This window comes from Amycolatopsis sp. NPDC059235 (genome assembly GCF_042754125.1).
Lineage (GTDB): Bacteria > Actinomycetota > Actinomycetes > Mycobacteriales > Pseudonocardiaceae > Amycolatopsis > Amycolatopsis albidoflava.
Window position 1 is genome coordinate 1 of record NZ_JBHZAG010000033.1, and the last position, 54993, is coordinate 54993.

Annotated in this window: 54 protein-coding genes and 1 pseudogene (1 of these 55 only partly in view); 22 read left to right on the top strand and 33 right to left on the bottom strand. The window is 69.0% G+C overall.

Features of this window, described 5'->3' with window-relative positions; genetic code table 11:
* Nucleotides 1–238: 238 nt before the first annotated feature.
* Nucleotides 239–1045, bottom strand: a complete 807-nt coding sequence (locus ACFXI3_RS21965; RefSeq protein ID WP_344283383.1) for a hypothetical protein — start codon at nt 1043–1045, stop codon at nt 239–241.
* Between the two features lie 142 nt (nt 1046–1187).
* Between ACFXI3_RS21965 and ACFXI3_RS21970 the strand changes: the two genes are divergently transcribed.
* Both ACFXI3_RS21970 and ACFXI3_RS21975 read left to right on the top strand, forming a co-directional pair.
* Nucleotides 1188–2063 carry a TIGR03619 family F420-dependent LLM class oxidoreductase gene (locus tag ACFXI3_RS21970; RefSeq protein WP_344283385.1) on the top strand — a complete coding sequence of 292 codons (876 nt, stop codon included), beginning with the start codon at nt 1188–1190 and terminating at the stop codon, nt 2061–2063.
* 1 nt (nt 2064) lies between these two features.
* Entirely contained in the window at nt 2065–2505 is a 441-nt protein-coding gene (locus ACFXI3_RS21975) for a nuclear transport factor 2 family protein (protein ID WP_378401700.1), read from the top strand.
* Nucleotides 2506–2507: 2 nt separating this feature from the next.
* Here the strand turns inward: ACFXI3_RS21975 and ACFXI3_RS21980 are convergent, their stop codons facing one another.
* Nucleotides 2508–3368: an alpha/beta fold hydrolase gene (locus ACFXI3_RS21980; protein WP_378401702.1), complete on the bottom strand. Its 861-nt coding sequence runs from the start codon at nt 3366–3368 to the stop codon at nt 2508–2510.
* Between the two features lie 58 nt (nt 3369–3426).
* Nucleotides 3427–3894 carry a MarR family transcriptional regulator gene (locus ACFXI3_RS21985; RefSeq protein WP_344283395.1) on the bottom strand — a complete coding sequence of 156 codons (468 nt, stop codon included), beginning with the start codon at nt 3892–3894 and terminating at the stop codon, nt 3427–3429.
* A 73-nt stretch (nt 3895–3967) separates the two neighbouring features.
* On the opposite strand from ACFXI3_RS21985, the gene ACFXI3_RS21990 reads away from it, so the two are divergent.
* Nucleotides 3968–4975, top strand: a complete 1008-nt coding sequence (locus tag ACFXI3_RS21990; RefSeq protein WP_378401704.1) for a 4,5-dihydroxyphthalate decarboxylase — start codon at nt 3968–3970, stop codon at nt 4973–4975.
* Nucleotides 4976–4979: 4 nt separating this feature from the next.
* Nucleotides 4980–5450: a hypothetical protein gene (locus ACFXI3_RS21995; RefSeq protein ID WP_378401706.1), complete on the top strand. Its 471-nt coding sequence runs from the start codon at nt 4980–4982 to the stop codon at nt 5448–5450.
* A 1-nt stretch (nt 5451) separates the two neighbouring features.
* Here ACFXI3_RS21995 and ACFXI3_RS22000 read toward each other — a convergent pair whose 3' ends face one another.
* From ACFXI3_RS22000 to ACFXI3_RS22010, 3 genes are read right to left on the bottom strand one after another with little or no spacing between them, the layout of a single operon-like run.
* The gene (locus ACFXI3_RS22000; RefSeq protein WP_378401708.1) at nt 5452–6327 is read right to left on the bottom strand and encodes a hypothetical protein; all 876 of its coding nucleotides are present in this window, start codon (nt 6325–6327) and stop codon (nt 5452–5454) included.
* Between the two features lie 45 nt (nt 6328–6372).
* Nucleotides 6373–7035 carry an MSMEG_1061 family FMN-dependent PPOX-type flavoprotein gene (locus ACFXI3_RS22005; RefSeq protein WP_378401710.1) on the bottom strand — a complete coding sequence of 221 codons (663 nt, stop codon included), beginning with the start codon at nt 7033–7035 and terminating at the stop codon, nt 6373–6375.
* Nucleotides 7036–7046: 11 nt separating this feature from the next.
* Nucleotides 7047–8006: a PDR/VanB family oxidoreductase gene (locus ACFXI3_RS22010; RefSeq protein WP_378401712.1), complete on the bottom strand. Its 960-nt coding sequence runs from the start codon at nt 8004–8006 to the stop codon at nt 7047–7049.
* A gap of 67 nt (nt 8007–8073) precedes the next feature.
* Here ACFXI3_RS22010 and ACFXI3_RS22015 point away from each other — a divergent pair, with 67 nt between their 5' ends.
* Nucleotides 8074–8736: a TetR/AcrR family transcriptional regulator C-terminal domain-containing protein gene (locus ACFXI3_RS22015; RefSeq protein ID WP_378401714.1), complete on the top strand. Its 663-nt coding sequence runs from the start codon at nt 8074–8076 to the stop codon at nt 8734–8736.
* Here ACFXI3_RS22015 and ACFXI3_RS22020 read toward each other — a convergent pair.
* Nucleotides 8733–9293 carry a helix-turn-helix domain-containing protein gene (locus ACFXI3_RS22020; protein ID WP_344283414.1) on the bottom strand — a complete coding sequence of 187 codons (561 nt, stop codon included), beginning with the start codon at nt 9291–9293 and terminating at the stop codon, nt 8733–8735. The genes ACFXI3_RS22015 and ACFXI3_RS22020 overlap by 4 nt on opposite strands.
* A 96-nt stretch (nt 9294–9389) precedes the next feature.
* On the opposite strand from ACFXI3_RS22020, the gene ACFXI3_RS22025 reads away from it, so the two are divergent.
* Entirely contained in the window at nt 9390–10292 is a 903-nt protein-coding gene (locus ACFXI3_RS22025) for an NmrA/HSCARG family protein (RefSeq protein ID WP_378401716.1), read from the top strand.
* Here the strand turns inward: ACFXI3_RS22025 and ACFXI3_RS22030 are convergent.
* From ACFXI3_RS22030 to ACFXI3_RS22050, 5 genes are read right to left on the bottom strand one after another with little or no spacing between them, the layout of a single operon-like run.
* Nucleotides 10279–11298, bottom strand: coding sequence for a maleylacetate reductase (locus ACFXI3_RS22030; RefSeq protein WP_378401718.1), 1020 nt, complete (start codon nt 11296–11298; stop codon nt 10279–10281). The two genes, ACFXI3_RS22025 and ACFXI3_RS22030, sit on opposite strands and share 14 nt — an antisense overlap.
* Entirely contained in the window at nt 11295–12125 is an 831-nt protein-coding gene (locus ACFXI3_RS22035; protein WP_378401720.1) for a dioxygenase, read from the bottom strand. Before ACFXI3_RS22035 ends, ACFXI3_RS22030 begins: the two co-directional genes overlap by 4 nt.
* Before the next feature lie 5 nt (nt 12126–12130).
* The gene (locus ACFXI3_RS22040; protein WP_378401722.1) at nt 12131–13156 is read right to left on the bottom strand and encodes an alpha/beta hydrolase family protein; all 1026 of its coding nucleotides are present in this window, start codon (nt 13154–13156) and stop codon (nt 12131–12133) included.
* Nucleotides 13153–14709 (bottom strand): bifunctional 3-(3-hydroxy-phenyl)propionate/3-hydroxycinnamic acid hydroxylase, encoded by a 1557-nt coding sequence (locus ACFXI3_RS22045; RefSeq protein ID WP_378401724.1) that lies wholly within the window; start codon nt 14707–14709, stop codon nt 13153–13155. The genes ACFXI3_RS22040 and ACFXI3_RS22045 overlap by 4 nt, the downstream gene beginning before the upstream one ends.
* A gap of 38 nt (nt 14710–14747) precedes the next feature.
* A complete protein-coding gene (locus tag ACFXI3_RS22050) occupies nt 14748–15776 on the bottom strand; it encodes an AraC family transcriptional regulator (protein WP_378401726.1) in 1029 nt (342 codons plus the stop codon).
* Nucleotides 15777–15986: 210 nt separating this feature from the next.
* On the opposite strand from ACFXI3_RS22050, the gene ACFXI3_RS22055 reads away from it, so the two are divergent.
* Both ACFXI3_RS22055 and ACFXI3_RS22060 read left to right on the top strand, forming a co-directional pair.
* A complete protein-coding gene (locus ACFXI3_RS22055) occupies nt 15987–16643 on the top strand; it encodes a TetR/AcrR family transcriptional regulator (protein ID WP_344283431.1) in 657 nt (218 codons plus the stop codon).
* Between the two features lie 67 nt (nt 16644–16710).
* Nucleotides 16711–19401, top strand: coding sequence for a hypothetical protein (locus tag ACFXI3_RS22060; protein WP_378401728.1), 2691 nt, complete (start codon nt 16711–16713; stop codon nt 19399–19401).
* A 136-nt stretch (nt 19402–19537) separates the two neighbouring features.
* On the opposite strand, the gene ACFXI3_RS22065 is transcribed toward ACFXI3_RS22060, so the two are convergent.
* The 3 genes from ACFXI3_RS22065 to ACFXI3_RS22075 all read right to left on the bottom strand — a co-directional run bounded on the left by ACFXI3_RS22065 (nt 19538) and on the right by ACFXI3_RS22075 (nt 22272).
* A complete protein-coding gene (locus tag ACFXI3_RS22065; protein WP_344283436.1) occupies nt 19538–19699 on the bottom strand; it encodes a hypothetical protein in 162 nt (53 codons plus the stop codon).
* 25 nt (nt 19700–19724) lie between these two features.
* Nucleotides 19725–20822, bottom strand: a complete 1098-nt coding sequence (locus tag ACFXI3_RS22070; RefSeq protein WP_378401730.1) for a glycosyltransferase — start codon at nt 20820–20822, stop codon at nt 19725–19727.
* A 181-nt stretch (nt 20823–21003) separates the two neighbouring features.
* The gene (locus ACFXI3_RS22075) at nt 21004–22272 is read right to left on the bottom strand and encodes a cation:proton antiporter (protein WP_344283441.1); all 1269 of its coding nucleotides are present in this window, start codon (nt 22270–22272) and stop codon (nt 21004–21006) included.
* Between the two features lie 216 nt (nt 22273–22488).
* On the opposite strand from ACFXI3_RS22075, the gene ACFXI3_RS22080 reads away from it, so the two are divergent.
* Genes ACFXI3_RS22080 through ACFXI3_RS22090 form a run of 3 tightly spaced genes read left to right on the top strand, consistent with a single transcriptional unit; the run spans nt 22489 to nt 24770 of the window.
* Nucleotides 22489–23016: a DUF1453 domain-containing protein gene (locus ACFXI3_RS22080; protein WP_378401732.1), complete on the top strand. Its 528-nt coding sequence runs from the start codon at nt 22489–22491 to the stop codon at nt 23014–23016.
* A gap of 39 nt (nt 23017–23055) precedes the next feature.
* Nucleotides 23056–24138: a sensor histidine kinase gene (locus ACFXI3_RS22085; RefSeq protein ID WP_378401734.1), complete on the top strand. Its 1083-nt coding sequence runs from the start codon at nt 23056–23058 to the stop codon at nt 24136–24138.
* The gene (locus ACFXI3_RS22090; RefSeq protein ID WP_344283450.1) at nt 24135–24770 is read left to right on the top strand and encodes a response regulator transcription factor; all 636 of its coding nucleotides are present in this window, start codon (nt 24135–24137) and stop codon (nt 24768–24770) included. The genes ACFXI3_RS22085 and ACFXI3_RS22090 overlap by 4 nt, the downstream gene beginning before the upstream one ends.
* 49 nt (nt 24771–24819) lie before the next feature.
* On the opposite strand, the pseudogene ACFXI3_RS22095 reads toward ACFXI3_RS22090, so the two are convergent.
* From ACFXI3_RS22095 to ACFXI3_RS22115, 5 genes and pseudogenes are all read right to left on the bottom strand, one after another.
* Nucleotides 24820–25382: pseudogene (locus ACFXI3_RS22095) on the bottom strand (transposase).
* 86 nt (nt 25383–25468) lie between these two features.
* Nucleotides 25469–26104: a hypothetical protein gene (locus ACFXI3_RS22100; RefSeq protein ID WP_378401737.1), complete on the bottom strand. Its 636-nt coding sequence runs from the start codon at nt 26102–26104 to the stop codon at nt 25469–25471.
* Nucleotides 26105–26122: 18 nt separating this feature from the next.
* Nucleotides 26123–26698, bottom strand: a complete 576-nt coding sequence (locus ACFXI3_RS22105; protein WP_378401739.1) for a dihydrofolate reductase family protein — start codon at nt 26696–26698, stop codon at nt 26123–26125.
* Nucleotides 26699–26766: 68 nt separating this feature from the next.
* Entirely contained in the window at nt 26767–27669 is a 903-nt protein-coding gene (locus ACFXI3_RS22110; protein ID WP_378401741.1) for an RNA polymerase subunit sigma-70, read from the bottom strand.
* Nucleotides 27670–27676: 7 nt separating this feature from the next.
* Complete coding sequence (locus ACFXI3_RS22115; protein WP_378401743.1) at nt 27677–28555, bottom strand: LysR family transcriptional regulator; 879 nt, start codon at nt 28553–28555, stop codon at nt 27677–27679.
* 112 nt (nt 28556–28667) lie between these two features.
* Here ACFXI3_RS22115 and ACFXI3_RS22120 point away from each other — a divergent pair, with 112 nt between their 5' ends.
* The 6 genes from ACFXI3_RS22120 to ACFXI3_RS22145 are packed head-to-tail and all read left to right on the top strand — an operon-like array spanning nt 28668 to nt 35187.
* Nucleotides 28668–30128 carry an aldehyde dehydrogenase family protein gene (locus ACFXI3_RS22120; protein WP_378401745.1) on the top strand — a complete coding sequence of 487 codons (1461 nt, stop codon included), beginning with the start codon at nt 28668–28670 and terminating at the stop codon, nt 30126–30128.
* Nucleotides 30125–31777 carry a hypothetical protein gene (locus ACFXI3_RS22125; RefSeq protein WP_378401747.1) on the top strand — a complete coding sequence of 551 codons (1653 nt, stop codon included), beginning with the start codon at nt 30125–30127 and terminating at the stop codon, nt 31775–31777. Before ACFXI3_RS22120 ends, ACFXI3_RS22125 begins: the two co-directional genes overlap by 4 nt.
* Nucleotides 31778–32767, top strand: coding sequence for a membrane dipeptidase (locus ACFXI3_RS22130; RefSeq protein ID WP_378401749.1), 990 nt, complete (start codon nt 31778–31780; stop codon nt 32765–32767). It begins immediately after the preceding gene.
* On the top strand, nt 32764–33456 hold the full coding sequence (locus tag ACFXI3_RS22135; RefSeq protein WP_378401751.1) for a hypothetical protein: 693 nt from the start codon (nt 32764–32766) through the stop codon (nt 33454–33456). Before ACFXI3_RS22130 ends, ACFXI3_RS22135 begins: the two co-directional genes overlap by 4 nt.
* Complete coding sequence (locus tag ACFXI3_RS22140; RefSeq protein WP_378304963.1) at nt 33453–33857, top strand: RidA family protein; 405 nt, start codon at nt 33453–33455, stop codon at nt 33855–33857. The genes ACFXI3_RS22135 and ACFXI3_RS22140 overlap by 4 nt, the downstream gene beginning before the upstream one ends.
* Nucleotides 33847–35187, top strand: a complete 1341-nt coding sequence (locus ACFXI3_RS22145) for an MFS transporter (protein WP_378401753.1) — start codon at nt 33847–33849, stop codon at nt 35185–35187. Before ACFXI3_RS22140 ends, ACFXI3_RS22145 begins: the two co-directional genes overlap by 11 nt.
* A 64-nt stretch (nt 35188–35251) precedes the next feature.
* On the opposite strand, the gene ACFXI3_RS22150 is transcribed toward ACFXI3_RS22145, so the two are convergent.
* A complete protein-coding gene (locus tag ACFXI3_RS22150; protein WP_378401755.1) occupies nt 35252–35905 on the bottom strand; it encodes a fasciclin domain-containing protein in 654 nt (217 codons plus the stop codon).
* Between the two features lie 64 nt (nt 35906–35969).
* Nucleotides 35970–37487: a molybdopterin-dependent oxidoreductase gene (locus tag ACFXI3_RS22155; RefSeq protein ID WP_378401757.1), complete on the bottom strand. Its 1518-nt coding sequence runs from the start codon at nt 37485–37487 to the stop codon at nt 35970–35972.
* A gap of 194 nt (nt 37488–37681) precedes the next feature.
* On the opposite strand from ACFXI3_RS22155, the gene ACFXI3_RS22160 reads away from it, so the two are divergent.
* On the top strand, nt 37682–38998 hold the full coding sequence (locus tag ACFXI3_RS22160) for a PQQ-binding-like beta-propeller repeat protein (protein WP_378401759.1): 1317 nt from the start codon (nt 37682–37684) through the stop codon (nt 38996–38998).
* On the opposite strand, the gene ACFXI3_RS22165 is transcribed toward ACFXI3_RS22160, so the two are convergent.
* The 3 genes from ACFXI3_RS22165 to ACFXI3_RS22175 form a co-directional block, all read right to left on the bottom strand.
* Nucleotides 38988–39476: a DinB family protein gene (locus tag ACFXI3_RS22165; protein WP_344285275.1), complete on the bottom strand. Its 489-nt coding sequence runs from the start codon at nt 39474–39476 to the stop codon at nt 38988–38990. The two genes, ACFXI3_RS22160 and ACFXI3_RS22165, sit on opposite strands and share 11 nt — an antisense overlap.
* A gap of 101 nt (nt 39477–39577) precedes the next feature.
* Nucleotides 39578–40303: an ANTAR domain-containing protein gene (locus tag ACFXI3_RS22170; protein ID WP_378401761.1), complete on the bottom strand. Its 726-nt coding sequence runs from the start codon at nt 40301–40303 to the stop codon at nt 39578–39580.
* A 188-nt stretch (nt 40304–40491) separates the two neighbouring features.
* Nucleotides 40492–41457 (bottom strand): helix-turn-helix transcriptional regulator, encoded by a 966-nt coding sequence (locus tag ACFXI3_RS22175; protein ID WP_344283495.1) that lies wholly within the window; start codon nt 41455–41457, stop codon nt 40492–40494.
* Between the two features lie 467 nt (nt 41458–41924).
* Between ACFXI3_RS22175 and ACFXI3_RS22180 the strand changes: the two genes are divergently transcribed.
* Nucleotides 41925–43637: a DUF1003 domain-containing protein gene (locus tag ACFXI3_RS22180; protein ID WP_378401763.1), complete on the top strand. Its 1713-nt coding sequence runs from the start codon at nt 41925–41927 to the stop codon at nt 43635–43637.
* A 2-nt stretch (nt 43638–43639) separates the two neighbouring features.
* Here ACFXI3_RS22180 and ACFXI3_RS22185 read toward each other — a convergent pair whose 3' ends face one another.
* The 4 genes from ACFXI3_RS22185 to ACFXI3_RS22200 form a co-directional block, all read right to left on the bottom strand.
* On the bottom strand, nt 43640–44050 hold the full coding sequence (locus ACFXI3_RS22185) for a hypothetical protein (protein ID WP_378401765.1): 411 nt from the start codon (nt 44048–44050) through the stop codon (nt 43640–43642).
* 59 nt (nt 44051–44109) lie between these two features.
* Nucleotides 44110–44937 carry a MarR family transcriptional regulator gene (locus tag ACFXI3_RS22190; RefSeq protein ID WP_378401767.1) on the bottom strand — a complete coding sequence of 276 codons (828 nt, stop codon included), beginning with the start codon at nt 44935–44937 and terminating at the stop codon, nt 44110–44112.
* A gap of 8 nt (nt 44938–44945) precedes the next feature.
* On the bottom strand, nt 44946–45374 hold the full coding sequence (locus ACFXI3_RS22195) for a HutD family protein (RefSeq protein ID WP_378401769.1): 429 nt from the start codon (nt 45372–45374) through the stop codon (nt 44946–44948).
* A gap of 71 nt (nt 45375–45445) precedes the next feature.
* Nucleotides 45446–46027, bottom strand: coding sequence for a TetR/AcrR family transcriptional regulator (locus tag ACFXI3_RS22200; protein ID WP_378401829.1), 582 nt, complete (start codon nt 46025–46027; stop codon nt 45446–45448).
* 102 nt (nt 46028–46129) lie between these two features.
* On the opposite strand from ACFXI3_RS22200, the gene ACFXI3_RS22205 reads away from it, so the two are divergent.
* Nucleotides 46130–47086: a hypothetical protein gene (locus ACFXI3_RS22205; protein ID WP_378401771.1), complete on the top strand. Its 957-nt coding sequence runs from the start codon at nt 46130–46132 to the stop codon at nt 47084–47086.
* Between the two features lie 27 nt (nt 47087–47113).
* Here the strand turns inward: ACFXI3_RS22205 and ACFXI3_RS22210 are convergent, their stop codons facing one another.
* Nucleotides 47114–47971, bottom strand: a complete 858-nt coding sequence (locus ACFXI3_RS22210) for an SAM-dependent methyltransferase (RefSeq protein ID WP_377927205.1) — start codon at nt 47969–47971, stop codon at nt 47114–47116.
* A 417-nt stretch (nt 47972–48388) separates the two neighbouring features.
* Between ACFXI3_RS22210 and ACFXI3_RS22215 the strand changes: the two genes are divergently transcribed.
* On the top strand, nt 48389–49426 hold the full coding sequence (locus ACFXI3_RS22215) for a M48 family metallopeptidase (RefSeq protein ID WP_378401773.1): 1038 nt from the start codon (nt 48389–48391) through the stop codon (nt 49424–49426).
* 133 nt (nt 49427–49559) lie between these two features.
* On the opposite strand, the gene ACFXI3_RS22220 is transcribed toward ACFXI3_RS22215, so the two are convergent.
* The 3 genes from ACFXI3_RS22220 to ACFXI3_RS22230 all read right to left on the bottom strand — a co-directional run bounded on the left by ACFXI3_RS22220 (nt 49560) and on the right by ACFXI3_RS22230 (nt 54497).
* Complete coding sequence (locus ACFXI3_RS22220) at nt 49560–51221, bottom strand: GH25 family lysozyme (RefSeq protein WP_378401776.1); 1662 nt, start codon at nt 51219–51221, stop codon at nt 49560–49562.
* A gap of 100 nt (nt 51222–51321) precedes the next feature.
* Nucleotides 51322–52929, bottom strand: coding sequence for a DUF2079 domain-containing protein (locus tag ACFXI3_RS22225; protein WP_378401778.1), 1608 nt, complete (start codon nt 52927–52929; stop codon nt 51322–51324).
* A 617-nt stretch (nt 52930–53546) separates the two neighbouring features.
* Nucleotides 53547–54497 (bottom strand): LysR family transcriptional regulator, encoded by a 951-nt coding sequence (locus ACFXI3_RS22230; RefSeq protein ID WP_378401780.1) that lies wholly within the window; start codon nt 54495–54497, stop codon nt 53547–53549.
* A 305-nt stretch (nt 54498–54802) separates the two neighbouring features.
* Between ACFXI3_RS22230 and ACFXI3_RS22235 the strand changes: the two genes are divergently transcribed.
* On the top strand, nt 54803–54993 hold the beginning of the coding sequence (locus tag ACFXI3_RS22235) for an FAD-dependent monooxygenase (protein ID WP_378401782.1). It continues 1087 nt past the right edge of the window; 191 of the gene's 1278 nt are visible here — the first part of the coding sequence; it begins with the start codon at nt 54803–54805; its stop codon lies off the right edge, out of view.

A 54993-nucleotide genomic window follows, 5' to 3' on the forward strand; every position in this document is an offset into this window, starting at 1 on the left:
TCCGTGAAGGGCTCCTTGAGGGAATCAGATTCCCTCAAGGAGCCCTTCACGGACGACGACAACGCGGGAGCGCGCCGGTCGGCCGGAGGGAATCCCGCATATCGTCGCGGCGGCGGCTCGCAATTGAGAAGACCCCATCGAGATCACCTCTGTCCGGCCACACGGAAGCTCGTCCGCGAGCGGAAACGACAAAGGCCCCGCGGCAAACCTGCCACGGGGCCTTCCTTGGCGTCATCGGTCAGAAGTCGAAGCCTCCGCCGCCGTCGAAGCCGCCTCCATCGAAGCCGCCTCCGTCGAAACCGCCGCCGAAGTCCTGGCTTCCGTCGAAGCCTCCGCCGTCAAAACCGCCGCCGTCGAAGCCTCCGTCCATGCCGCCGGCGTCCAGGGCGTCCGCCTGGCCCGCGTCGTAGCCGGATTCCCAGGCCGAGGCGCTGGCGATGCCGCTCATGCCGGAGAACATGGCGCTGAACAGGAACATCGAGCCCAGGCCCCAGGCGCCGGCGACGAGCGCGGGCTTCCACCACGGCTCGCTGTACCAGCCCTGCGGCACCGGGCGGCCCGCGACGCGGCCGCCGGGGTAGTAGTACGGCGTTTCCTGGCCCGGGTCGGGCGAGGCCGCGTAGCGCTGGCCTTCGACGTCCACCTCGCGGTGTTCGGTGACCTTGCCCGCGCGTTCGCGTTCGGCCTCGTCCGGCAGCGCGGGGCCGGGGTCCATGCCCATCGCCGTGCGCGCGGCGCGCACGTAGTACAGGCCTTCGATGGCGGTTTCCTTCACCAGCCGGGCCTGTTCGACCGTCTTGGCCTGCTCCAGCTGCGAACCGGCGGCGTTGTAGCGCTCGCTCGCGTCGGCCATCGCCTGCTGGGACGCGGTGTCGGTGCCGGTGATGTTGAGGACCTGGCCGCCGAGGCGCTCGACGAGGCGGCGCGCGTCGGCCTTCGCGTCGTCGAGCTGGCTCTGTCTGGTCGCGGCCTGCTTCTTCGACAGGTACAGCACGCCTCCGACGATGACGACGACCAGCACGATCAGGAGGATCGCGGTGCCCATGGGTCACTCCGTGTCTCGATCTGACGCGACGGCCGGGCAGCCGTCTCTGAAACGGACAACGCGGACCGTGCGCGGAGAGTTCCCGGCGGCGCCTCCGATCGGGCGGTGGCCGACAAAACTAGAACACGTTATAGTCCGCGGCATGAAGTTCTCCTTGTCGATCGCGATGAGCCCGCTCGACCAGCTGAGCGGCCTGGCCCGCGCCGCCGAGGAGGCCGGGTTCTCCTCGATCGTGCTGCCCGATTCGCTCTTCTACTCCGAGAAAGTCTCCGCCGACTATCCCTACACCCCCGACGGCAGCCGGTTCTGGGACGAGAACACGCCCTGGGCGGATCCGCTGGTCGCGACCGCCTCGATGGGCGCGGTGACCGAGCGGATCCAGTTCTACACCTCCGTGCTGAAACTCGGCTCGCGCAATCCGGTGCTGCTCGCCCGGCAGGTCAACTCGGTCGCCGCGCTGACCGGCGGCCGGTTCGGCCTCGGGCTGGGGATCGGCTGGTCGCCGGAGGAATTCGAATGGTGCGGCGCGCCGTACGCGCGGCGCGGCAAACGGTTCGACGAGGCGATCGAGGTGCTGCGGCTGATCCTCAGCGGCGACATGGTCGAGTTCCACGGCGAGTTCTTCGACTTCGACAAGCTCAAGATGAGCCCGGCTCCGCCGTCGCGGGTGCCGTTCTACATCGGCGGGCACACCGACGTCGCGCTGCGCCGGGCCGCGCGCGTCGCGGACGGCTGGTCGTCCGCGATGATGACGCTCGACCAGCTGCGCGAGACCATCGGCAAGCTGAAGGGCCTGCTCGCCGAGCGCGGGCGCGCCGACGATCCGTTCGAATTCCAGGCCGTGTGCGTCGACCGGTTCGGGCTCGACGGGTTCCGCGAACAGGCCGAGGCGGGCGTCACCGACGCGATCACCATGCCGTGGGTGTTCGAGGGGCACGGATTCGACGCGGAACTCGGCCCGAAGGTCGACGCGATCCGCAAGTTCGGCGACGAGATCATCGCGAAAATCGAGGAGTGACATGGGAGTCGAGGTCTGCTGGGACCCCGCGGCGAAGCAGCCGCCCGCGCGGGAAGCGGCGTTCAAGTCGATGACGGCGGCGACCGCCGGGGACAAGGACGGCTGGCTCGCGCTGTTCGCCCCGGACGCGGTCGTCGAGGACCCGGTCGGCCCGTCGATGTTCGACGAGGAGGGCAAGGGCCACCACGGTCGCGAGGGGCTTTCCGCCTTCTGGGACAAGACGATCGGGAACGTCGAGAAGTTCGAGTTCGTGATCCGCGATTCGCACGCGGCGGGTTCGGAGGTCGCGAACGTCGGCACGATCACGACCTATCTGCCCGGCGGCTATCGCGTCGACACCGACGGGGTGTTCGTGTACCGGGTCAACGAGGAAGGGCTGGTCGTTTCGATGCGCGCGTTCTGGGAGACCGAGCGCGCGATGGCCACTGCCCGACAGGTCTGATGTCAGCCCGGGTCCGCTTCGGCGAAGTCAAGAACGTGGGCGGTGACGAGATCGGGTTGCTGCAGCGTCAGCGCGTGAGTGGTTCCCGGCACGATTTCCGTGCTGATAAGGGGATTCAGCGTCGCGATGCGCGCGGCGACCTCTCGCGCGCGGTGGATATGGCTGCGTTCGCCGAGGACCAGCCGGACGGGGACTTCGATCGCGCGAAGCTCGTCGTCGGTGAAGACGTGCTGCGGCGGTAGTTGCGCTTTGTATTTGAGGCTGGCGAACAGCAGCGGTCGCAAAGTGTGCCGCACGGCCGGATCGCCGACGACGATCCGGCGCTGGACCGCGGCGGGCAGCAGCCAGAGGAAGATCTCCTTGAAACTCCAAAGGATGAACTTCGGGACGCTGATCGCCGCGAATCCGGCCGGTTCCAGCCCGATGACGCCCGCGATCTGGTCGGCGGACCGGGTCGCGAGGTTCAGCGCCAGGAAACCGCCGCGCGAAACCCCGGCGAGGTAGACCTTCTCCTGGCTGATGCCGGCGAGGACTTCGGAGAGCCATTCGGCGAGGTCGTCGTCGGTGCTGGCGGAGGCGGTCTCGACCGAGTGGCCTGGTTCGCCGATCGAATCGATGGCGTAGACCGGGTGGCGGGCGGCCAGTTCGGCGAGGTGCGGGTACCACGACAAAGACGAGCCCATGACGCCGTGCAGCAGGACGATCGGCGTGCCGTGTTCGGCGCCGCTGCGCCGGACTCGGGTGGGGCCGAACTTCGTGGCGATGTCCAGTTCCTCCGAGGGAACCGGCCACTTTCGCAGGACCTTCGCGTAGGCGGCGAAGTAGCGCTCTTGGGCTTTGGGGTCGGTGAAAGTTCCCGGCATGTCGTCCCTCCCCGAGACGGGTTACCGTGCGCTTACACCGTAGCACCGGTCGCCGCGGTCAGGCGTTGTCCAGGCGCAGCAAGGTGTTCAGCAGATTTCCGCCGGGAAGCCCCTCGTCGCCGAAGATCCGGTGCTGCACCTCGATCACGAGCGGCAGCGCGGCGCGCAGGGCGGCTCCGCCGGCGTCGGTCACCTCGACGCGTTTGGCGCGGACGTCCTCGGCGCTGCGCGCGCGGGCGACGAATCCCTTGCGCTCCAGCGTTTTCAGGATCTGCGACACCTGCATCGGGTGGATGTCGCCGGAGGTCGCGAGACCGGATTGGGTGACCGGGCCGCCGGCGCGGTTCAGCCAGGCGGCGAGCGCGAGCGTCTGGAACTGCAGGTGCGTCAGATCGAGCGGGGCGAGCGCCTGGTCGATCTCGCGGACGTAGCGGTGCACGACGCGCCACATGACGAAGCCCACCGCGTTCTCGGGGGCGCCGAGCGAGGCGGTGGCGAAGAGTTCGGCGAGCGCGTCCTTGTCCATCGGGAGGCATCGTAGCGGTTGCTCTTCGATAGTAAACGCGTTTAGTATTGGAAGGGACGGAGAGGGGTTCCTGATGACTGACCTGCGACTGGACCTAGGCCTGTACCGCTACGACAACACCCGCCCGCTGTTCGACGGACGGGTCCGCTTCGAGGGCGTCGACGCGACCCTGCACACCGCCGACATCGTCTCGGACCTGTTCGAGCGGATGGTGCGAGGGCGCGAGTTCGCCGTCTCCGAACTGGGCCTGACCTTCTACCTGCGCACCTTGGACCTGCCGGATCCGCCGTTCGTCGCGCTGCCGGTGTTCCCCAACCGGCAGTTCCGGCATTCGGCGATCTACGTCAACGCCCGCAGCGGCATCCGGGCGCCGCGGGACTTGATCGGCAAGACGATCGGTGAGTTCGCGACCTACGGGCACGACGCGGGAGTGGTCGCGAAAGGCATCCTGTCCGACGAGTACGGCGTGCGGCCGGACCAAAGCCGGTGGGTGATCGGCGGGTTCGACTGGCCGATGGAATGGTTCGACTTCGTTCCGCGACTGCATCCTCCGGAAGTGGACGTGCGGCAGGCTCCGGCGGGGAAAGCGCTCGGTTCGATGCTGGAGGGCGGGGAGATCGACGCGTTTATTTCGGCGGATCCGCCGCGCGGGATCCGGGAGGATTCGCCGGAGGTGGCGCAGTTGTTCCCGGATTACGTGAGCGTGGAGCGGGAGTATTACCGGCGTACCGGGATTCGGCCGATCATGCATGCGGTGGTGGTCCGGCGGGATCTGCTGGCGGAGCATCCGGGGCTGGCGGAGCGGCTGTATCGGGGGTTTGTCGACGCCAAGGAAATGGCGATGGAGGATTACCGGCGGGGGCGGATCTTCAATCATATGGGGGATGCCGGGATGGTGTCGTGGTTCAGTGCGTTGTATGACGAGAATCGCCGGTTGTTCGGGGAGGATTGGTGGCCGTATGGGATTGAGAAGAACCGGCTGGCGGTGGAGGCGTTCTTGCGGTGGCACTTCGAGCAGGGGTTGTCTCGGCGGTTGATGACGGTGGAGGAGATTTTTGTGCCGGAATTGCTGGGTACTTAGCCGGTTGGCGGGCAAGCCCCCCGACAGCCGGTTGGACCCGCCCGACGGGGATCTCCCGCTCGTCGCTTCTCTGGACCTGGTCGATCCCGATGCGCGGCTTGTCCTAGTGACCGTCGGGGTGCATCTGGACGGCCGGACTCTGTGCGGCGACGAGCTGCACAACCAATTGTTCACGCTGCCGGACGAGCCGACCGGTCTCGCGTTCGCCGCGACCGGCGAGCCAGCCGAACTGGCAGCCGAAGCCGCGAACTGGTTCGAGGCCGTTCTGCGCCGCCCGGTCGTGCGCTGCGAATGGGCGCTCACGCGCCAAGTCCACCTGTTCGCGGACACCGGGGAGATAGTCGGGGCCAGGGACAACCGCCCGTTCTGTTCGCCTGACCAGCTTCACCGGCTGGTCGCCACCGGGCACCTTGAGGGCGGCTGGGCCGACGCCCGGGGGCTCAGACAGCCGGATGTCGTCACTCGCGTCCGATGACCTAGGCCGTCAGTTCCTCGCGCAGGCCTTCCAGCGCGATGACGTCGTCCTCGCTCCCGGTGTGCAACGCGGAAAACCAGTCCGCGTATTCGCGCAGTTCCGACAGTCGCCAGTCGAGGGCGAACAGTTCGACCATCGCCGGGTCCAGGCCCGCCGTGTTGGGCAGGTCGGCGTAGTCGCGTTCGCGCGGGGCGACGGCGAGGCTTTCCCAATCGACCAGGCGCAGGCCGTCCGGGGTCAGGACCTGGTTGTCGTTGTGCGGTTCGCCGTGGGTGGGGACCCAGGAGTCGCGGCGGGACGCGGCGAGGGCGGCCAGTTCCAGGTAGCGGGCGTTCCACCGGGCGATCGCGTCGGCGCGGGTGGCGAGGGCGGTGCGGGCTTCTTCGGCCAAGGGGCCGGACGTCCACGGTTCGGCGGTGCGGGACCGCAGTTCGGCGGCGAAATTCGGGCCGACTTGCGGGGACCAGTGGCGCAGTCCGGCGGGAGGCGGGGTGCGGTGCAGGGCGTCGAGGATGGCGAGAATTGCCGGTTTGTCGACCTCGTCTTCCGCGGGGCTGCGGCCATTCAGCATCGGGGTGACGCTGAGTGCGCCGACGCCGGTGTCCACTGTGAACTGGCCGGACCGCGCGGGTACTGGCGCGCAGACGAACTCGAGCCCCGAGGCGGCCAGTTCGGCGGCGCTCGCGTAGGTGCTTTCGAGAGACGCCGCGGTGTGCCGGGGTTCGAGCTGGTCCAGCGTGACGAACAGGGTATCGGCGCGCCAGTGGTGCGCGCCGAAACCCCAAGGCAGGTAAGCGATCTCGGAGACGGGTTGCCAATGCTCGGCGAGCGCGCGGGTGATGGCGGCATCAGTGACGAAGGACGGTCGAGATCGCACAAATCGGATACTAGGCAGGGCTTCGTGGTGGGAGCAACGGAGTTTTCAGAACAGCTCGTTCTGGTACTTGTCGTCGATCACGTCGTACAGGGTGCCGCTGACGAGGTCGCCAAGGCTGTTGTTCATCTTTTGCGCCTGCTCGGCGATGGAGAGCGTGTAGAAATCGCCGCCGAGGGTCGCGGCTTCGGCGAGGCCGCGAGTGTCGCCCTCCCACAGTTTCGCGCGGATAATGGCTTTTCCGCACTGTCCGAACACTTCGCGCACGCGCACGATCGTCGCGAGCACGGCGGGTTTGCCGTCCGCGCTGAGCATGCCCAGCAGTTCCGGGTCGTCGGTGACGAAAGCGTCGCCGTTGACCCGCATCACCTCGCGCAGGCCGGGCACGAAGAAGACGAGCCCGATCGACGGGTTGGCGGTGATGTTCTCGAAGGTGTCGGCGAGTTTGTTGCCCGGACGGTCGGGGATGGCGAGCGTCCACGGGTCGAGGATCCGCACCGAACCGGGCGGGTCGCCTTTCGGGCCGACGTCCATGAGGCCGTCCGCGCCGACGGTGGCGGCGCAGAAGAACGTGCTGTGCGCGATGAACCGCATCGCGAATTCGCCGAGGTGCGGTTCCTTTTTCTCGGCGATGAACTGGTCCGGGAAACCGATGATTTCCCGGACGCGCGCCATGGTGATCGGGGTGTAGGCGTCTGCCGCGGTGGTCATGATTTCTCCCGTCACAGGTCGAGGACCAGTCGTGGGGTGCGGGCGCGGGACACGCAGACGAACATCCGGTCGCCTGCCGCCTGTTCGCTCGCGGAGAGGATGCCGTCGCGGTGGTCGGGGACGCCGTCGAGTACCTTGGTCTGGCAGGAGCCGCAGATCCCGGACCGGCATGAGGTCAGGGGCCGGATTCCCACCTTTTCGAGGGCGCTGACAATGCTTTCGTCAGCGGCGACGGACACGGTTTTCTTCGAGGCCGCGCATTCCACTTCGATCGGCTTGTTCTCCGCCGGGGCGGCCTGCGGGGCTTTGAAGCGCTCCAGCCGCAATGCTTCGGCGGGCCAGTTCGCCGCTGCGGTGTCCAAATCGGACAGCAGCGACGCCGGGCCGCATGCGTACACCTTCGCGCCGGCCTCGACGGGCCTTTCCAGTTCGGTCAACGGAATCCGGCCGGTGGTGTCCGAGGAGTGGCAGCGCACGCGATCGCCGTAGCCGCGGAGTTCGTCGAGGAACGGCATCGACGCGCTGGTGCGGCCGCCGAAGTACAGCCGCCAGTCCGCGCCCCGGGCTGCCGCGGCGCGGACCATCGGCAGGATCGGGGTGATGCCGATGCCGCCCGCCACGAAGACGTACGACTTGGCGGGATGGAAGGCGAAATTGTTCCGCGGGCCTTTGATCGAGATGCGCTGGCCGGGCCGGAGAAACGCGTGCACGTATTCCGAACCGCCGCGGCTCGCGCGTTCCCGGCGGACGCCGATCCGGTAGTACGCGCGTTCGCCGGGCGGGCCGCAGAGCGAGTACTGCCGTTCGAGGCCGTTCGGCAGCACGAGGTCGATGTGCGCGCCCGGTTCCCAGCTCGGCAGCGGTTTCCCGGTCGGGTCCGCCAGGTCCAGCGAGACGACGCCGTCGGCTTCCCAGCGCAGCTGCCGCACGGCGACGTCCAGCTTCCCGGCGGTTCCGGCATTCGGAGTCATCGGCTTCCCTCCTTTTGTTAACGTTGTTACTTGCCGCCCGGCCGAGCGTATTGGTAACATCGTTAACATGTCAACCGAGGCGAAACGGGCGGGAATCGCGGCGACGCGGGCCGAGCGGGCGGTGGCCGAGGCGCTGGACCTGGTCGACGCCGGCGGGCTGGAGGCGCTCACGATGCGCCAGCTGGCCGACCGGATGGGCCTGCACCTGCCCGCGATCTACCGGCTGTTCGACGGCAAGGACGCGCTGATCGACGAAATGGCCGAGGCGATCCTCGCCGGCGCGGTCGCCCGCCTGCCCGCCGAGGACGGCGATTGGGAAAGCCGGGTGCGGAGCCTGGCCGCCGGATTGCGCACGGCGCTGCTCGCGCATCGTGACGGCGCGCGGATCGTCGGCGGGAACTACGCGGCCAAGCGCAGCAATCTGACCTTTGTGGACACTCTGCTCGGCTGCCTGCTGGCGTCCGGGCTGCCGCGGAAGCAGGCGATCTGGGCGGCCGGCGCGGTGTTTTGCTACGTGCTCGGGGAGACGCTCGAGGAGCAGGGTGCGACCGGCGGCGAGATCGACGTGCTGATGGGGGTTTTGGGGACGCGGCAGTACGCGCACCTGGAGTCGGGGCCGATGGAGTCGATGCTCGACTTCGAGGCGCGGTTCGCGTTCGGGCTGGAATTGCTGCTGGCCGGGGTGCGGAGCGTGGTGAGCAGCGGTGAGAACCGGCGACGAGTGCGCTAGTTTTCCGGGCTGATCCCCGCCACCGCGATCCGGAACAGGCGGCTGGCCTCGGCAGCCGGGTCGGGGTGGCGTTCGGTCGTCAAGGTGATGCCGACGATCAACGCGATCAGATCGCCCACAGTCACCCCTGGCGAGACTGCCCCGTCGCGGGCGGCGCGCGCGACTAGCGGGGCCGCGGACTCTTCCAGCGTCATCGAGCAGGAGTTCCCGTGCGCCGGATCCGGTGTGTCGTAAGCCAGGGCCGCCGCGAGTCCGCGAGCGGTTACGCAATAGCTGACCACGTCGTCAAGCCATTCGAGGAGTGCGCGGCGGCTGTCGGATTCCCCGGCCAGTTCCTGCGCGCGGGCGGCCAGCAGGGCGATCCGTTCCTGTGAGACCGCTTCCAGCAGCGCGTGCCGGGTGGGGAAGTGTCGCCGCACAGTCGCGGAGCCGACTCCGGCGGTGCGCGCGATCTGTTCCAGCGACGCGTTCGCCCCGTGTGCGGCGACCTCTTCCTCGGCCACCTCCAGAATTCGCGCGTAGTTGCGCCGCGCGTCCGCGCGTTGCTGGCCGGGCATGACGTGACCTCCGGGTTTGCTAAGTGGCGGACCCCGCCGTATCGTAGCGGACACGAAACGGCGGGGTCCGCCACTTAGTGTTTTCGAGGGAGAATCATGGTTGAGCAAGCACCGGTACTGGTCGTCGGCGCGACGGGACGGCAGGGCGGCGCGACTGCCCGCGAGTTGCTGGCGGCGGGGGTGCCGGTCCGGGCGCTGGTCCGGGATCCGGCGGCGGAGCGGGCGAAGGCGGTCGAGGCGTTGGGTGCCGAACTCGTCGCCGGGGATTTGCGCGATCGGGACGGGCTGGCGCCCGCGGTGAAGGGCGTGCGGGCGGTGTTCAGCGTGCAGATGCCGGACATGAGCGGGCCGGAGCCGGATTTCGCGGGCGAGGCGGCTCAGGGGATCAACCTGGTCGAGGCAGCGGCGGAAGCGGGAGTGCCGCAGTTTGTGCACACCTCGGTGAGCGGGGCCGGGTCGCCGGAATTGGCCGATGAGCGCTGGGCGTTCATGGCACCGACGATGGAGGCCAAGGCGGCGGTCCAGGATCGGCTCCGGGCAGCCGGGTTCCCGCGGTGGACGCTGCTCAAGCCGGGGTTCTTCATGGAGAACTTCCTGCCGTCCCTGCAGTACGTGTTCCCGCGCGGCATCGAGGGCGGCTTGGTGACGCTGCTGCGCCCGGAGACCCGGTTGTCGCTGGTGGCGGTGCGGGACATCGGCCGCGCGGCCGCTGCGGCCATCGCTGAGCCGGAGCGGTTTGACCGGGTCGAACTGGAATTGGCCAGCGACTACCGGACGATGACCGAGATCGCGCCGGTGCTGTCTCGCGTGCTGGGGATGCCGCTGGCGGTGCCCGACATGACTGTCGACGAGGCGCTTGCCGCTGGCATGCCGCCGATGGGGTTCTCGCACACGATGTTGAACGAGATCGGACAGCCTGCCCGGCCGGAGTTCGCGCGCGAGCTCGGGATTCCGCTGACCACCTTCGAGGAATGGGCTGAGACGGCTATGCGGGCCTGAAAGCTCGGTGCAGCAAGGCTTCCAGGTCTGGACGGTGCACTGGGCGAGGGTTGGCGTAGGGGTTGGCCAGTACCTCGTTGACGACCGAAGCCAGGTCTGCTTGCGTGACGCCTAGTGCGGCGAGATTAGTCGGAGCGCCGGTGTCGGCGGTGAGTTTGCCCAGGGCCGCGGCCGGGTCGTCGGTGTTCAGCGCGCGGGACAGGGCGGCAGTCGCGTCGGGAGCGGCGGGCAGGTTGAAGGCGGCGACGTGCGGGAGCAGGATCGCGTGGGTTTCGGCGTGCGGCAGGTCGAGCATTCCGCCTAGTACGTGGCAGAGTTTGTGGTGCAGGCCCATGGTTGTCGCGCCTAGGCAGGCACCGCAGAGCCAGGCTCCGCGCAGGGCGGCGGGGCCGGTGAAATTCGAGGCCAGGTCTCGTACGCCCTGTTCCGCCATGGCGGCGATCACCGGCGAGACGTCGGGCGCGTACAGGGCTTCGACGGCGTGCGCGATGGCGTTCAGACCGCTGGTCGCGGCTACGGTCGCGGGCAGGCTGGCGGTCAGGTTCGGGTCGTAGACCACCGAACGGGGCAAGACTTTCCGGTCCCGGCCGGTTTGTTTCCGGTGGTTCTCGGTGAGCCCCCAGATCGGCGTCATTTCGGAGCCAGCGTACGTCGTCGGGAGTGCGACGACCGGCAAGTCCTGGCGCAGGGCAAGGGCTTTGCCCAGTCCGATCGTCGATCCGCCGCCTGCCGCGACGCAGCCGTCCGCCCGCGATTCGGCGGCTGCGCGCGAGGCGGCGGCGACGGTCGGCACCGGGACGTGCGGGCGGGCCTGGTCGAAGACTCCGGCGGCGCGGTCGCCGAGGACGGCGGCGACCCGGTCGGCCAGGTCGCGTTGCTCCGGAGTGGACAGAACCAGGACCCGGCGCAGGCCTAGGCGATCGGTTTCCTCGGCGATTCGGGACAGCGCGCCGGAGCCGAACACGACGCGCATGGGAAGGGCTTCGTAGGTGAAAGAGTCCATCATGGACGGTCTCCGTCCGGGGTGAGGCGGATGTCGAAGTGGGCTTCGCGGTGGTCGCCGTGGTCACTGAAGGTGGTGACCAGACTTCGCTTCACGGCGAACACCGCGTCGCTGTCGAGATGGGGGCTGTCCGCGACGAACATGTGGGTGGTCAGCGACTCGTGCCCGGCGGCTTCGGCGATCACGTGGACGTGAGCCGGGCGGTACGGGTGCCGTCCGGTCGCGTTCAGCAGGCGGCCGACCGGGCCGTCGGTGGGGATCGGGTAATGGCTGGGGACGACGGTGCGGAACCAGAATTTCCCGTTCTCGTCCGCGCGGAACCGGCCGCGTCCATTGCCCGGCGGTTGCACATCGGGCTGCTGGACGTCGTAGAAGCCGTCCTCGGTGCACTGCCAGATGTCGACGTTCGCACAGGGAAGCGGGGTGCCGTCAACGGAGCGGACGGTTCCGGTGATCACGCACGGGGTTCCGGTGCCGAGCAGGTCGATCGAGTCGCCCAGTTCGCGTTGCGGCGATTCGGTCAGGTGGAACGGGCCGAGTACGGTCGCCTCGGTGCCGCCGTCGCTGTCGTTGAGGGTTTCGACCAGCATCGACACCCCGAGCACGTCGGACAGCAGCACGAATTCCTGCCGGGTGGCGTCGCAGGTCTGGCCGACGTCGGTGAGGAATCCGATCGCCTGCTCCCACTCGGCCATCGTCGGGCGCAGTTCCCGCACAAGTGCGTGCAGGTGTCGGGTCACGGCCGACAGAATTTCCTTGAGCCGCGGGTCCGCAGTGGCCGCGAAGCTGTCCAGGACGGCTTGTTCGGCGGTGGTTTCGGTGAAGTCCACAGTGGTCAGTCTTTCTGTTCGCGGAAGCGGTCGGCGAACCAATCGGCGACGTAGGCGGTGCGTTCGGCGGCGTGGTTGTAGATCGTGTGCTCGCCGTCGTCCCATTGCTTCAGGTCCGCGCGACCCTCCGCGGCGGCCAGGAACGGTTTCTGTTCCTCCAGGCGCACAATGGGATCCTCGCCGCCGTGCAGGACGAGCAGATCGCCGCGGATCCGGTCCTCCGGCTTGAACGCGAGCCGGTCGAAGTTGTTTTGGACGGCCTGGTGGTCCTGGGTGCCGAGCATGGCGCTGGCTTGTTCGTCGAACGTCCGGAAGCCCAGCAGACGGGGAGCCGCAGGTGCGCCGTTGACGCAGACCGCGGTCACCCGGTCGTCGGACGCCGCGGTGGTGGCGGCGTAGAGGCCGCCCATGCTGTTGCCCCACAAGCCGATACGGTCGCCCGGAGCGTGCTTGACGAAGGTCGAGTACGCGGCCCGGACATCGACGTCTAGCAGGATTCCACCGCGCATTCGCGTCTCGCCTTGGCCTGGGCCTTCGGCGAGCAAGGCGGCCATGCCGCGTTGCGAGAGCGCGTCGGCGATCGGAAGATACGTCGCGCCCCAGCCGCTTTGACCGCCGAACACCACGACGGTTCCGGTGATCGGGCCGGAGGGGTGGACCAGCCAGCCGTACAGCGTTCCGTTCTCGAACGGCAATTCCACCCGTTCCCAGCGCGGCGTCGCGAGTTCGGCGGCGCGCGCGACGAGGGACGTGAACCGTTGGTAGAGCGCGATTTTACGCGGCTCGTCGAAGTTGAACGCCATTTGCGCGAAGAGCAGATCAGCCGCGGCGTAACGCAATTCCGCCAACGCGGTGACCAGATTCGCGGGATCCCGGGCGAGCCGGGCGTCAGCGAGTTGTTCGGCCGCGACATCCCATGGTTGCCCGGCGGCGGTGCGGGTTCGCAGGGCGAGAACGTCGGCGTAGTCCATGCCGCCGTCCAGCAGCCGGGTCGGCGGCATGGCGCGCCAGAGCGCTTCGGTCAAGCTCATGCGGGCACCGCCGCGCTGAGCTGCTGCCGGAGCTGATCGACGACCGAAGGCAGCTCGGCGAGCGCTCCGGCCCAGAAGAGATGGAAATCCGGGCGGCTGAGGAACGCTTCCGTTCCGGTCGAGGAGAACCACCGCTGGTAAGTCCCGTCGACGTCCTCGACGGCGCCTGGTGCGACGGTCGCGATCGTCACGCCGAACCGGGAGAGGAAGCCCTGCTGTTCCGCGTCGAGCACACCGACGGGATCGGTCTGAGAGACCAGGGTGAACCCGCCGCCGATGACATCGTCGAACCGGCCCTCACCGGACAAGCCGCGCACCACCCCTTGCGGCGCAAGCGTTCCAGCCAACGGGCTGTGCGGGTGGACCACCCCGGCGGTGATGGTCGGAAACGGCGGCGGAGGCGGAACATTCCCGCTGCGAAACGCGTCGTCGCGGGCAGCTGCTTCGGCCAGATCGTGGGTGTTGGCGACCTTGCCCAGCGCGGTGGAGATATCAGTGATCGCGGTGGCGTGCGGTTTGCGTTCCGCCTCGTAGGTGTCGAGCAGCTGGTCCCCGGCGAGGCCGCGCAGGACGAGGTCGAGTTTCCAGCCCAGCGTGATCCCGTCGCGCATGCCCGAGCACGCGCCCTGCCCGAGGTACGGCGGCGTGGTGTGCGCGGCGTCCCCGGCGAGCAGAACCCGCCCGCGCCGCCAGGATTGCGCGATCCGCCCCTGGAAGGTGTACACGACCTGACGCAGAATCCGGACGTCCGAGCGGCCGAGACCGTGTTTTTCGCCGAGCCAGCGCCAGGCGAACTCCGGATCCTCGTACGCCGCGACGTCCTCGCCGGGCAGCACCGCCAGCTCGAACCGCTGCCTGCTCCGGCCGATCGGCATGTGCATGTGACCGCGCGCCGGATCGCAGAACTGGGTCACCCGGCTGAACCGCTCAGGCAACGGCCGCAGCCGCTCGGTGTCGATGTTCAGCCACTGGTCGTGTACGCCGGTGTCGCTGCGCTCGATGCCCAAGGTGGCACGGACGAAGCTGCCGGCGCCGTCCGCGCCCACGAGGTACTTCGCCGTGACAGTGCGCTCTTCGCCGGAGTGCGACCACTGGCCGGTGCGGTCCTTCGACCACGGGCGGGCGGTCAGCTGCACCCCGTCGGCCTCCGCACGGAGATTCACGACCGCCCAGCCCTGGTTGACCTCGACGTTCCCGGTCGCCCGCACGTGCCGGTCGATCGCGTCCTCGATGTCCGGCTGGTAGATCGACAGATGCGCCGGGTGCCCGCACGACGTGCCCCGCCAGTCGAGTTCGATGAGCTGCTCGCCGTCCGCGCTCAGGTAGCGGTAGTGCGGCAGCGGAAGGGCGTCGCGCAGGGCGTGGTCCAGGTCGCCGGTCGCCTGGACGATCCGCGCGGTCTCGCCGTCGATGTGGGTCAGCCGGGGCAGCCCGTACAGGCCGGGCCAGCGTTCGAACACCGCGACGCGGTGGCCTTGCTTGCCGAGTGCCGAGGCGAGGACCAGTCCGGTCGGTCCGTAGCCCACGATTGCGACGTCGAAGTCGTGGCGCATCTGTTGTCTCCCATCGGGAAGGAACCCGTGGGAGGAGATTAAGAACGTTCGCCCGCGTCGCCGATCCGTTTCGCGACAGGCCGATCCGCCGCGCGACACGAACTGTGCAGGGTCTCTGAGGGAGGCACGCCGTAGCGCGCTTGATAAGCCCCGGCGAATCGCGGCACGTGACCGAATCCCCATTTGAGGGCGATGTCGGTGACTGTTGTACCGGGCCGCGCCGATCGCAGGTCTTCGTGCGCGCGGGCGAGGCGAATGCTTCGCACGTATTCGCGCGGACTGCAGCCGACGTATTCCTTGAAATGCCGTTGCAACGACCGCGGCGTGGTTCCGGCCTCGAACGCCAGCCGTTCGATCGACAACTCGGCCGACGGATCCCGCTCGATCAGCTCGAGCGCGCGCTTGACCGGCGTCGAACGGCGCGGGCTTGCCTGCCGGTTCTCCAGTTCGCGGCGGTAGTTGTGCGGCTGGGCGAGCAGGAGCCCGGTCATCAGGAACCGCGGCCACGGGCTGTCGACGCCGGCCTCGGCGAGCCCGGCAGGCTGGTCGAGGTCCCACAGGAGCAATTGGACGGCTTGCGCCCACGACGCGGCGGCGGGCCGGGCGAGGTCCATCCCGGGAAGGAACCGGATCGGCGCGGCGATCGGGCGGTCGAGCAGCTCTTCGAGGTGCCGTTCCAGCGCGTGCCGTTCGACGCGGACGTGCAGCTGACGGTAGCCGTCGGACAGCGCCATGCGGGCGACCATGCTGGGGGAGAGGATGCCCGCGGTCCCGGCGTCGACGTACACCTCGTCGCGGTCGGCATGCAGCAGGTTGGTTCCGCCGAGCGCCAGGTTGACGTCGTAGTAGTCGACCTGCTCGGTCAGCTCCACCCGCAGCTCAGCGCCGGTATTGCGGCAGTAGACGAGCGTGATCGGGCCCAGTTCGGCCATCGCCACGTCGGTCTGCAGGCCCGCGTGGCGCCCGGCGGGCGAGAGCCGGTGCGGGGTCAGGTACCGCGAGGCGGCGGCCCGGAACTGCTCCAGGTCAGCGGTGTGCAGCACGGAGAACCGCGAGAGTGTCGCCATCGGTGCACCGCCTTTCCGCCGCTCCGGTCCATCGTAAGCCGGAGCGCGTTGCTCCGTTCGTGTCAGCCGGTTGGTGCGGGTGCGCGACGGCGGCACTTCTGCCCTGGCGCGATGCGCCCCGACTTGCTCGTTCCCCGCCGTCCGGGCGTGATTGTTTGTTACCTTCTGGGCCCGGATCCGCGGCCAGACCGGCCAGTGAGGAGCACTTCGATGGCCGCTGTCCCGCCGTCCACGGGGAAACGCGGCGGCCGGGCCCGGGCTCCGCGCGATCCGGACGCCACGCGGCGGGCACTGGTCGGCGCCGCGCTCACGCTGTTCGAACAGGACGGCTTCCACGCCACCTCGGTGCAGAAAATCGTCGACAGCGCGAAGCTCACCAAAGGCGCTTTCTACTACCATTTCGAGACCAAAGAAGACGTGCTGCACGAAATCCACGACCAGTTCATGGATTTCCAGCTGCGCCGGATCCGCGAGGTGCTCGCCGAGGGCGGCGCGCCGGAGCGGGTGCTCCGCCGGGTGATGACCGAGGTGCTGGTCGAGCCGATCGGCGTCTACCGGTCCGAGATCTCGATTTTCCAGCAGGAGCGCAGGTTTCTCTCCAGTACGACGTTCGCCTCGATCGAGCGCAAGCGCGACGAGTTCGAAGCGCTCGTCACGCGAGTGGTCGAGCAAGGGATCGAGAGCGGCGCGTTCAAACCCGTCGCGACCGCGCGGGTGCTCGCGTTCGCGGTGATCGGCGTGGCGGCGTGGGCGCACACCTGGCTCGACCCGCGCGGCGCGATGACGCCCCGGCAGATCGGCGACGCGTTCGGCGAGATCGTCGTCGCCGGGCTGCGCACCGGGTCGCTCCCGGAGAGCCGGGCCTGAACCTCGGCCTGGCACGGCGGTCGTCTTTCCCGGTAGAAAGGAAAGATCATCGGGGAGGGAGCACCCAGTGAAGGTCCTTCTGCGCAAATTTGTCCCCATCGCGGCAGCCGCCGTACTGGCGGTCACCTTGGCACAGCCCGCGGCGGCGCGTCCGGCAGCCGGTCCAGCCGCGTCGTCGCCCGAGTGGCGCGTCGCGAACGGCCAGCTGGTCTGGACCGCGCCAAAGCCGCTGTTCGGCGACGGCGCGGTGGAGTTCTGGTCCGGCGGCAAGCTGCTCGGCCGCGCCCAGCCGGGCGCGGATCTGCGGACGTTCTCGCTGCCCGCGGGCGGGATCCGTGAGGTGCGCGGGCTCGAGGCGCGCGTCGGCGGACGTTCGCTGACCGAAGTGCCCAAGGCGACTGCGAATCAACCGGCCGCGGCACCGCTGCCCGTGTTGCCCGCTAATGCGGTGGATCCCGGTAAACCCGGGCAGTTCTCGACGGTCAAGGGCGAGTACTCGCTTGACCCGGTGCGGCTGCCCGGACTGGACGGGCCGATCGAGATGCAGGGCCTGGTCGTCGCGCCGAAACACGCGCCGGGGAACCGGCCGCTGGTGGTATTCCTGCACGGCAGGCACCAGCCCTGCTACAACCCGACGGATCCGGACGACTACTCGACGGCCTGGCCGTGCAAGGCCGGGATGCTGCCGATCCCGAGCTACCGCGGCTACCTGCAGACCCAGGAATTGCTGGCGTCGCAGGGATTCGTGACGGTGTCCATTTCGGCCAACGCGATCAACGCGCTCGACCACGCGGCGGAGGACGGCGGTGCGCAGGCGCGGTCGTCGCTGGTCCGGCTGCACCTGGCGCACTGGGCGGATTGGTCCGGCAGCGCTCGTTCGACCGCTCCGGCGATCGTGAAGGATTCTCCGGCGGCGGATCTGTCGAATGTGTTGCTGGTCGGGCATTCCCGAGGCGGCGAGGGCGTCAACCGCGCCGCGATGGACAGTTTGTATCCGCCGCCGGGCGACACTGGCTTCGCCGGGCCGGTCCGGTGGAAGATCCGCGGCGACGTGCTCATCGCGCCGACCGTGTTCGGGCTCAACCCGACGCCGGACGTCCCCTCGGTCACCTTCCTGCCCTCGTGCGACGGCGACGTGTCGGATCTTCAAGGGCAGCAATACATCGACGCGGCGCGCGGCGTCAGCCGGGACACGGCCTTGCACAGTGCGCTGTATGTCTCGGGCGCGAACCACAATTACTTCAACGCAGAATGGACTCCGGGCGTCGCGGTGGCCCCGGCGCAGGACGATTTCCATTCTCCGGAACCGGATCCGAATTGCTCGCCCGGCGTGCCCGCGCGGTTGACGGACGCGCAGCAACGGGCGGTCGGCGCGACCTATGTCGCCGCGGCGGCGCAGCTGTTCCAGAAGCACGATCTGCGGGTCGAGCCGCTGCTGGACGGCTCCGGCGTGCGTGCGCCGTCCGCCGATCCGGCGCATGTGCTGACGCACGCTCTCGGCGGCGCGCGGACTCCGTTGCTGGTCCCGGATTCGTCGACGAAGGTCACCGGCGGCGGGGACGTCTGCCAGCAGGTCGGCCCGGATCAGCGGTGCCTCACGAATTCCGGCGCTTCCAAGTCGCCGCATTTCGTCGGGCTGGAAGAAGCGCCTGATCCGACGCGGACCGCCGTGCACGTGCGCTCGGCGACGGCCGGGGCTCCGGCGAAGATCCAGTTGCCCCAACCGGTTTCGTCTATCGGCGCGCGGGCGTTGGCGATGCGGATCATCGCGCCGGAGAACGCTCCGGCCGAGTCGTTCGACGTCGCGGTCACCGACGTGCGCGGCAAGCGCACGAAACTGGGCGCGGTGACGATGGCCGGGCTGGCCGGGACCGAACGGACGAAATCGTTCTGGGGCCAGGAAGTCCGGGTCCCGCTGCCGCCGTATCTGGAGGTGGCCGGCCTGGAGTTGACGCCGCGGCAGGCGGGCGGCGAGGCGTGGCTGCTGGACGCGTACGCCTGGCGGCCCGGCCTGCCGGACCCGGACCCGGCCCCGCTGACGCGCGTCGACCTCGGCTCGATGACGGTCAAGGAAGGCGATTCCGGCTCGAAGACCTACCAGATCCCGGTCACGGTGACCGGCGACGGCGGCGGTTCGGTGCGGGTCTTCCGGGCCGATTCGCTCTCGCCGATGTCGATGAAGTGGACGTACCAGGCGGTCACGCTCGCGCCGGGACAGCACACGCTCGACCTGCCCGCGACGATCGTAGGGAACACCCGGTGGAGCTGGCCGTACCGGCTGCTGGCCGGGGTGAAGGCGACTCACGGGACGGTTGTCGGGTCGGCGGAGGGTTCGCTGAACGTCGAAAACGACGACCCGGCCCCGAAAGCGAGCGTCGGCCAGCCGGACGTGTCGACCGCTGAGGGCGGCGCGCTGACGTGGCCGATCGGACTGTCCACAGCGGCCGATTCGGAGATCAGCGTGCTCGGGGAGGTGAAGGCGCCGAAGACCGGGCCGGAACTGATGACGTCGGATGTCGACCCGAAGTGGCTGATCGAACACGGCATCGATCCGGAGAAGAAGCAGCCGTTGTCGGAGACCGGATTGACGGTGGTGCTGCAGATTCCGGCGGGGAAGACGAGCGGCGACCTGACGATCCCGACCCTGCGGCATGCCGGGGCCGATCCGGCTAAGCACGTTCTGCTGCATGTGACGGGCGAGCCGAAGGAATCCGGGCCGGACGTCGACGTCACGGGGACGGTGACGGACGCGGGATGAGGTTGATCCTCCTGGTCCGGGGCTCCGGGCCAGGAGGATTTTCCGCCCGTTTTCGCCGCGACGCCCCTGAGCAGCCGTCAGCCTCTGCCAGCGGAGTGAAGGCGCGGTCGTGGTAGCGGCGCTCAGGACAGCGAGGTCACAGGCTGTGCTTGCGCACCCTCGGCAAGATCCGCAGCAGCGCGGTCCCCGCTGCCAGCAAAGCGAATCCGGCCAGCAGCAGCCACAACGCGTTCACTCCGGTGAACGCGAGGCCGCCGGTCATTCCGGCCGCGGAGGCCGCGCCGATTTTCTGGTACATGGCTTTCTCTCTTCCGTCTCGGTGTTCACCAGTTCTTGCGGGTGCGCAGGAGCGCGTCCGCGTACGCCTTGAGATGGCAGGCCTGCAGGAAGTAGTCGAGCACCAGTTCGTACATCGACGCGGCGAGCAGCATGCTGCGCCAGCCGCGGTACCGGACGGTCACCGCTCGTTCCACCACGAAGACCGCCGAGATGCCGAGCCACCACGGATTGAGCTGCAGGCCGCCGCGTGCGAGGGCGATCGCGAGCGTTGTCAGGTAAATCCCGGTCACCAGCACTCCGGCGATGGTCAGCAGTTGCCTGGCCCAATACCGCCACGTGACGCGCGTGAGTCCATATTGGACGCAGTTCTCCACCGCGCCGCGCTTCCAGCGCAAGCGCTGCGTCCACAGTGCACTCCAGCTGGTCATCACCTCGGTTTCCAGCGTGCAGGCGCTGGGAGAGATCACCCGGTGCCCGAGGTGCAGCAGGGCGAAGGTGAGTTCGTTGTCCTCGGTGAGCACGGTGGTGTCGTAGATCCCGCCGTTGGCATCGCCCGCGGGCAGCCGTCCGGCGAGCCGTGCGTCGGCGACCTCTCGGAGGGTGCTGACGCGGAACATCGCCGCGGTTCCGGTCAGTACCAAGCATTTTCCGTGCAGCCGGTGGACGTCGCGGGCGTAGCGGGCGTATTCGTTGCGCTGCAGGTGTCCGACGAACCCGCCGCCCGGCCCGCCGCGGAACACGCCGCCGACGCCGCCGTAGCCGTGGTCGAGATGAAGCAGGGCGGTGCTCACGAACTGCGGGTCCAAAGTGGAATCCGCGTCCTGGACGAGGATGACGTCGTCATCGTCCAGGCGCGGCAGGAGCCAGGCGAGCAGTTGGTTGAGCGCACCGGCTTTCTTGTGCGTGTTGTGCTCGGACAGCCGGACTCGGGCTCCGGCTGCCGAAGCGGCTCCGGCGGTGTCGTCGGTGCAGTTGTCGGCGACGACGAAAACCTCGTCGACGGTCCGGTCCTGTTTGCGCAGCGCGGCGACAGTGTGCGCGATCTGCGGTTCTTCGTCGTGCGCGGGGATCACGGCGACGACGCGCACGCTGCCGGAACGATGCCGTCCGGCTCGTGGTTCGGCGAGCGTGGGTGCAGACATGGGCGGGGTCCTCTGCGCGGAACTGCGACGTGATGCGTCGCGCTTGCCCCTTACCTCTGCTGACGGTCACAGAACGCTACGGGAAGAGCCCGGAGACCACCCGCGCGGGGGAGATTTTCCCGCGAAACCTGGGTAATAGCTGGGAATTACGGCAGCGAGCGGTGGCTACTGTGAGTGCATACTATTCGGACTGTCGGTGTGCCCGCGGTGCCATCAACCGGGCGATGAGCGGCGTCGACCCGAGCCCGTGCAGCACGACGCTGCCGAGGACGCAGACCACCGTCAGCGTCAGCACGAGGTCGCCTTCCTCGCCGGTCAGGCCGTTGATCGCGAGCAGCCCGAACACGATCGACGTCGTGCCGCGCGGGCCGAGCGCGCCGACGAGGAACCGGTCCCGCAGCGGCATCCGGGTGCGGGTCAGCGACAGCATCACCGGGAGGATCCGCAGGACGGTCAGCGCGAGGAGGCAGAACACGACCGGCTCCCACGGCACGCCGAAGGACACCATGACCACCGCGGCCCCGCCGACGACGAACCACATCGCCATCGTCAGGATCCCGGTGACCTCTTCGAGCAGCTGCAGATCCTCCGACGGCCGGGCGAAGTGCTCGCGGGCGGCGCTGTCCGAGGTGCGGAGGTGGCGCGCGGCGAAGGCGCGGTAGACGTAGCGGAAGGCGATCCCGCTGACGAAGCAGGCGACGAATCCGTTGCCGTCGATGGCGACGGTGGCCGCATAGGTCAGCAGGGGCGTCGTCAGGATGGCGATGCGCCGCCCCTGCCCGGAAGTCCAGCCGGAGCGGACGGCGAGGAACAGCAGGAAACCGATCACCGCGCCGATGATCGCGCCGGCCGCGATGGCCTTCAGCGCGAACGGCAATGCGGTCGCTAGCGCTTTTCCGGCGGTATTCGCCGTATTGTCACTGCGCGCGAGAATGAGCGCGAAGAGGAACAGCGGCGAGACCAATCCGTCGTTGTAACCGCTTTCGACGTTCAGCACGCTGCGCACTTGCGGCGTCAGAGTCTTGTCCCGCACCACGCGTTCGGCGGCGGCGAAATCGCTCGGGATGACGATGCACGCGACGATCAGCAGCAACGGCCACGGCAGTTCCGGGAAGAACGCCCAGCCGACCAGCATGGCCAGCCCGAGACTCAGCGGCAGCGCGAGGAACAGCACCCGCGCGACAAGGCCGGGCGCGTGGCCCCATAGTCGTCCGCCGCGAACCTCAGTGGCGTCGACGAAAAGCAGCATGGCGAGAATGAGCTCGGCGACGTGCTGCGCGATTTCGGTGTCGAAGAGCTCGAGCAGTTTTCCCGGATTCGCGAACAGCGCGGTCGCGACTCCGCACACCACCATCAGCACGGGTGCGGCGATGTTCCACCGGTCGAGCTGTTTGGCCGCGAGCGCGCGCATCAGGACCGCGGCCGAGAGGACCAGCAATGCGGGAATCATCGTTCGTCCGGCTCCACGGCTTTTTTTGATTGCGCCCAGCCGTCTTCGGCCGCTGACGCTCCACAGTGTACCGGCGGCGGCGCGCCTTTCCCGGCATTCCGGGTGTACGTCACGTCCACCCGGAATCGGTCGATGGTTGGACGATCCGGCGGGCCCCGCGCCCTAGCGTCGGCAAGGCGGGTGTTCCGGCCCGCCTGATTCGAGAAGAAGGCCGCGATGACCGACGCTCTCATCATGGGCGGGATCCTGCTCGCCCTCGTTCTTTTCACCCAGGTGGGCCGCCATCGGCACAACCTGGTCATGGGCATCATGCCGTTCGTTTCGTGCACCGTCATCGGAGTCCTGTACTTCACCGGCGGCATCTCGCTGACCGGCCCGAACGTGGTGGCCGGCCTGGTCGGGGCCGTCGTCGGGGCGGTCGCCGGCGCGGGGCTGATCGCCACCACCCGGGTGGAGCGCAGTCCGGTCACCGGGCGCGTGCAGACCTGGGCGGGCTGGCCGTACCTGCTGATCTGGCTCGCCGTGCTGGTGGGGCGGCTGGTGTTCGTGGGGGCGGTGGAGAACGTGCACTCGTTCGCCGCGAAGGTCGGCGAGTTCCTGGTCAGCACGCACCTTGACGAGGACGGCGTCGGCCTGTTCTTCGTGCTGATGGCGCTGGCCATGGTCGCCGTGCGGGCCGGCGGGGTGCTGTGGCGCGCCCGGCGGCTGGACGCCGTCCGCGACACGCAGCCGGTGCGGGTCTGACTACCCTGAGCAGCGAAGAAGCCCGGGGGAGGGGATGCGATGAGTCGGCTGCCGCTGGTGGTGATGCGGCTGCTCACGCCGGTCGCCTTCGTCGCGATCCTCGTCACCGCTCGGCCCGCGGCTGAATGGGAGTGGGTGCCGTTGGCCGCGTCCTCGGCGAGTGGCCTCGCGTTCGGGCTGCTGGACCTTCGCTGGCCGCGCGTGGCTGGCGTGCTGCTTTCGCTGGCCGCGCTGTTCGGCGCGGTCGTGACGGTGGCGGACCAAAGCCTCACCGGGCCGTCGTTGATCTGTCTGTCCTTGCTCGTGTTGTCCTCGCTGGCGGCGATCCGCCCGGCGGAGATCATCACGGTGGCTGCGGTCGTGGGGGTCGCAGCCACCGCCGGCGGGTATCTCGCTGGACAGCCGGGCGGGCTCGTGGCGGGGAACGCGCTCGCGGTGGCGGTCGTGGTGCTGCTCGGGCTGAACCGGCGGCAGTACCGAGTGCAGGCGCGGCAGGCCCGTGACCTGCTTGATCAGACCCGGCTCACCCAGGAGGCCGTGGCCAGGGGCGCGACGCTGGAGGAACGCGCCCGGCTGGCCCGGGAGGTCCACGACATCCAGGCGCATTCGCTCTCGGCGCTGTCACTGCATTTGCAGGCGGCCGCGCGGTTGGTGGCCGAGTTGCCGTCGCCGGACGAAAAACTCGCCGCTTGCGTGCAGAAGGCTGGACAGTTGGCGCAGGACGGATTGATCGAGACGCGGCGGGCGGTGCACGCGTTGCGCGGCGATCCGATGGCGTTGCCGGAGTTGTTCGGCTCGCTGCCGGACAACGCGTCGATCCAGGTGACCGGCGAGCCGCGTGAATTGCCCGCGGACGTCACCCTGCTGCTGTACCGCACTGTCCAAGAAGGACTTTCCAATGCCCGCAAACACGCGGCGGGCGCGCCGGTGTCGGTCGAACTGTCCTATCTGGACGACGAGGTGACGATGACGGTCGTCAACCGGACCGGGTCAAGCTCGGGCTTGTCCGGTGCCGGGTACGGCCTGACCGGCTTGCGCGAGCGCGCGGAACTGGTCGGCGGCGAGGTGAGCGCGGGCCCGGATGGCGCGGGCTGGCGGCTGTCAGTGAGGATCCCGGCATGACGATCGTGCGCGTGCTCGTGGCCGAGGACCAGCCCGCGGTGCGGGAGGGCCTGGTGCTGCTGGTCGGGCTGCTGCCGGACATCGAGGTCGTCGGACAGGCGGGCGACGGTCTCGCCGCGATCGAGGAAACCGTGCGGCTGCAGCCCGACGTGGTGCTGATGGACCTCGACCTGCCGCGCTGCGACGGGGCGGCAGCGACTCGGCGGATTGTCGCGGACCTGCCGGGCACCAGGGTCGTCGTGCTCACCACCTATGCCGACAGCGCGTCGATCGTGCGGGCGTTGGACGCGGGCGCGGTCGGCTACGTGACCAAAGCTGCGAACGGCGACGAGATCGGCCGGGCCATTCATGCCGCGGCGGCTGGGCAGACCGTGATGGACCTGTCGGTGCAGCGAACGCTGCTGGCCGCGGCCCGCCGTCCGGCCGCGCCGCCGGAGGACGGGCTGACGGCGCGCGAGGTGGACGTGCTGAAGCTGGTCGCGGCGGGGCGGGGAAACCGGGAGATCGCGCGGGAACTGCAGGTCAGCGAGGCGACGGTGAAGACGCACGTGAACCGGATTTTCGCCAAGACCGGATGCGGGACCCGGGCGCAGGCGGTGCGTTACGCGCACGAGCACGGATACGCGGACTGAGCCGTGTTCGCGAGGGGAACCCTGAGAGGGTTTTGTGGAACCTGGGCGGTCAGTCGTCGTGGTCTTCTGTTAGGCGGCGTGCTGCTTCGGTTTCGATGGGGCCGTGGGGTTCGATGTGTTCGTCGGCGAGGCGGGCGGCCATGAGCCGGATCATCGCGAACTGGATCATGGCTTCGGCGTGGGCGGTTGTGCGTTCGTAGTCGCGGGTCAAGCGTCTGCACCTCGTGAGCCAGCCGAAGGTTCGTTCCACCACCCACTGGCGGGCCAGCACCTGGAACCCTGTCACATCGGCGTTGCGGGGCACCGCCACGATCTCGATGTTCTCGTTCTCGCGGGCCTAGCCGAGGAGGGTGGCGTCTTTGGAGTTGACGTAGCCGCCGTCGACCCACACCAAGCCGAGCCGGGGAAAGACCCGCCGGATCCCGGTCAGGATCCGGCAGGCCCCGGGCCGGTCCTGCGCGGCGCGAGCCGCCACGCGCACCCGCTGGCCAGCACATAACTGATCGTGTCAGTGAGCAGCCGACGCGAATGCACCGGCGGACGCCCGCCCAGGCTCGGATGGGTCCTGGTCGACGACGAGTCATACGACGGCTTGCACACACAGACGCACACCCGACCCGATGATCACCACCGACACACCGCTGCCACAACCGACACACCGAACCGAACACCAGGTTCCACAACACCCTCTGAGGGACTCAGAGTCCGTCAGGGTGCCCCTCACGGACCTCCTTGAACCACCCGGCCGGGAAGACCGGGGCAGTCCGGGCTACTGCCTGGCGGCACCAACTCGCGACTGCCTGGCCGACCTCTTCCGGGCCGAGCGTGGACGTGTCGAGCACCGTCATCGCCCACTCCGGACCCGGCGAACGGCCGACCCAGCGGTCCCAGCGCATGTCCGGCCAGGAGTCGTTCGTGACGGCTTCCGGAACATGCCCGGGATCGTGCGCGTGCGCGCGAAGCCACGCCGCGAAGGCTTGATTCGCGTGGCTCGGCTCGCCGCGGCGGGCGAGCCGAGCCAGGTGGGCCTCGTCGCTGAGGTCGAGCAGGCAGGCGGCGATGTCGATCCGGTCGGCACTCGGCGCGGCGAGCGCTTCGCCGAGCGGTACCGGATCGCCGGCCAGCAGCAGATGTTTGCCCTCGGCTTCGAGCGCGATCGCCCGCCGCACCGCGACTTCCACCCGCTCCTGCCGCCACGCGACGGTCTGCACGGCCGGGATCGGGCCGAGCGTGCTCAGTTCGGCGGTCTCGTACGTGTCGTCGAGCAGAGGCCGCGCGTGCAGGCGAGCGGTGGTTTTGCCGACGCTGGACGCGCCCGAAACGAGCAGCAACATGGCCAGCGACGTTACGGCTTACCGCCCGGAGCCCTCCACTGAATTTTCGCGCACATACCGCGAAAGCGTCGCCGCGCCAATGCGTTCGGCCGACACGCATTCCAGGTGGGCGAGTCCGGTGCCGCCCGGGAAAAGGCGGGTCCCGGTGCCCAGGATGGTCGGGAAGGTCAGCAGCCGGTACTCGTCGACCAGGTCCGCGGCCATCAGCGTGTGCGCGATGGTCAAGCTGCCGATGACGATGATGTCGCGCTCTTCCCGCTTCACTGCATCGAGCAGGTCGCCGTCGAGGACAGCGGAATTCTGCCACGCGCTGGTGTCGGTCAGAGTGCTGCTGGCGACCAGCTTGGCCGCGGCGTTCATCCGCTGCGAGAACGGGTCGTCGCGGTGCGGCCAGAGGTTCGAGAACAGCTCCCAGGTCTTGCGGCCGAGCAGCAGGACCCCGTCGTCCAATGTGCTCCCGAGGCGGAATTTGTCGCCCGCGACGGACTCCGGGCCGTGCCGGAACGCCCAGCCGCCGCCGGGGGTGCCGGAGGAGCCGTCCGGGTCGGACGAGATGCCGTCGAGGGTGGTGAAGGCGATGACGATGACGCTCATGGCGGAGATCCCTTCAATCGGTGTCGCCAGTACTTACCGGCGGCCCCGCCCGAACTCATCGCTCCTGGCTAAAAAATCTTCGGTGGCAGGTCGAACGCCTCGAAAACGTGCGGATCGGCGAAGACGACGTTGTGCGAAATCCGCCCGCCGACGACGGTGAAGACCTGCAGCGTGTGCACCTGCCCGTCGGGCGTGTAGGCGGCGAGCGCGGGCTGCCCGTTGGCGGTGAGCGCGCGGACGCTCCAGCCGACCCCGCGCATCCCGAACACGCGGTGCATGAACCGGCCGTAGTCGTCGCTGCCCTGGAACCAGAGCGGGACCGGCGGCATCTCCAGGATCGCGTCGTCGGTGAGCAGCTTGACGAGCGCCTCGACGTCGGCGGCCTCGAAGGCTCGCGCGTAACGGTCGATCACGGCCTGGGTCTCCGCGTCGTCCGGTTCGGCGATCTCGTCCATCGTGCCTGCGTCGGCGAGCGCGGCGCGGGCTCGTTGCAGCGCGCTGTTGACGGCCGGAACGGTGGTCTCCAGCTGCGTCGCGACCTCGGCCGCGCTGAACTCGAGCACCGACCGCAGCACGACGACCGCTCGCTGCTTCGCGGGGAGAACCTGCGTCGCGGCGACCCACGCCAGCCGCAGTCCGGCACGGGTGTCGGCGTCGCAGCGGGCGTCGGGGAACGGTTGCAGCCACGGGATGTCCGTCGCCGGTTGCAGCGGTGCGCCCGGGTCGTCGCTCGCGGTGCCGAGGCCGGATGGTAGCGGACGCCGGGTCCGACCTTCAAGAGCGGTCAGGCAGACGTTGGTCGCGATCCGGTACAGCCACGTCCGGACCGAAGCGCGCGCCGCGTCGTACCGGTCGCGCGCCTTCCACGCGCGCAGCAGGGTTTCCTGCATCAGATCCTCGGCCTCGTGGAACGAGCCGACCATCCGGTAGCAGTAGGCGGTCAGTTCGCCGCGGTGCGCTTCGAAGTCCACCGGGACATCATCCGGCACGCGCGACGCTGAGGAAACGGTCGACCACCGGGTTGTTTTCGTGATCGGTGCGCGAGATCGCCGAAACAGTCGAAAACGCGCCGGCATCGGTCAGCGCGAGATAGCGCAATCCGGGCAATTGCAAGGCGCGCAAGGCGTTCGGCACGATCGCGATGCCGGTGTCGGCCGCGACGAGGCCGAGCATGGTCGGGAACTGGACGGCTTCCTGGACCACGCGCATCCGGAATCCGGCGCGCAGGCACAGCGTTTCGATGTGGTCGTGCAGCCGCGAGACGCGCGTGCGCGGGAAGGCGAGGAAGGGCTCGTCGGCAAGCTCCGCCATCTCGACGGTTTCGTTGTCCGCCAACGGATGCGTCTCGGACACGGCCACGATCAGCCGTTCGCGGCCCAGCGGGTGCACGGTCAGTCCGGCGGCTTCGCCGACCTCGCGGGCGATACCGACGTCGAGCTGGCCGTCGCCGAGTGCGGCGATTTGCGCGTCGGTGGTCGATTCGGTGAGTTCGAAACGGACATTCGGCCATTGCCGCCGCATTTCCAGCACTGTGGCGGGCACGATTTCGAGGGCGGCCGAGCTGACGAACCCGATCCGCAACAGCCCGAGTTCGCCGCGCGCGGCGTGCGCGACTGCGGTGAGGGCGTGCTGGCTGCCAGCGAGCACGCGACGGCCTTCGGTGAGCAGCACCCGGCCCGGTTCGGTCAGCTCGACGCTGCGGGTCGTGCGCAGGAGCAGCCGCACGGACAGCTCCTTCTCCAGCTTCGCGATCTGCTGGCTGAGCGCGGGCTGGGCGAGGTGCAGCCGTTCGGCCGCGCGGCGGAAGCTGCGTTCCTCGGCGACCGCGACGAAGTAGCGAAGCTGGCGGAGTTCCACGCCGGTGATAATGGTTCCTTATCAGTGCGTAGGCAATAGATACTTCACTCTGTGTTCCGCGCGACTTAGCGTCATGGACGACAAGCACCGTCGCGAACGTCGAGGAGCACCCGTGGATCACGCATTGTCGTTGCAGCACTTCGTAGCGGGACGGTGGGTTCCCGGCGACGGACCGGTCGCGCAGAGTGTCGACCCGGCGGATCCCGCGCAGATCGTGGCCGAGTACCGGACGGCCGGTCCGGAGCTGCTCGACGAGGCGGTGCGCGCGGCGGTGGCGGCACAGCCGGCGTGGGATCGCCAGGGCACCATCGCTCGCGGTCTCGTGCTGCGCCGGGCTGCGGAACTGCTCGCCCAGCGCGCCGAATCGGTGGCCGCGCTGATGACCCGCGAACAGGGCAAGACGCTGGCCGAGTCGCGGGGCGAGGTGGCCGCTTCGGTGGAGACGCTGCACTATCACGCGGGCCGGGCACGCAGTGCTGACGGCGTGCTCTACCCGTCCGGCAACCCGGACGAGGTCGTGCGGACCGTGCGTCGTCCGCTCGGTGTCGTCGGGGTGATCACGCCGTGGAACTTCCCGGTGCAGATTCCGGCGTGGAAGCTGGCGCCCGCGCTGCTGTGGGGCAACGCGGTGGTGTGGAAGCCGGCCAGCGACACGGTCGCGCTGGCGGTGGCGTTCGCCGAGATCCTCGTCGAGGCCGGGGTGCCGGACGGCGTGCTCAACCTGCTGCTCGCGCCCGGTTCGCTCGGCGCGGAGCTGGTGGAACGGCCGGAGCTGTCCGGCGTCACCTTCACCGGGTCGGTGCCGGTCGGCCGGGCGATCCAGGCCGCGGTCGTGCCGCGCGGGGCGAAGGTGCAGCTTGAACTCGGCGGGCACAGCGCGGCGATCGTCCTGCCCGACGCCAACCCGGCGGAGGCGGCAGCGGCGCTGGTCACCGCGTCGATGAGCGGGACCGGGCAGAAGTGCACGGCCGCCCGCCGGATCATCGCGGTCGGGGATGCCTACGACCGGCTCGTCGCCGAGTTGTCCGCCCGGGTCAAGGGTCTCGTCGTCGGGTCGGGGACGACGCCGGGAGTCGAGATTGGACCGTTGGTGTCCGCGTGGGCGGCGGAAGAGGTCGAGGGCGCGATCCAGCAGGCAGTGGACGAGGGCGCGACAGTGCTGGCCCGCGCGGACTGCCCGGAGGGCGGGGCGTTCGTCGCGCCGACGCTGCTGGCCGGGACGCCCGAACTGACGATCAGCCAGGAGGAGGTGTTCGGCCCGGTCGCCACGGTGCTGCGCGCCGCCGACCTGGACGAGGCGATCCGGCTGGCGAACGGCACCCGCTTCGGGCTCACCGCGGCGGTGTTCACCGACGACGAGCGCGCGGTGCGGCAGTGCCTGCGCGACTTGGACGCGGGCATCGTGAAGGTCAACGCGCCGAACACCGGGTCCGAGGTGCACGCTCCGTTCGGCGGGCTGAAGGACTCGTCGTTCCCCGCGCCCCGCGAGCAGAACGGCGAATCCGCCGCGGAGTTCTTCACCTGGACCAAAACCGCGTACCTGCGGACGTCCGCGCCCCGGGACCGATCGTGACCCGGCCCGCGGACACGGCGCTCGCCCCGAAGGAACTGGGCGCCGCCCGCTACACCCGGCACAGCTTCGCGCGGTCATTCCTCCGCCAGGCGGCTCGGGAGCGCTGGGCGGTCTCCACCGTCCGCTGGGAGTTCGACGACAACGGTCACGGCGAAGCGGTCTACCGGATCGACGCCGACGGCACGCTGCTGCACTTCGCGGTGTTTTCCACTGTGCTGCAAGAAAACGAGCGCACTGACCGGGTCATCGCGAAGCGGTGGGATGTCACGGCTGCCCTGGTGGAAGGTCCAGTTCCGGATTCCCGACTGGCGGAGCTGCGTCGTGAAGTACCACGGCAGGAAGCTGGCCGTGCTGACGCCGCGACACTGGTGTGGACCCGCGCCAACCGCAGCGAGCGATTCTTCGACTACGTGGTGGCTCAACTAGCTGCCGGTGAACAGCCAGACTGCGCCACGATGGGCGACGCGTGCTACATCCTGCGTAGCACAGCCTTCTACAGCAACGGAAAGTTCGGTCTCGCCGACTTCGACCGGCTCGCCGAGGTCCCGCCGCTGCGGGTGCCGTACCGGGCGCAGATGCTGGCCGCGTGGCTGCTGCGCGAGTTCAGCTACGACCTCGTCGAGCACTGTGCTGCACGACGAAATACCGCCGCGGCAAGGCTTTCCGGCGACTGGCGGCGCTACCTCGGCCTGGGCAACGCGACCGGACTCGGCATGGTTCCGTTCGTGGTGAACCATCCGAGCATCCTCGACGCCTGGTGCTCGGCGCGGGAATTGCCGCTGGCCCATGCGCTCGACGCGGAAGCCGATCCCGGTTCCGTACGGCGGGCGAGCGAGCTGCTCGACCGCGCCCGGCGGTACTTCCGCGAGCGCGACACCCTGACGACCGCGCCGTACCTGGCCGGACCGGAAATGGCCGAACGGATCGACGGAATCGCTTCTCTGCTCAGCGAATTCCCGGCGGGCGGCTTCCGCTGGCGGGACCTCGACGACCGAGCCGCGGAGTTCGGCGCCGAAGCACAGGCAGTGCTGCACACCGTCCTGGTCGAACTGGACGACTCGCTCGACGCGGAGATCGAGCACCTGCTGACCTGCGACCAGCGTCGGCGAGTCGAGATCACCCAGACCTGCGGGCAGCTGCGCGACCTGCTGGCCGACCGGTACGGCTGGACCCGCGAATTCGACTTCACCGACCCGAACGAACAAGCCAGGTTCTGGTTCTCCGCGGAGGACAACGAAGAACCGCGGCGCGGCAAGCGCGGTCAGGACCCGGGCGAATCGATGGAACACCCGATCGACATCGCCCGCGCCGTGCACGCCCTCCGGCACGATCTGGCAGCGGCCGACGCCGACCGTTCGGTGGCGGAATTCCTGCTGGAATTCCCCTGGCACCGCGGCATTGTCGCGCGCGTGCAGGCAGTCGCCGGGCTCCGTTACGGCGAGGTCCGCGCGAACCTGCTCGCCGACGATTTCCTTCCGCTGCACCTGCAGCGATTCCAGCTGGCCCTCTACGGCATGGAGAACTACAGCCCGCAGTCGACCGACTGGTTGCGCGTCACGCTGTTCTCGGGCGCGCCCCGGGCGAGCGACGTGGAGTCCGGAGTGGACGATGACTGGCTGTTCACCCGCAAGCCCGGAAAGGAGTCCTGAGTGGACCCCCTGGAGCACGGCGACCTGACTGTCGTCGACGGACTGCAGATCAACAACTGGGACCGCAAGGTTCTCGAGGAGCTGAAAGCGGGCGGCGTCACCGGCGTCAACGCGACTTGTGCGGTGTGGGAAGGCCCGCAGGAAACGCTGCGCGCGGTCGCGGATTGGTACGAACTCGCCCGGGACAACGCCGACTTGGTTGTCCTGGCGGAGAACGCCGACGACATCCGGCAGGCGAAGCGCGACGGCAGGCTCGCCGTGCTGCTCGGCTTCCAGAACACCTCGCCGTTCGGCGACGACTACCGGATGGTCGAGGTGTTCCACCGGCTCGGCGTCCGCATCGTGCAGCTGACCTACAACATCCAGAACCTCGTCGGCGGAGCCTGTTACGACGAGCACGATTCCGGGCTCACCTCCTACGGCCGGTTCATCATCTCGGAGATGAACCGCGTCGGCATGCTCGTCGACCTCTCGCACGTCGGGAACCGCACCAGCCGCGACGCCATCGACGCCTCGGCCGGACCGGTCGCGATCACGCACGCGAACCCGCTGTCGTTCGCCGATTCGCCGCGCAACAAGCCGGACGACGTCATCGACGCCCTCGCCGCGCGCGGCGGCGTGCTCGGCTGTTGCTTGTACCCCAACGTGATCGGCGGCGAGAAGACGACCCGGCGGCAGTTCTGCGAGATGGTCGCCGCACTGGTGGAGAGGATCGGCCCGGACCACGTCGCGCTCGGCAGCGACTGCACGCGCAACTGGTCGCAGGACTACGTCGCTTGGCTGCGCAACGGCCGGTGGCGGCCCGCGTCCGCGGTGCCGGTGGAACCGCAGTGGCCGGTGTGGCCGAACTGGTTCGGCGGACCCGCTGATTTCCCGGTGCTCACCGAGGGACTGCTGGAGGTGGGCCTGGACGAAACCGTGGTGGCGCAGGTGCTGGGCGGCAACTGGCTCCGGCTGTTCGACACGGTTTTCCCCGGAGCCGGGCAATGACCGCGGCGAGGGCCGAGCGCGTTTCGACCGCCGAAACCGTCCTTATCCGGGTGTCCGTGCGGGAGATCCACGAGGTTTCGCTGCGTGCGTTGCGGGCCTCGGGGCTGAGCAGCGGCGAGGCGGAGTATCTGGCCGAGGTCATCGCGTCCGCTGAGGTCCACGAGAGCGCCGGGCTCGACGCGTTGGTCACGGAGACGGCGCGGGTTCCGGCTGGGCGAGTCGGTCTGCGGCTGGAACATTGCGACGGTTACGCCGTCGCGCACGACCCGGCTTCTCGCGGTCCGCTGCAGGCCTTCGTGCCTGCGTGCGAAACCGCGGCCGTGGTGGGCACGTTGGTCGTGCCCGGCATGGCGGGAGCCCCGGCGTTGGATTGGGCCGCGCTGGACATCGCAGAACGATCCGGCCGGGTTCTGTCCCTTTCGGACGGATCGCAACGCACTATTGTTACTCCGGACGGGCATCTGCTCAGGCTTCCCGCTGAAGCCGAACCGCGTCCGCCGGTCGCGGGATTGGTGATCCGCCCGCTGTCCGACGTTCCCGCCGGTGAAGTCGTTTCCACTGCGGCGGAACGAAAGCAGCGGTATCGCGAATCGGTCACCCATGGCGTGTCCGTGAAAACTCCACTGTGGACCCACGTGTATTCGATCGCGCGCGGGTTCCTGATTCCGGACCACCGGGAGGGCCGATGACCGCGTCGCGTGAGCTGGTAGCGCATCCGCACGGACCTCGTCCCTACGCCGGCGCCGCTGTGTTCGGCGGCGTGATCTGGGCATGCGGACAGGTGCCGGCACGGCGGGACGGCAGCGTCCCGGAGGAAATCGACGAGCAGGTGCGGGTGGCTCTCGACAATCTCGAGGACACTTTGCGGGCCGCGGGAGGGAGCCTGCGCACGCTGCTCAAACTGACGGTGTTTCTCGCCGATCTCGGCGAGTTCGACGCCTACCACCAGGCTTACCTCGACCGTTTCGCCGGCATCGACCTGCCGCCGCGGACCACGGTCCAGGTCGCCGGATTCCGGGGGACGAAACGCATCGAGATCGACGCCGTGGCGGCGGTCGGCAGCGAGGAGACCAACCGACATGAAGACTGACCGCGCACCGGACACCGCTGTCCGGGCGACCCTGGATTCGGCCAAGCTCAACGGGTTCCACCGCAAACTGGCGCTGTATTCCTCCGGCGGGCCGTTCCTGGACGGCTACATCCTCAGCATCATCGGCATCGCGCTGGTGCAGATCGGCCCGCAATGGCAGATGGACTCGTTGTGGTCCGGCCTGATCGGCGCGTCCGCGCTGGTCGGCGTGTTCATCGGGGGAGCGGTGTTCGGCCCGCTCACCGACCGGATCGGCCGGAAGCTGATGTACACGATCGACCTGATCGCGATCATCGTCTGCTCGGTCCTGCAGTTCTTCGTGGCCGACGCGGCGCAGCTGTTCGTGCTGCGGCTGCTGATCGGCGTCGCGGTGGGCGCGGACTATCCGATCGCCACCGCGCTGGTCACCGAGTTCGCGCCGAAGGCGTGGCGGGCTCGGCTGGTCGGCGGGCTGAACGCGATGTGGTTCGTCGGCGCGACGGTCGCCGCGTTCGTCGGGTTCTTCCTGCTGAACGTGGACCAGGGCTGGAAGTGGATGCTGCTGTCCTCGGCGGTGCCCGCGCTGCTGATCGTGATCGCCCGCACCAGCATCCCGGAATCGCCGCGCTGGCTGCACAGCAAGGGCCGCGACGCCGAAGCCCTGGAGGTGCTGCGCACGACGATCGGCGAGCACGCGACGCTGGACGATCTTCCGGAAGCCGAGACCAAAACCCCGATGTCCGCGTTGTGGCGCCGCGGGTACCTCAAACGAGTCGTGTTCATCTCGATTTTCTGGACGTGCACGGTCGTCCCGCTGTTCGCGATCTACGCGTTCGGGCCGCGGATTCTCGAACTGTTCAACCTCGGCGGCGGAAATCTGTCGCACCTCGGGTACGGGCTGATCAATTTCTTCTTCTTCGTCGGAAACATCGCCGCGCTGCTGCTGGTGGACCGGCTCGGCCGTCGCCCCGTGCTGATCTGGGGCTTCGCGATTTCCGCGGCCGGGCTGTTCTATCTCGGCCTGCAACCGGGCGCCGCACTGTGGTTGATCGCATTGGCTTTCGCGGTGTACGCGGTGTTCAACGGCGGACCGTCCATTTTGGAATGGATCTACCCGAACGAGCTGTTCCCGACCGAGGTCCGCGCGTCGGCGGTGGGGCTGTGCACCGGGATCAGCCGGATCGGCGCGGCCGTCGGCACCTTCGCGACCCCGTGGTCGCTGACCAACCTCGGGCTGTCGGCCACGATGTACATCGCCGCCGGTATCGCCGCCTTGGGCGCGATCGTGAGCGCGTTCATGGCCCCGGAGACGAAGAACATCGATCTGCACGTGGCTTCTTCGCTCAGCTGACTCAGCTGACTCAGCGGAACGGAAACCAGGCCCGGCGCGGGGGAGGCGCGCCGGGCCCGGTGGCTCAGTTCTTGTTGGTGCCCGGGGTGAGCACCTTGTCGATCACGAAGACAGTCGCGTTCTTGGTCGGGATGTTCCCGCACAGGATCTTCGCGCCGTTGACCGTCAGGTTGTCGCCGGACCCCTCGATCTTCAGCGGCCCGCCCGCCGCGTTCAACGAGGTCAAGGTGCCGGCCTGTTCGAGACCCTTGGCGTCGTAACGCTTTCCGACGACGTGGTACTGCAGGATCGGGGCGAGCTGGGTCGGGTTGGCCGCCAGCTCCTTGAACTTCGCGTCGCCGAGGGCGTTGAACGCCGGGTCGGCCGGGGCGAAGACGGTGATGGCCTGCTGGCTGTTGAGCGTGTCGACCAGGTTGGTGGCCTTGACCGCCGCGACCAGCTTCGTGAGCAGCGGGTTCGTCGAGGCGGCGGACGCGACCGGCTGCGGGCCCATCGAGTCGAGCGAACCCGGCGCGCTGCCCTGCGGGAGCTGGGAACAGGCGGGGCCGAAGACCTGGTCGTTGGTGGTGACGCCGGAACTGCTGCTGGACATCGGCGCCGCCGACGAGGGCGTCGCGGAAGGGGCGCTGCTCGAGGCGGTGTTGTCGGTGCTGCTGCCGCACGCGGTGAGGGCGAGAGCAGCGACGGCACCGATACCGGCGAGGCGAAGGGACTTCACGGCAATTCTCCGTTCACAGTGGACTGTTCACCGGGGATTCGGAACCAGGTGGGGACCGGATTGGTCAGGAAGCGATAAAAGTCGTGGAATGCCAGCCGGTGGCTCCGTCGGGCACGGTGCCGGCGCGGGCTTCGGTCTGGGTGTAGCCGGAGTTGTCGGTCGCTCGCACGAAAACCTGGTGCGTGCCGGGTTTCACCGAGATCTGCGTCCACCACATCCGCCAGGTATTCGGATTCACCTCGGCGGACAACGTGGTCGGCTGCCAGGCTCCACCGTCCACTTTGATCTCCACCTTGGCGATCCCGGTGTGCTGTGCCCAAGCGATGCCAGCGATCCGCACCGCGCCGGACGGAACGGTCGCGAAGCCTTTGGGAGTGTCGATCCGCGATTCGGTCTTGATCGGCGCCTGCTCGCCCCAGCCCCGGCGGAGCCAGTACGCCTGCCGGGCCTTCCACGTCGTGACCTCGATGTCCACGACCCACTTGACCGCCGAGACATACCCGTAAAGCCCAGGGGTGACCAGCCGTGCGGGAAAGCCGTGCTCCAGCGGCAACGGTTCGCGGTTCATCCCGAGAGCCAGCATCGCGCCACGCGAACGATCCACTGCGGCGGCGACCGGGGTGCCGGACGTCCAACCGTCCACACTGGAGCAGAACAACTGCTCCGCGCCCGGCCGTACTCCGGCTTCGGCGAGCAAATCGGCGAGATCGACCCCGATGAAGTTCGAAGTGGACACGTAATCGCCACCGACCTCATTGGACACGCACGTCATCGTCACGGTCCGCTCGACCAGCGGCCGGTCGCGGAGATCGCGGTACCGGTACCGGACTTCCCGCTCGACCATCCCGTGGATCCGCAGGCTCCAATCCTCGGTCCGAACCTGCGGAACGGACAACGCGGTGTCGACGCGATAGAAGTTCCGGTTCGGCGTGAGGAACGGCGGAGTCCCGAGCTTGGCGAAGTCCGCGTCGGCGGGGATCGGCGGCGCCGAAACCGCGGGCACGAGCGGGCCGACCGCCGCCCGAGAAGCGGTGGCGTCCCGGGTCCCGCTGATCACCTGCCCGGCACCGCCGAGCACTCCGGCCCCGACGACGGTCCCCACGCTGCCGAGCAAGAACGACCGTCGTGAAGCGTCCGTCGTCTGCTGCCGGATAGCGATCCGGTGCAGCAGAAGGAAAACTCCCGCTCCCACCACCAAACTGACCAGCGGAGCCAGCAACGCGACCGCGGTCAGATCCGGCCGCGCGGCCACCGCGACCCCGCCGATCAGTCCAAACGCGACAATGATCGAAACTCCCGGCCACGGCGATCGCCGCGACAGCACCCCGGCCGCGGCGGACACGAGCAGCAACACCACCGCCATGCCGCCGAGCAGGACAGCTTTGTCGTAGGTGCCGAAGGTCCGCACCGCGAAGTCCTTCACCGGCAGCGGAGTCAGATCGATCGCCCCGTTCCCGACCGCGAGATACGGCGAGGCGTTGACATTGCCGAAGGACGCTGCCAGGTGCCCGGCGGCCAGCGCCGACACCAGAGCGAGGACGCCGCAGAGCGCCGCCGGAAGGATCCGCAGACGGGAGGTCATGCCAGGCATTCGCGGCCGGACCGGCTGCGGATGGGCGCCCGTTGGTCACCCGTCCGGGTAGCGGCGAGGGTCCGGGTCACCTTTTTCGCCGCATTTGTGTGATCTCGTGCACACGCGGCCGTTCTGTCGGCTAAGTTCCCGGACGACTCCGAATGGAGCAGTGGATCGGGAGAACGGGGACACCGATGCGGCGAATGTTGAGCATTGCGGCCTGCCTGGGGGTGCTGGCCGCGACGGCCGCGTGCGGCGGCGGTTCGCTCCCGACCAACCTGCCCAGTGACCAGGCCGGACCGGCCGGACAGCAGCCGCCAGCCTCGTCCGCCCAGCCGGAAGCGGTGACCGCCGATCCGCCGCTGGCGTTCGACACCAGCAAGGGCGTCACGCTGCCCCGCACGGCGCTGCAGGCCAACCTGGGCGGCTCCGTGACGTCGAAGTTCATGACGCTGCGCGACCGCACCGGCTACATCATCGCCCCCGAATCGCTGAGCGCGGTCGACGTCCTCACCGGCGGCGAGAAGTGGAACATCAAGATCGAAGGCCCGGCCGCGGACCCGAACGCGCACAACGGCCCGTTCGTCGAGCAAAGCGGCCCGCGTCCGCCGCTCGTCACGGACAAACTGGTCGTCGGAGCCGTCCCGCTGCGGATGCCCGAGCAGGGCACGACGCCGGGCTACCTCGCGCTCGCCGTCATCGCGGTGAACCCCGAGACCGGTGTCAAGGCCTGGCAGACGAACACCAAGATCGCCGACGACCAGTACGGGATCAGCGGCAATCGTTCGGTCACACACGTTGTCGCGGCCACCGACAAGGCCGTGGTCGCCAGCTTCACGCAGTCGGAGGGCAACCTCACCGTCGGACTGGACCCGGCGACCGGGAAACAGCTGTGGGAGCGCAAGAAATTCGACGCGGGGAGCCTGAACGGCGACGTCGTGGTCGGCGTCGACTCCAACGTGGCCGAGAACTCCTCGATGGTCCAGGCGACCGCCCTCGACGTCGCTACCGGCGCGCAGAAGTGGGTCGCGGCCGCCAAATCGAGCGCGGTCGAGATCATGCAGGGAGACCCGGCGATGGTGGTCCTGAAAGCGAATGAGTACAGCAGCGGGCACGCATTCCTGAAGTTCCTCGACGCGGCGACCGGCGCGGAGAAGTTCTCCGTGGAAGGCACCCGCAACCTGGGCCCCGACTCGTACGGCGACTGCCTGTACGACGAGCAGTCGGTGCTCGCCTGCACCGACTCCGGCGTGCTGACCGCCTACGACGCCAAGGCCGGGACCAAGCTCTGGAGCCTGCCGGACCAGGCCGCGAACCGCGTCCCGCCGGGCGGCCTGACCGCCGCCTGGCACGGCGCGCTGTACGGCTACACCAACGGACGGCAGCCGATCGTCCTGGACGCCAAGACCGGCAAGGACCTGTCCACCAACGTCGGCTACGTGCCGGACTGGGTCAGCAAGTACGCCGCGGCCGGCGTCGACAAGGACGGCGTGCCCAAGGCGTATCCGGTCAAGAAGTAGCTCCGTCGTCGGCGAGAATCTGCTCGCGGAGGATGTCCGCGTGGCCGCAGTGCTGCGCCAGCTCGCGCAGAACGTGCAGGTAGACGAACCGCAGCGGCAGCGGGCCGCGCCGGTTGCCGGGAAGGATGTCGGTCAGTTCGAGCGACGCGGTGGCCTGGCGGGCGTTCTCGCACGCTTCGCGGTGCGCCTGCTGGACGGACGCGATGGTGTCGTCGTCGCCGAGGGCGAACGATTCGTCCGGCGTCTCCGGGATCCCGATCTCGGCGCGCGGACGGCCGGTGACGGCTTCGTCGAACCAGACCTTCTCCACGAAGGTCACGTGTTTGACCAGCCCGAGCAACGTGGTCCGCGACGGCACGAGCGATCGGCGGGCCTGCTCCTCGGTGAGCCCGTCGAGGCAGCGCTGGAGCGCTTCGCGGTGCTCGTCGATGAAGAATTCGAACTGTTTCTTGGCGGCGTCGCCGATCACTGATTCCATGGACACGGGTCCAGCTTGCCGGATCGCCGCGGCCGGGCAAAGCCCCCGCCGGACTGCTTCGGCCGAACCGTCCTCTGTGGACCTTCCGCCCGCGGGAAGCTTCAGGCGATCGCCCTCAGCTCGGACGGGATTTCTCCCCGCACCACCAGCCCGGCCAGTTCGTTCAGCTTCAGCCGCCGCCCGCGGGCGTACGAACGGAGCCGCTCGAACGCTTCTCCCAGATCGACGTCCAGACGCGCGGACAGAATCCCCTTGGCCTGTTCGATCACGACCCGGGAGTCCAGTGCCGATTGCAGCTGGCCGATGATCTCGTCCCTCGTCCGCAACGCCTGGCGCTGCGACAGTGCGGTCCCGGCGGCGTCGGCCAGGGCTTGCGCCAGCCGCAGGTCGTGGGCGGCCGGAACCGACGGCGTCCCGCTGAACAACGTCACCGCGCCGACCGTGTACTCGCCCGCTCTGAGCGGCACGGCGGCGGCGCGAATGACCCCGGCTCGCAGCGCCCGGGCGGTGAAACGGGGCCAGCGCCGCGGTCCGGTGGGCCGCAGCGTGACCGGGGGCAGTACCGCACCGGTGCGGATGGTGTCCACCGCCGGGCCTTCGCCGAGCTCGAACTGGCTGCGAGCCAAGGGGAGGAACGTTTCGTCAGAGGTGGTGAGGCAGTCCGCTTTCCCGGCCTTGTCGAGGACCGCGACCCCGGCGGCCCGCAGGCCGAGCAGCTCGGCCACGCTGGTCGTGAGGTCGTGCAGCAGGTCCGGGACCGGCCGGTCGCAGGCGGTCAGACTGAGCACGGCCTCGGCGACCAGCGTTTCGCGTTCGGTGGCAGGCATGGTTCCCCTCCGGGCAGGCGGGAACCGGGCGCGTGCGGCGAAACGAGTCGACCGGCTGCGCGGCGGTACGACGCCGGCGTCCGCGGCGGTTTGCCGCATCCGTCAAGTGAAGCCCGGATCGGCCCGGCGCGGCCATGCCGGGAACGCAGCATCCCGCGCCGGGCATGCGGAAAACGCAGCCTCCCCGTTCAGGGACCGCGCTGCACGAGGGTCTGGTGCGGGGAACAGCCGTAGGCGGCGCGGTAGGCGGCGGCGAACCGGCCGAGCTGGAAGAAGCCCCATCGGGCGGCGACAGCGGTGACCGTGACGGCGCCCGCGGGGTCGGCGGCCACCAGGTCGGCGTGGGCGTGGGAGAGCCGGACCCGGCGCAGATAGCCCATCGGGGTGGTGTCCAGGTGCCGCCGGAAGGCGACCTGCACCGTGCGGACGCTGACGTGCACGGCCTCGGCGATGTCGGCTACGGACAGGTCTTCGCGGGCGTGCTGGTCGATGTAGGCGACCGCGCGGCGCAGGGTGGCCGAGTGCGCGTCGTGGCGGTCCTCGCCGGTCGGCTCGGTCGTCGCGGTGTTCGGGAACGCGGTCAGCACGCTCGCGGCCAGCAGTTGCGACGCGGCCGAGACGAGCAGCGGCTGCTGGCTCAGTTCGGCGTCGGCGCAGAGGCCCTCGCGCAGGTAAGCGATGGTGCGCCGCAAATGCAGTGCCGCCGCCGGGGAAACCGGCCGGTCGCCGGTGAGCCGCACCGGATCGGGCCTGCGGCCGGGGAGCCCGGCGGCCACCCGGGTCAGCAGGTGCGGGTCGAACATGACGAGGTTGTAGCCGGAACGGCGGATCACCCCGGCGTAAGGCCGGTCGTGCGGGGCGTAGACGAATACGTCGCCGGGCCCGAAGAACCCTTCCTCCCCGTCCGGGAAGTACTGCCGGACGATGGAACCGGAATGCACGTTTCCGAGGCAGATTTTGCCGAGCGTCCCGGCGTCGTGGCTCATGTCGTAATCGAACTCGAGATCGTCCACGCTCACCGGTCCCACGACATTGCGGGAGACGTGCGCCCGGGTCTGCTCGACGTCGCCGCCGATCTGCATCCTGGTGTAGGCCCTGCTGAGGAACTCCTCGGTGACTTCCAGGTCTTCGCTGTCGAAATCGAGCTCTTTCATCACGATTCCCGCCGGTCAGGGGCGTCCGAACACCGCCGCGCTGCCTGCCGGGCAGGCAATTCCGGGCCGGCGGAAATGGCCGTCCCCCGGCAGCGCGCCGAATGCGAAAACGCCTCACCATCGCCGGGCTGCCGGAACCTGCCTTTCCGCCGTGCCAGCGCTTCCGCAACGGTACCGCCTGCCGGGGAAAGCCGGGAGACCGCGTTTTCTCCCGCCGCGCGGGAATGGTCGGGGAAAACGATTTCTTTTCCGAATGCCCGTACTATTTCGCGCCGCCGCCGTCGTCGACGGTCCTCAGTGGACAGTCGAGCACGGGCGCCGTGGACCCCTCCCGGGCCGCGCCGGGATACTGGTGCGCAGAGACCGGCGGAATGCGGAAGGGGCTCGACGGTGACGCGGCGCGGATCCACGGAGCAAACGAAAGCGTGCTGGGAAACCGGTGCGACCACCGAATCCGGACGGATCGGGTGAACCGCCGCCGAATGCCGCGGCTGCCGCGTTTGCCGCGGCGTCCGGCCACGACCGCGGACGAGCAGATCGGCTTCAACGGCGCGTTCGCGGCCGCGCTGACCCGGGCGATCGGCTCGATGCCCGCGCTGTACGTCGTGCTCGCCCTCGTCGCCGGGTGGATGGCGCTGGCGACCTGGGGCCCGCTGCGGGCGGCCGACCCGTACCCGTTCGCGTTCCTGCTGTTCCTCGACAACGTGGTGCAGCTGGTGCTGTGCCTGGTGATCCTGGTCGGCCAGCGGGTGCTGGGCGGCGCGGCGGACCGGCGTTCGATCCAGACCTACGACAACGCCGAGGCCGTCTTCGAGCAGATCGCGGACCTGCAGCGGCATCTCGACCAGCACGACCGGGCGCTCAGCCGCGGCGTGAGCCTGCTGGAGTCGAGCCCGCATCCGTGGATCCAGCAGCACCGGGTGCAGCGGCCGCCGCAGGCGCTCGACCAGGCGGTGAGCGTCAACGGCCGGATCGCGGCCTGGCTGACGCAGCGCCTCGGCAGCATGTGGGCGTTCTACCTGGCCGCCGGGACGCAGGTGGTGTGGATGGGACTGGCCGGGCTGGGCGTGCAGACGCTGGACCCGTACCCGTTCGCGTTCATGACCTTCCTGTCCACGCTGGTCCAGCTGATCTTCATGATCGTGATCATGGTCGGCCAGGGCGTGCTCGGCCAGGCAGGCGACCGGCGGTCCGAGCAGACCTTCCTCAACGGCGAGGCGGTGCTGCACGAATGCCGCCGGATGAAGGCCCGGCTGGAGGCGCAGGACCGGCTGATCGAGGACCTCAGCCGCTACACCCGGGGCGAGCTGATCGAGGATCTCGCGCGGGCCCTGCACGACGTCGCCGGCCATGCCCAGCGGACCGTCCACGCCTGGGTCCCGCCCCGCTGGGACCAGGCCCCCGAGGAGCACAAGGCGGTCACCCGCGCCCAGGCCCGGCAGCTGGGCGAGCATCTGGCGCTGGTCGGCTGCGTGATGGTGCCCGCGTTCGACCCCGCCCTCACCGTCGCGTTCGGCGACGACGAGGTCCTCCTGCTGGCCCAGCGCGAACACGACCGGTGGCGGACCGAACAGTCCTCCGGCGAACTGCCCGACCCCGACCTGGTCGCCTGGGACGACCTGCCGGAACCGGCGCGGACGCGGAAACTGCACGTCGCGCGCAGCATCCCGGGCCTGGTGGCCAGCGTGGGCATGCAGGTGGTCCGCGACGGACGCGCTCGCGGCGGCGCGGGGGAGGAGGACTTCACCGCGGAGGAATGGGCGACGCTGCAGCGGGCGATGATGGCCTCGGGAATCCTGGTCGGGCTGTCGGTCGGCGGGGTCGATTCGGACGAGATGTTCGCGCTGGTGAAAACGCTGCGCGAGGCCAGCGTCGCGCACCCGAGGCGATTCATCCGCGAGGTGGCGGCCTCGTCGGCCTTCGACACGGGGCTGCGGCCGGGCGTCAAGTACTCGGAATACTTGCCGTACGCGGAAAAGACCATCCGCTCAGCCGCCGCGATCGTCGCCGGCACCGCGCCGGCGGAACTGCCGGACTTCCGCGAGTTCCTGGTGGAGATCGCCACGGTCGTCGCCGAAGTGAACCAGGAAGGCGGATTCCTCGGGGTGGGCGCGCAACGCCGGACGCCCAAGGAGGTCGCGGCCATGGACGCCGTCCGCCTGGCCGCCCGGCACGACTGAGGTCACCTGATCGCCGAGGCCGCTCCGACGACGGCTCCGTAGAGCACGAAGACGTTGACCAGCGCGATGAACGACGGCTGCAGCCAGCGGATCAGGCTCGACGGCTGGCCGGGCAACGCGGCGCCGCTGGCGTCGAGCATTTTCTCGCCCGGCCGCGAGGCCAGCAGCGAGACCAGGCCGAACAGGGCGCAGAGCGTGAACGGGAACCACTGGCCGTGCAAGGGATTCCAGAATCTTTGCGCGCCGCCCCAGGCGGCGGACACGGCGCCGGTCATGGCGGCGAAGTTGGTCAGCGACTGGACGGTGACGAAGTCGCTGACGTTCTTGGTGCCCGCCGGCGCCGAGTCGCCGAGGTTGCCGCTCGTCGGTTCGGCCGTCGGGGTGGTGGTGGCGAAGGCTTTGGCCAGGGACATGAGACACCTCGTTGTGACTCGGATTCCCCGAAGTCGCGGCGAGGCGGGGTGCTGTTACGTCACTTCGACCCAGCAGCCACCAGCGTGGCGGTGATCGGCTCCAGTACGGCGATCAGTTCGTCGAGTTCGGCGGCTGTGAGGGCTTCGTACGGTGCGGCAGCCAGCTCGTCGGTCAGGTCTTCGATGCCTTGCTTGAGCTCGCGACCGGCGTCCGTGAAATGTCCGTCAGCGTCCACAAGCCCCCGCTCGCGCAACCCGTCCATGACCGCCGCCAGCCGCTTCTTCGGCAGGTGATGCACCCGCCCGAACGACTCCGGCGGATGGATGTCCATCTCGAGCGCCGACAAAATGTGCGCCTCGGTCCCGCCGATCCGCGCGCCGACCAGCGCGGCGATGTGCCCGTCCCCGCGGTGCTCGCGCAGCATGGTCGCGGAGTGCCAGAGCCGGGCGACCGGGTCGCTCGGCACCGGAAGACTCCGCATTCCGGCGTACATCGGGCGCCCCACGGTGGATGCGCTCGTCGCGGCTTTGGCGGTCAGGTCGGCGGCCCGCACCAAGCCCGGCGAGCTGGCCAGTTCGTCGCCGAGAATCCGGCGCACCGAGGCCGCGCTGCCCCGTTCGCGTGCGGCGACGGACGCCTCGGCCGGGATCGTCTCCCACGCGCTCGGGATGTGCCGCGCGGCCTCGCCCTCGGCGAAGTTGTAGAAAGCCGCGTGCACGACCTCCGCCGGCGGCCGTCCCAACGGTGCGGCGCGGCTGGCGAAATAGCCGTCCCAGTAGGTGCGGTGGCCGAGCGCGGCCAGTTCCTCGTTGCATTCGTCGGCGAAGAACGTGACGAGGCAGATCGGCTCCAGGAGCTCGAACATGCGCCGGGCGGTGCTGGTCATGGGCTGCATCATGCCAGTGCGGCGAGGAAAACTTCGGCGATTTGCCCGCCGAGATCGACCGTCGCGGCCACCCCGTCCGCGCGGTCTGCCTCCGGGGAGCGCAGGACGACCTCGGCGCGATACCGCCCGCGCCGGGTCATCACGTTCAGGGCCTGGGTCGGCTGATCGAGGGAGACCGTCACGGTGTCCTCGCCGGCGAACCGGATCTGGTCGCCGCGCTTGAGGTCCGTCGCTGTCCCATTGATCGTCAGCCGGAGCGGTCCGAGGGCAGTGAAAAGCCGGTCGATGCCCGGGAAAGCCGAGAACGGAGCGTCTTCGAGAAGATCCGCGACGCTGATCCGCCACAGCGTTTCTCCCGAGGGATCGGCGGCGAGCTCCCGCGTGGTGCCTGCTCCGTTGCGCCAGGGGACCGGGGTGACTTCGGACGGGATGAGCATCAGAGCATCTCACCCGGTCTCGAGGGCGGACGCAAACGGTCCCCGCCGGTCCTCCGCGAGCTAGGCCGGGGTCACTGCGGCAAAAGCGTGCGGACCGCGTCGGGGAATCCGGCCACTCCGTCCGGTCCGGACAGCGCCAGGTTGAAGAGAAACCCGGGCAGGAGCGCCAAAATCGCCTGCGCGAGAGCATCAGCCGACGCACCGGTCCAGCTCCCGGCCTCCTGCCTGCTGCGCACGAGACCAGCCACCTCGGCACTCATCTCGGCCGACGCCGCGGTGAGCCGATCGGCCAGTTCCGGATTGCGCTGCGCTTCCGACCAGACCAGCACCGCCATGCCCGCCAGCTGCCGGTCGCGGTGCAGATCGGTCACGGCCTCCAGCAGTTCCGCCATCACCTCGCCGACGCCGTTCTCGCCGGCGCCTCGGTCGAGGGCGGCGCGCAGGACCCCGCTGACGTCGTCGAGATTCTGCGCGGCGACGGCGACGATCATGTCCTCCTTCTTCGGGAAGTACCGGTAGACCGCGCCCGCCGACTTGCCCGCCTCGGCGAAGACGTCCTGCATCGACGTGCGGTGGAAGCCGTTGCGGAGGAAGCAGCGGCGCGCGGCCGCCAGGATTTCCCCGCGCTGGCTGTCCTTGTACTGCTGGCTCACCCTCGGCAACGTCCGCTCCCTCGCCTTGACACTCCTCGCGTCCGCAGCCTAGCGTGAAAGAAAAGCGGATGTCCGTCCTCTTTTAACTCAGGGAGCGCCCTCATGCCGATGACCCCCGTCCCCGACGTCACGCTGACCCCGGTCGCGTCCTTCCCGGAGAAGTACTTCCCGGAGAATCTCGCCGTCCGCGCCGACGGGTCCGTGCTGGTCACCGTCCTTCTGCAGCAGGAGCTGTGGATCGTGGCGGAACCGCAACGGCCCGTTCTCGTGCACCGCTTCGACCACCCCGTGACCGGGATCGCCGAGGTGCTGCCGGACGTCTTCCTGATCAGCCTGACCGAGGGCTACACCACCCACGAATCCCACCTGGCCCGGCTCGACCTCACCGGCTGGACGCCCGGCGAACCGGTGTCCCCGGAGATCGTCTTCACCTTCGACGACCGCGTGCGCGCGCTCAACGGCAGCTGTCTGATCGGCGACGGAGTGCTGGCCGTCGCGGACTGCTTCGCCGGGTTGATCTGGCGCGTCGACCTCGACGCCGAGGCCCGCGGCGGCCAGGCCCGGATCTGGCTGGAGCACGACACGATGGCCGACGACCCGGACGCCGAGGTCGCCCCGCCGCGCCAGCCAGGCGTCAACGGAATCCGGTACAGCGCGCGAACCGGATACCTCTACTACACCTCGACGGCGCAGAAAGTCTTCATGCGAGTGCCGGTCGACCCCGCCACGCTCGACCCGGCGGGGGACGCGGAATTCGTCGCCGCGATCGACAACGCCGACGACTTCGCGCTCGATGAGGAGGCCGGTTTCGCTTACGTCACCAGGCATCGCGCCAACACGCTGGACCGGGTGCCGCTGATCCCGCGGCACGGCAGCGAGGTCCGGCACGTCGCGGGCGAGCCGTTCGACGAACGCCTGGTCGGGCCGTCCAGCGCCGCCTGGGTTCCTGGAGAGGAGGGGCGAGCCCTCTACGTGACCACGGACGGCGGGACGACCGCGCCTCCGGACGGCGTCTTCCGGAACGCGATGCTGCTGCGGGCCGACCTGCGCAGGCAGTGAGCCGATTGTCGTTGCGCTACAGCGGTTTCAGGGTTTGCGCGCGACCCCGGCCAGCATCCCCGCCTCGCTGGGGTCCGCGAAGTCGATGACCGGCGTGTTGGCCCCGCTCTCCTCCGGATGCCAGGCGGCGGTCCACGTGACGCCGGGGTCGAGCAGCTCGAAGTCGCCGAACAGGGCGTGGATTTCCGCGTTCGAGCGCAGCACGTGCTTGCTGACGTTGGTGTCGTACAGCTCGATGACCGCGTGCAATTGGCGGGCGATGTCGTCGGGCAGGCCCTCGTGGGTGATCTGCGACAGGACCAGATACGAACCGGGGGAAAGCATCTCCCGGTACCGCGCGATGGCCTCGGGCCCGAGGTCTCGGCCGTCCGGGCCGGGCTGCTGGATGTGCAGGACCGCGGTGACCAGCAGGGCGAGCGGTTCGTCGAGGTCGACGACGCCGGTGTCCGCGACGGATTGCCACAGCTCGTCCGGTTCGCGCAGGTCGCCCTGGATCACCGCGTGGCGCTCGGGATCGCCGTGGCGCTCCAGCAGGATCCGGGAGTGCGCGACCGCGACGGGCTCGCGGTCGATGTAGACGACGCGGGAGTCCGGCGCGACCTCGTCGGCGATCTGGTGCACGTTGCCCATCGTCGGGACGCCGGAGCCGATGTCGACGAACTGGCGCACGCCAAGCCGGACCAGGTGCCGCACCGCGCGGTGCAGGAAGGCTCGGTTGGCTCTGGCGCAGTACATGCCCGCCGGGAACGCCGCGAGGACCATTTTGCCGAACTCGCGGTCGATGGCCCAGTTGGCCGTGCCGCCGAGATACCAGTCGTAAACCCGCGCCACGCTGGGGCGGTCGAGGTCCACGCCCGGGATGGGCTCTTCAGGTCCTTGCGCCACGCTGCCTCCCCCGCAGTCGTGACCAATCGTATCCAATCCGGGCGATCGCGCCGGACGGGCGTGCTTGCCCGAGTGCGGGTTGTCCGGGTTGGCGGCGACCATCAGCGCAGCGGGACCGAGGCCGCGGGGAGCCGAACCAGGTCCGCTCCCACCCGGCAACACCGGCCCACTTGCCCGGTCTGGCTGGCCTTGGTCCTCGGCCGCCGAAATCGCGTGCCCGAATTTCCCGCGCGCGAAGACGTCGGCGAAAGAATGCTCCGTTCGGCCCATCCGCCCCGCCCCGTACAGCAGTCTGCTGTGGTCTGGACAACAAGGTTTCCGCCAGCCCGCAACGGGAAGCGCCGCATTCCGGGGCCGCGGAACGATCTGTCGGCGGGCGTTGAGTAGGCTGCGGGCAGAAACTTTTATGGGGGAGTCATGACTGACGAAATCGAACCCGCGCGCCGGGACGCCGTCCGTTTTCCGGGAATCAGCCCGAGAGCCTACGAGCATCCGGTGGATCGCGGCGCGCTCGCTACGCTGCGCGCGGTGCCCGGATTCGCTCAGGTGATCCGCGCGGTCTCCGGCTTCTACAACGAACGCGGCGAACGGCTGATGGCGCTGGCCTCGTCAATTCGCGTCGGGCCGCGGCAGTATCCGGAACTCGACCGGCTGCGTCACGAATGCGCGGAGACGCTCGATCTCCCCGCCGTGCCGAACCTGTTCGTCTACCAGGATCCGCGGCTGCAGGCGTCCGCGCTGGGCATGGACGAGCCGTTCATCCGGATCAGCACCGCGCTCGTCGACCAGATGAGCCACGAATCGCTGCGGTTCGCCATCGGGCACGAGATGGGGCACGTGCTGTCCGGGCACGCGGTCTACCGCACGATCATGGTGCGCCTGATCAGCCTTCAGCTGTCGATGTCCTGGACCCCGGTGAGCGCGCTCGGCATCCGGGCGATCATCGCGGCGCTGAGCGAGTGGTACCGCAAGGCGGAGTTGTCCTGTGACCGCGCGGGCCTGCTCTGCGGCCAGGACCCGGCCGCGGCGCTGCGGGCGCAGATCCAGCTGGCGGGCGGCGTGGATCCGTCTCGCATCGACATTCCGTCCTTCCTCCAGCAGGGAGCGGAATACGAGTCGGTCGAAGACATCCGGGACAGCTTGCTGAAGCTGAAAAACGTCGAAACCGAGACCCATCCGTTTGCCGTGGTGCGAGCGACGCAGCTGCAGAAATGGGCCGCGTCGGAGCAGTACCGGGCGATCCTGTCGGGCGATTACCCTCGCCGCGACGACGACGCTCCGACGACGGACTGGAAGGACGACCTGAAGTCCGCGGCCAAGTCGTACAAGGATTCCTGGAATGCTTCGGCGGATCCGCTGACGAAGGTCTTCACCGAAGTCGGGGAAACTGTTGCCGGCGCGGCCAGCAAGGTTTGGACCAAGTTCGGCGGGGATTCGGGAAATGGCAACGGCTGATTCGGCTGCGATGTGCCGGATCCGCGCTCTGCGTCGCGAATCCGGCTCGTTGAGCCAAGAACGGCTGGCCCGCAGATCGCCTGCGGGCCAGCCGTTTCGCCGCTGACTGCGAGGAAGATCGCGCTGGTTCTGGTCAGCTGTAGGTGACTTGGGTGGTTCCGTTGGCGCTGTACCAGGTGATGGTTCCGTGCTGGAAGTTGTTGCGGCGGCCGCCGGTGACGCCGTATTCGTCGCTGGTCGGGTAGCCGAGGCCGCCCTTTTCCCAGCCGAGGTCGGCCCACTTTTGCCGGATGGCTCCGTGGATCGATTGCGCGCCGGTGGCGGGGGTCCAGTAGATCGATGAGCCTTGGGCGCCGTTGAAGTGGTTGTAGCGGCCGGCTCCGTCGGGGGTGCTGGTTTCGTCGGTGGTGGGGTAGCCGAGGCCGCGTTCCCAGCCGAGGTCGGCCCATTTCTGCCGGATGGCGCCTCGGATGGACTGCGCGCCGGTGGCGGGGGTCCAGTAGATCGAGGAGCCTTGGGCGCCGTTGAAGTGGTTGTAGCGGCCGGCTCCGTCGGGCGTGCCGGTCTCGTCGGTGGTGGGGTAGCCCAGCCCGCGTTCCCAGCCCAGCGCGGCCCATTTGTCCCGGATGGCTCCGTGGAGTGAGCGAGCGCCGGTGGTGGAGGTCCAGTAGATCGAGCCCGAGTTGGTGAAGTGGTTGTAGCTGCCGCTGGCGTCGGGGGTGAGGGTTTCGTCGGTGGTGGGCAGGCCGAGGAAGCCGTTGGGGCCGCCGAGTTCCTGGTAGTGCTGGGCGATCGCGCCGTGCACTGCGTAGGCCCCGGTGGGCGGGTTGTAGCCGATGACGCCGTACTGGTAGTTCTGCGCCCAGCCGCCGCCGGCCGGGTACCTGCCGCCGGTCGGGGTGCCGAGGTAGGAGGCCGAGCCGCCGAGCGCGTTGTAGTGCTCGGTGATCTTGTCCGGTTCGGTGCCGGCGGCGAGGGTCTGGAGGTCGGCGAGGGTGCCGTTGAAGACGTCCTGGTCGCCGGGGAAGGTGCCCGACGTCGCGGTCTGGGCGAAGGTGTAGTCGGTCCAGCTGGCGGGCATGGTGATGGTGGCGGCGATCCACAGTGGATCGTGGGCGAAGCCGGGGTTGTTGCCGGTGCAGTGGTTCCACCAGCCGTTGGTGGTGTAGATGACCGGCCACCGGTTCGTGCGGTCGTGGACGGTGGTGGTGAAGTCGGTGATCCAGGCGGTGATCTGGGCCGGGGTCATGTTGTAGCACCAGCCGGTCCAGTCCGCGGTGCTGTAGGGGTTGTACTCGATGTCGAGCACGGGCGGGAGGGTTTTGCCGTCGGAGACCCAGCCGCCGCCGTGGCTGAGGAAGAACTGCGCCTGCGCCGCGCCGGTCGAGGTGTCGGGCAGGCCGAAGTGGTAGGCGCCGCGCAGGATCCCGGCGTTCGCGGCCCCGGCGTAGTTGGTCGCGAACTGCGGGTCGGTGTAGGTCGTGCTCTCGGTGGCTTTCATGTACGCGAACTTCGCGCCGTTGCCCGCTGCCGCGCCCCAGTCCACAGTGCCCTGGTAGTGGGAGACGTCCATGCCCGGCGTCGTGACGCCCGCCGCCATCGCCGTCCGCGGGGCGGTTTTCGGCTTTGCGGCGGGGTCTTTGTCGATGGTCGAGCCCAGGTAGTCAGAACCCGGATGCGCGGGTGCGCTAGGGCTCGGTGAACTAGTCGATGCCGCGGCCGGTGTCCCGGCCAGTACACAGGCGAGCAACGCGGTGACCGCGCCAGCGGCCACCGCACCACGAATCCATCCCACCGCAAACCTCCACCCGGTATCCGTTCACACCGCTATCGCCGGGATCCCGGAAGCGTTACCGAGCTGGGTGGGAAATCCGACGAAAGCCCCCGTTCCGCGGTCACTGGGGTGCGGCGACGGAGTCGTGGAGGCGGTAGAAGCGACCGCCGAGTACCGCGTAGACAGTGACCGGCCCGGCTCCGGCGCGTGCAGTGGCTTGCCAGGCGTTGCCGTCGGGGATTCCCGGTGCGGGGGAGGGGAGTCCGGTGATGCCGCCGCCGGTGACGACGTTGGCGGAGTCGGTGACGAGGACGCAGTCGGGGTGCAGGTCGGTCCATCCAGTGATGAGCGCGGTGCCGGTGGAGGTGACGGCTCCGTGGGCGGTGGGGAGGTCGGTGGCGGTGGCGGGGTTGAGGGTGGTGCCGAGTTCGGGTCCGTGGCAGCCGAGGGTGAAGCTCCGGTTGAAGGGGTAGGTGCCGAGGGCTTTGGCGGCGGGGATGACTTGGCGTTGGATGTGGAGTTGGTCGAGGACGTTGGTGGCTTCGGTTTGCAGGGCGATGGGGGCGAGGGCGAGCGGGGCGTAGCCGCGGCGGGTGAGGTCGGCTTTGGTTCCGCCGATGGCGTGGGTGGTCAGGGAGATCGCGCAGATGCCGATGACGACGGCGGTGAGCGGCCACTGCGGACGGACGAATGCTGCGAGAACGAGGAGCGCGGTGAGTGCGAGGGCGCTGACGATGGCGTAGCGGCTGATCAGCCCGATGTTCCCGCCCGGAGCCAGGTTGCTGGTGCGGCCGAGTGCGACAAGCACCGCGAGCGCGACGGCATATCCCGCGATCCCGATCCATCCCGCAGCGCGGATGTCGCTCTTCGCGGCGATCCCGCAGGCGGCAAGGAGCGCGGTGATAAGTGCTCCGGCGAGGACGGCGATGACGGCTTGGTCTCCGGACCACACGCTGCCGAGCGCAGCTGCGGCGGCGGAGAGACGACCGTCGGGATCGAGCGCGGTGGTGGCCAGCGATTGGGTGCCGCTGGGTTTGGTGAGCAGCCACCCGGCGAGGACGATCGTTCCGGCGGCGGCCATGGCGATGGTTTTGGCGCGGTTTTCGTGGCGGAGCAGGAAGATCGCGGCGACGATGAAGAACGCGGGGAGTCCGGCGCCGAAGCTGAGGCTGGCCAGCAGTGCCGCGGTTGCGGCAGTCCACAGGCGGCCGCGGTGGGCTTGGGAGGCGGCGAGGACGGTGAAGAAGACTGCGGGGATCCAGCTGATGCCGTTGGTGCCTTGCAGCCAGATCTCGGCCAGGTGCGAGGAGAACAGCAGCCACGACATCCCGGCCGCCAGCGCGGCTTTCCGCTGCGGGGACAGGGATCGGGGCAGCATCGAGTACAGGCAGACGCCGATTCCGGCGACCAGTACAACCGTGAGAACGGTGAGGACGCGGTTGTCGCCGCCGAACCAGGCGGCGTCGGCGTAGAAGAGCAGCGAGGGGATGACGAAGGGCTGGTCGAGGTGGTAGGTGAACACCTGGTCCAGCAGAAGATGCCCTTGGTCGTCGGTGATTTTCGCCAGGACATGCCAGTAGTCGAGCAGCACATGCGCGCGCGGCGCCCGCACGGCGGTCCACAACGCCAGCACGGCGGGAACTGCGGCGAACGTTGCCAGCACGACGATCCCAGCGCGGGGTCTTCGGACGACGGGAACGGTGGCGGCGGGGGAAACGAGCGCGGTCAAGGCCTCTCCTAGCGAAGTGGATGTCACCCCGGTCGGCGGCTTGCCGGACCTGCCCGCTGCGGATTGCGGATTTTTCGATGTGACTTGCTGCTTTTACCGCGTCAGGGACGGTCTGGACAAGAGTGTCCTTGCTCTCTGTTCCGGATGTAACGGATCAATATGGACAAAACGATGATTGGTTCGCGGGTTGAAGGAGTAGCTTCTCCGGCCGGTGTCGCGCGGCACAGCGGGGTGCTGGGTTGGCGCGATCCGCGGAGGCTCATTCTGCAGTGGTCGTCACTGGTCTCAGTCCGCACGCGGTTGGAAGCGCTGGAACTGCGCGAAGCGTTCCTTGAACCCAGGCAATTCCCGGCCCGGGACCACGATTTCGTTAAGGGCTTCAGACGTCGTGAGGGCTGCGATGCGGCACCCGGTAGGGCTACCTGCAGATCGCCCCGGAGCTGACCGGCGGGGACCTTCATCAGGGAGCCACCGAGGACGGCGAAGGCCCCTTCAGTGTCCCGGCGGGCAACCACCGCGGTGTCGTCGCGCGGGCGATCCGCAACGTCGCGGCCGCACCTGGAACGAGTGCTGCCCTTCCTGCGCAGGCTGGCGGAAGGTGGAGCGTCGAGGAATTCCTAACGCTCCGGTACGGACGCGGCAGTGTCCTCGGGTGCGGTCCGAGCCGTGATCGCGTCGGCGGGCCCGAGCCGCTCCGCCGCGAAGTCGAGGAGGGCGGAGGCGCGGGGAGTGAGTTTCATGTCCGCCGGCCAGACCCCCACCACGTGGGAAACGGTGACAGGGGGGTCGAGGGGTCGGATGACGACCGGACGCCCCTCGATGCTCATGGGAAGCGCATGCGGCCGGGACATGAGCAGCCCGTAACCGAGTCCGCGGCCCACCAGGGCTTCGACGAGTCCGATCTGGGAGACCCTGGCTTCGATCGTGGGCTCCAGGCCGCGCGCGGTGAACGCGTCGGTCACATTGCGGAGGCCTGGTGTCGCGTCGTACTGGATGTAGGGCTCGTCGGCGAGGTCTGCCAGGTCCACTGTTTCGGCTGCCGCGAGGGGATGTCCGGGAGGCAGGTGCACTTCGAGTTCTGTCGGGTAGATCTTGCGGCGGCGGTATCCGGTCGGCAGCGACACGTCGTACACAAGGGCCACGTCGAGACGTCCTGCCTCGAGAGCGGAGAGCAGCTCTTCGTTGGTGCCCGCGGTGATCCCGATGCTCACGCCGGGATGCCTTCGGGGGAAGCCCTCGAGAAGCTCCGGCACCACGTTCGCGGCGAAGCTCGAGTAACAGCCGAGCCGCACCGGACCCCGCAGTTCCTGTTCGCGCCCGGCGCTCAGGACGAGCTCGTGCGTGTCGGCCACGATCTGCCGAGCCCGTCTGGCGAAATCCTGACCGGTGGGAGTGAGCGTGAGCCCTCTGGCCTTGCGGCGCACGCACAGCTGCTCGCCCACAGCGCTCTCCAGGCTCGAGACGGCCTGCGACAGCGCGGACTCCGAGATGTGCAGGTGGGCCGCGGCCGCGCTGAGCGTGGAGAAGTTCGGCAGTGCCGCGAACAGCTCGAGCTGCCGCAGGCTCACGTCGGAGATGGCTGCCTTCTTCCCGCTTCTTCAGTTCAACTGAATTACATCCTCAGATTACCATGATTTACACGCAGAGGATGGCCTCGCATCATAGGAGGAACAGCTTCCCGATCCCTCCGAACGGAGGGCTGGCAAGGACTTTGGGGACAACGGTGTGCTCCTCTGGTGCCGCAGGCGACTCCGTCTCACCACGGCGAATCGCCTCCGCGACGATCATCGGCGCCGATCCTGGCGCTCCTCCTCCGTGTCGTGCTCGTCGGCCGCCGGAACCGCCTCGCCGCGGGCTCCGGTGAGAGCCGCGTGTGTCGCGCAAGCCAGCAAATCAGTCAAGTAGAAGCGAAGTCAGGCAAGGAGAAGCAGTGGCAAGTGAGGACACTCGAATCGCGATCATCGGCGGAGGGATGGGTGGGCTGACTGCCGCGATCGCGCTGCGGAAGATCGCCGGCGTCCAGGCCACCGTGTTCGAGCAGGCTAGCAAGCTGGGCGAAGTGGG

Excerpts from the sequence above, each read along its gene's own strand:
- ACFXI3_RS21965 (WP_344283383.1), bottom strand. The coding sequence starts at position 1,045 with ATGGGCACCGCGATCCTCCTGATCGTGCTGGTCGTCGTCATCGTCGGA.
- ACFXI3_RS21970 (WP_344283385.1), top strand. The coding sequence starts at position 1,188 with ATGAAGTTCTCCTTGTCGATCGCGATGAGCCCGCTCGACCAGCTGAGC.
- ACFXI3_RS21975 (WP_378401700.1), top strand. The coding sequence starts at position 2,065 with ATGGGAGTCGAGGTCTGCTGGGACCCCGCGGCGAAGCAGCCGCCCGCG.
- ACFXI3_RS21980 (WP_378401702.1), bottom strand. The coding sequence starts at position 3,368 with ATGCCGGGAACTTTCACCGACCCCAAAGCCCAAGAGCGCTACTTCGCC.
- ACFXI3_RS21985 (WP_344283395.1), bottom strand. The coding sequence starts at position 3,894 with ATGGACAAGGACGCGCTCGCCGAACTCTTCGCCACCGCCTCGCTCGGC.
- ACFXI3_RS21990 (WP_378401704.1), top strand. The coding sequence starts at position 3,968 with ATGACTGACCTGCGACTGGACCTAGGCCTGTACCGCTACGACAACACC.
- ACFXI3_RS22005 (WP_378401710.1), bottom strand. The coding sequence starts at position 7,035 with ATGACCACCGCGGCAGACGCCTACACCCCGATCACCATGGCGCGCGTC.
- ACFXI3_RS22010 (WP_378401712.1), bottom strand. The coding sequence starts at position 8,006 with ATGACTCCGAATGCCGGAACCGCCGGGAAGCTGGACGTCGCCGTGCGG.
- ACFXI3_RS22015 (WP_378401714.1), top strand. The coding sequence starts at position 8,074 with ATGTCAACCGAGGCGAAACGGGCGGGAATCGCGGCGACGCGGGCCGAG.
- ACFXI3_RS22020 (WP_344283414.1), bottom strand. The coding sequence starts at position 9,293 with ATGCCCGGCCAGCAACGCGCGGACGCGCGGCGCAACTACGCGCGAATT.
- ACFXI3_RS22025 (WP_378401716.1), top strand. The coding sequence starts at position 9,390 with ATGGTTGAGCAAGCACCGGTACTGGTCGTCGGCGCGACGGGACGGCAG.
- ACFXI3_RS22030 (WP_378401718.1), bottom strand. The coding sequence starts at position 11,298 with ATGATGGACTCTTTCACCTACGAAGCCCTTCCCATGCGCGTCGTGTTC.
- ACFXI3_RS22040 (WP_378401722.1), bottom strand. The coding sequence starts at position 13,156 with ATGAGCTTGACCGAAGCGCTCTGGCGCGCCATGCCGCCGACCCGGCTG.
- ACFXI3_RS22045 (WP_378401724.1), bottom strand. The coding sequence starts at position 14,709 with ATGCGCCACGACTTCGACGTCGCAATCGTGGGCTACGGACCGACCGGA.
- ACFXI3_RS22050 (WP_378401726.1), bottom strand. The coding sequence starts at position 15,776 with ATGGCGACACTCTCGCGGTTCTCCGTGCTGCACACCGCTGACCTGGAG.
- ACFXI3_RS22055 (WP_344283431.1), top strand. The coding sequence starts at position 15,987 with ATGGCCGCTGTCCCGCCGTCCACGGGGAAACGCGGCGGCCGGGCCCGG.
- ACFXI3_RS22065 (WP_344283436.1), bottom strand. The coding sequence starts at position 19,699 with ATGTACCAGAAAATCGGCGCGGCCTCCGCGGCCGGAATGACCGGCGGC.
- ACFXI3_RS22070 (WP_378401730.1), bottom strand. The coding sequence starts at position 20,822 with ATGTCTGCACCCACGCTCGCCGAACCACGAGCCGGACGGCATCGTTCC.
- ACFXI3_RS22075 (WP_344283441.1), bottom strand. The coding sequence starts at position 22,272 with ATGATTCCCGCATTGCTGGTCCTCTCGGCCGCGGTCCTGATGCGCGCG.
- ACFXI3_RS22080 (WP_378401732.1), top strand. The coding sequence starts at position 22,489 with ATGACCGACGCTCTCATCATGGGCGGGATCCTGCTCGCCCTCGTTCTT.
- ACFXI3_RS22085 (WP_378401734.1), top strand. The coding sequence starts at position 23,056 with ATGAGTCGGCTGCCGCTGGTGGTGATGCGGCTGCTCACGCCGGTCGCC.
- ACFXI3_RS22090 (WP_344283450.1), top strand. The coding sequence starts at position 24,135 with ATGACGATCGTGCGCGTGCTCGTGGCCGAGGACCAGCCCGCGGTGCGG.
- ACFXI3_RS22100 (WP_378401737.1), bottom strand. The coding sequence starts at position 26,104 with ATGTTGCTGCTCGTTTCGGGCGCGTCCAGCGTCGGCAAAACCACCGCT.
- ACFXI3_RS22105 (WP_378401739.1), bottom strand. The coding sequence starts at position 26,698 with ATGAGCGTCATCGTCATCGCCTTCACCACCCTCGACGGCATCTCGTCC.
- ACFXI3_RS22135 (WP_378401751.1), top strand. The coding sequence starts at position 32,764 with ATGACCGCGGCGAGGGCCGAGCGCGTTTCGACCGCCGAAACCGTCCTT.
- ACFXI3_RS22140 (WP_378304963.1), top strand. The coding sequence starts at position 33,453 with ATGACCGCGTCGCGTGAGCTGGTAGCGCATCCGCACGGACCTCGTCCC.
- ACFXI3_RS22145 (WP_378401753.1), top strand. The coding sequence starts at position 33,847 with ATGAAGACTGACCGCGCACCGGACACCGCTGTCCGGGCGACCCTGGAT.
- ACFXI3_RS22155 (WP_378401757.1), bottom strand. The coding sequence starts at position 37,487 with ATGACCTCCCGTCTGCGGATCCTTCCGGCGGCGCTCTGCGGCGTCCTC.
- ACFXI3_RS22160 (WP_378401759.1), top strand. The coding sequence starts at position 37,682 with ATGTTGAGCATTGCGGCCTGCCTGGGGGTGCTGGCCGCGACGGCCGCG.
- ACFXI3_RS22165 (WP_344285275.1), bottom strand. The coding sequence starts at position 39,476 with ATGGAATCAGTGATCGGCGACGCCGCCAAGAAACAGTTCGAATTCTTC.
- ACFXI3_RS22170 (WP_378401761.1), bottom strand. The coding sequence starts at position 40,303 with ATGCCTGCCACCGAACGCGAAACGCTGGTCGCCGAGGCCGTGCTCAGT.
- ACFXI3_RS22175 (WP_344283495.1), bottom strand. The coding sequence starts at position 41,457 with ATGAAAGAGCTCGATTTCGACAGCGAAGACCTGGAAGTCACCGAGGAG.
- ACFXI3_RS22185 (WP_378401765.1), bottom strand. The coding sequence starts at position 44,050 with ATGTCCCTGGCCAAAGCCTTCGCCACCACCACCCCGACGGCCGAACCG.
- ACFXI3_RS22190 (WP_378401767.1), bottom strand. The coding sequence starts at position 44,937 with ATGACCAGCACCGCCCGGCGCATGTTCGAGCTCCTGGAGCCGATCTGC.
- ACFXI3_RS22195 (WP_378401769.1), bottom strand. The coding sequence starts at position 45,374 with ATGCTCATCCCGTCCGAAGTCACCCCGGTCCCCTGGCGCAACGGAGCA.
- ACFXI3_RS22205 (WP_378401771.1), top strand. The coding sequence starts at position 46,130 with ATGCCGATGACCCCCGTCCCCGACGTCACGCTGACCCCGGTCGCGTCC.
- ACFXI3_RS22215 (WP_378401773.1), top strand. The coding sequence starts at position 48,389 with ATGACTGACGAAATCGAACCCGCGCGCCGGGACGCCGTCCGTTTTCCG.